Annotated in this window: 67 protein-coding genes and 1 pseudogene (1 of these 68 cut by a window edge); 19 read left to right on the top strand and 49 right to left on the bottom strand. The window is 35.7% G+C overall.

The genetic code is table 11. From position 1 onward, the window contains the following. On the bottom strand, positions 1 to 753 hold the 5' portion of the coding sequence (locus JFU18_RS23450) for a patatin-like phospholipase family protein (RefSeq protein ID WP_201031694.1). The gene continues 39 nt to the left of window position 1, outside the view; only the first 753 of its 792 coding nucleotides appear in the window; its start codon is at positions 751 to 753; its stop codon lies off the left edge, out of view. Positions 754 to 865: 112 nt separating this feature from the next. On the opposite strand from JFU18_RS23450, the gene ylbJ reads away from it, so the two are divergent. Beyond that, positions 866 to 2095 (top strand): sporulation integral membrane protein YlbJ, encoded by a 1230-nt coding sequence (gene ylbJ / locus JFU18_RS23445; RefSeq protein ID WP_137056831.1) that lies wholly within the window; start codon positions 866 to 868, stop codon positions 2093 to 2095. Here ylbJ and coaD read toward each other — a convergent pair. Then, complete coding sequence (gene coaD, locus JFU18_RS23440) at positions 2087 to 2578, bottom strand: pantetheine-phosphate adenylyltransferase (protein WP_002142952.1); 492 nt, start codon at positions 2576 to 2578, stop codon at positions 2087 to 2089. The two genes, ylbJ and coaD, sit on opposite strands and share 9 nt — an antisense overlap. Then, positions 2575 to 3141 (bottom strand): 16S rRNA (guanine(966)-N(2))-methyltransferase RsmD, encoded by a 567-nt coding sequence (gene rsmD / locus JFU18_RS23435; protein WP_001266992.1) that lies wholly within the window; start codon positions 3139 to 3141, stop codon positions 2575 to 2577. The genes coaD and rsmD overlap by 4 nt, the downstream gene beginning before the upstream one ends. A 528-nt stretch (positions 3142 to 3669) precedes the next feature. On the opposite strand from rsmD, the gene JFU18_RS23430 reads away from it, so the two are divergent. Continuing rightward, positions 3670 to 4059, top strand: a complete 390-nt coding sequence (locus tag JFU18_RS23430; RefSeq protein WP_002014762.1) for a DUF7147 family protein — start codon at positions 3670 to 3672, stop codon at positions 4057 to 4059. A gap of 54 nt (positions 4060 to 4113) precedes the next feature. Here the strand turns inward: JFU18_RS23430 and JFU18_RS23425 are convergent, their stop codons facing one another. From JFU18_RS23425 to JFU18_RS23400, 6 genes are all read right to left on the bottom strand, one after another. Beyond that, positions 4114 to 4380: a YlbG family protein gene (locus JFU18_RS23425; RefSeq protein WP_002088292.1), complete on the bottom strand. Its 267-nt coding sequence runs from the start codon at positions 4378 to 4380 to the stop codon at positions 4114 to 4116. A gap of 127 nt (positions 4381 to 4507) precedes the next feature. Beyond that, entirely contained in the window at positions 4508 to 4960 is a 453-nt protein-coding gene (locus JFU18_RS23420; RefSeq protein ID WP_002014765.1) for a YlbF/YmcA family competence regulator, read from the bottom strand. A gap of 116 nt (positions 4961 to 5076) precedes the next feature. Continuing rightward, positions 5077 to 5649 (bottom strand): histidine phosphatase family protein, encoded by a 573-nt coding sequence (locus JFU18_RS23415; protein ID WP_002014767.1) that lies wholly within the window; start codon positions 5647 to 5649, stop codon positions 5077 to 5079. Positions 5650 to 5726: 77 nt separating this feature from the next. Beyond that, on the bottom strand, positions 5727 to 5972 hold the full coding sequence (locus tag JFU18_RS23410) for a YlbE-like family protein (protein WP_002014770.1): 246 nt from the start codon (positions 5970 to 5972) through the stop codon (positions 5727 to 5729). Positions 5973 to 5983: 11 nt separating this feature from the next. Next, on the bottom strand, positions 5984 to 6421 hold the full coding sequence (gene ylbD / locus JFU18_RS23405) for a YlbD family protein (RefSeq protein WP_002088296.1): 438 nt from the start codon (positions 6419 to 6421) through the stop codon (positions 5984 to 5986). Between the two features lie 173 nt (positions 6422 to 6594). After that, positions 6595 to 7629, bottom strand: coding sequence for a CAP domain-containing protein (locus JFU18_RS23400; protein WP_002088298.1), 1035 nt, complete (start codon positions 7627 to 7629; stop codon positions 6595 to 6597). Positions 7630 to 7837: 208 nt separating this feature from the next. Between JFU18_RS23400 and JFU18_RS23395 the strand changes: the two genes are divergently transcribed. Then, complete coding sequence (locus JFU18_RS23395; RefSeq protein WP_002066906.1) at positions 7838 to 8203, top strand: YugN family protein; 366 nt, start codon at positions 7838 to 7840, stop codon at positions 8201 to 8203. A 36-nt stretch (positions 8204 to 8239) separates the two neighbouring features. On the opposite strand, the gene ctaG is transcribed toward JFU18_RS23395, so the two are convergent. The 6 genes from ctaG to cyoE all read right to left on the bottom strand — a co-directional run bounded on the left by ctaG (position 8240) and on the right by cyoE (position 14148). Next, on the bottom strand, positions 8240 to 9145 hold the full coding sequence (ctaG, locus tag JFU18_RS23390; RefSeq protein WP_002121958.1) for a cytochrome c oxidase assembly factor CtaG: 906 nt from the start codon (positions 9143 to 9145) through the stop codon (positions 8240 to 8242). Between the two features lie 81 nt (positions 9146 to 9226). After that, positions 9227 to 9559 carry a cytochrome c oxidase subunit IVB gene (gene ctaF / locus JFU18_RS23385; RefSeq protein WP_201031696.1) on the bottom strand — a complete coding sequence of 111 codons (333 nt, stop codon included), beginning with the start codon at positions 9557 to 9559 and terminating at the stop codon, positions 9227 to 9229. A 3-nt stretch (positions 9560 to 9562) separates the two neighbouring features. Further along, positions 9563 to 10186, bottom strand: coding sequence for a cytochrome c oxidase subunit III (ctaE, locus tag JFU18_RS23380; protein WP_000557861.1), 624 nt, complete (start codon positions 10184 to 10186; stop codon positions 9563 to 9565). Continuing rightward, positions 10186 to 12021 (bottom strand): cytochrome c oxidase subunit I, encoded by a 1836-nt coding sequence (gene ctaD, locus JFU18_RS23375; RefSeq protein ID WP_201032269.1) that lies wholly within the window; start codon positions 12019 to 12021, stop codon positions 10186 to 10188. The genes ctaE and ctaD overlap by 1 nt, the downstream gene beginning before the upstream one ends. Before the next feature lie 60 nt (positions 12022 to 12081). Then, a complete protein-coding gene (gene coxB / locus JFU18_RS23370; RefSeq protein WP_002088304.1) occupies positions 12082 to 13131 on the bottom strand; it encodes a cytochrome c oxidase subunit II in 1050 nt (349 codons plus the stop codon). Positions 13132 to 13224: 93 nt separating this feature from the next. Beyond that, positions 13225 to 14148 carry a heme o synthase gene (cyoE, locus tag JFU18_RS23365; protein ID WP_002033731.1) on the bottom strand — a complete coding sequence of 308 codons (924 nt, stop codon included), beginning with the start codon at positions 14146 to 14148 and terminating at the stop codon, positions 13225 to 13227. 497 nt (positions 14149 to 14645) lie between these two features. On the opposite strand from cyoE, the gene ctaA reads away from it, so the two are divergent. Beyond that, entirely contained in the window at positions 14646 to 15581 is a 936-nt protein-coding gene (ctaA, locus tag JFU18_RS23360; protein WP_201031697.1) for a heme A synthase, read from the top strand. An 86-nt stretch (positions 15582 to 15667) separates the two neighbouring features. Here the strand turns inward: ctaA and pyc are convergent, their stop codons facing one another. From pyc to JFU18_RS23345, 3 genes are all read right to left on the bottom strand, one after another. Continuing rightward, positions 15668 to 19114: a pyruvate carboxylase gene (pyc, locus tag JFU18_RS23355; RefSeq protein ID WP_201034268.1), complete on the bottom strand. Its 3447-nt coding sequence runs from the start codon at positions 19112 to 19114 to the stop codon at positions 15668 to 15670. A 333-nt stretch (positions 19115 to 19447) separates the two neighbouring features. Beyond that, a complete protein-coding gene (locus tag JFU18_RS23350) occupies positions 19448 to 20626 on the bottom strand; it encodes an FtsW/RodA/SpoVE family cell cycle protein (RefSeq protein ID WP_201031699.1) in 1179 nt (392 codons plus the stop codon). 125 nt (positions 20627 to 20751) lie between these two features. Next, positions 20752 to 21039 (bottom strand): Fpa/YlaN family protein, encoded by a 288-nt coding sequence (locus tag JFU18_RS23345; RefSeq protein WP_002088314.1) that lies wholly within the window; start codon positions 21037 to 21039, stop codon positions 20752 to 20754. 150 nt (positions 21040 to 21189) lie between these two features. Here JFU18_RS23345 and JFU18_RS23340 point away from each other — a divergent pair, with 150 nt between their 5' ends. Beyond that, positions 21190 to 21687: a molybdopterin-binding protein gene (locus tag JFU18_RS23340; RefSeq protein WP_201031700.1), complete on the top strand. Its 498-nt coding sequence runs from the start codon at positions 21190 to 21192 to the stop codon at positions 21685 to 21687. Positions 21688 to 21736: 49 nt separating this feature from the next. Here JFU18_RS23340 and JFU18_RS23335 read toward each other — a convergent pair whose 3' ends face one another. Then, positions 21737 to 23065, bottom strand: a complete 1329-nt coding sequence (locus JFU18_RS23335; RefSeq protein ID WP_002088317.1) for a PhoH family protein — start codon at positions 23063 to 23065, stop codon at positions 21737 to 21739. A gap of 246 nt (positions 23066 to 23311) precedes the next feature. Then, positions 23312 to 23767, bottom strand: coding sequence for a PNPOx family protein (locus tag JFU18_RS23330; protein ID WP_002014791.1), 456 nt, complete (start codon positions 23765 to 23767; stop codon positions 23312 to 23314). 145 nt (positions 23768 to 23912) lie between these two features. Between JFU18_RS23330 and JFU18_RS23325 the strand changes: the two genes are divergently transcribed. Then, positions 23913 to 24113: a YlaI family protein gene (locus tag JFU18_RS23325; RefSeq protein ID WP_002094429.1), complete on the top strand. Its 201-nt coding sequence runs from the start codon at positions 23913 to 23915 to the stop codon at positions 24111 to 24113. A 35-nt stretch (positions 24114 to 24148) separates the two neighbouring features. On the opposite strand, the gene JFU18_RS23320 is transcribed toward JFU18_RS23325, so the two are convergent. From JFU18_RS23320 to typA, 3 genes are all read right to left on the bottom strand, one after another. Then, on the bottom strand, positions 24149 to 24424 hold the full coding sequence (locus JFU18_RS23320) for a hypothetical protein (RefSeq protein ID WP_085312257.1): 276 nt from the start codon (positions 24422 to 24424) through the stop codon (positions 24149 to 24151). Between the two features lie 14 nt (positions 24425 to 24438). After that, positions 24439 to 24741, bottom strand: coding sequence for a YlaH-like family protein (locus JFU18_RS23315; protein WP_000893662.1), 303 nt, complete (start codon positions 24739 to 24741; stop codon positions 24439 to 24441). Between the two features lie 158 nt (positions 24742 to 24899). Then, positions 24900 to 26744, bottom strand: coding sequence for a translational GTPase TypA (typA, locus tag JFU18_RS23310; protein WP_113769776.1), 1845 nt, complete (start codon positions 26742 to 26744; stop codon positions 24900 to 24902). A gap of 140 nt (positions 26745 to 26884) precedes the next feature. Between typA and JFU18_RS23305 the strand changes: the two genes are divergently transcribed. Further along, entirely contained in the window at positions 26885 to 27064 is a 180-nt protein-coding gene (locus JFU18_RS23305; RefSeq protein ID WP_000400129.1) for a DUF5325 family protein, read from the top strand. Positions 27065 to 27108: 44 nt separating this feature from the next. On the opposite strand, the gene JFU18_RS23300 is transcribed toward JFU18_RS23305, so the two are convergent. Both JFU18_RS23300 and JFU18_RS23295 read right to left on the bottom strand, forming a co-directional pair. Continuing rightward, positions 27109 to 27900 (bottom strand): inositol monophosphatase family protein, encoded by a 792-nt coding sequence (locus tag JFU18_RS23300; protein WP_060749584.1) that lies wholly within the window; start codon positions 27898 to 27900, stop codon positions 27109 to 27111. Positions 27901 to 27988: 88 nt separating this feature from the next. Then, entirely contained in the window at positions 27989 to 28177 is a 189-nt protein-coding gene (locus tag JFU18_RS23295) for a hypothetical protein (RefSeq protein WP_002121995.1), read from the bottom strand. A gap of 204 nt (positions 28178 to 28381) precedes the next feature. On the opposite strand from JFU18_RS23295, the gene JFU18_RS23290 reads away from it, so the two are divergent. Continuing rightward, positions 28382 to 29008: a YktB family protein gene (locus JFU18_RS23290; protein WP_201031701.1), complete on the top strand. Its 627-nt coding sequence runs from the start codon at positions 28382 to 28384 to the stop codon at positions 29006 to 29008. Between the two features lie 80 nt (positions 29009 to 29088). On the opposite strand, the gene JFU18_RS23285 is transcribed toward JFU18_RS23290, so the two are convergent. Continuing rightward, complete coding sequence (locus JFU18_RS23285; protein WP_003191110.1) at positions 29089 to 29358, bottom strand: UPF0223 family protein; 270 nt, start codon at positions 29356 to 29358, stop codon at positions 29089 to 29091. Positions 29359 to 29741: 383 nt separating this feature from the next. On the opposite strand from JFU18_RS23285, the gene speA reads away from it, so the two are divergent. The 3 genes from speA to JFU18_RS23270 all read left to right on the top strand — a co-directional run bounded on the left by speA (position 29742) and on the right by JFU18_RS23270 (position 34243). After that, complete coding sequence (speA, locus tag JFU18_RS23280) at positions 29742 to 31214, top strand: arginine decarboxylase (RefSeq protein ID WP_002128878.1); 1473 nt, start codon at positions 29742 to 29744, stop codon at positions 31212 to 31214. A 107-nt stretch (positions 31215 to 31321) separates the two neighbouring features. Beyond that, positions 31322 to 32778, top strand: a protein-coding gene (locus JFU18_RS23275; protein WP_374101394.1) for an IS1182 family transposase whose coding sequence is annotated in 2 segments (ribosomal slippage) — positions 31322 to 31883 and positions 31883 to 32778 — 1458 coding nt in all. Because the reading frame shifts where the segments join, the coding sequence is not laid out codon by codon here. Between the two features lie 634 nt (positions 32779 to 33412). Further along, positions 33413 to 34243 (top strand): protein-glutamine gamma-glutamyltransferase, encoded by an 831-nt coding sequence (locus JFU18_RS23270; protein WP_002066931.1) that lies wholly within the window; start codon positions 33413 to 33415, stop codon positions 34241 to 34243. A gap of 37 nt (positions 34244 to 34280) precedes the next feature. Here the strand turns inward: JFU18_RS23270 and JFU18_RS23265 are convergent, their stop codons facing one another. The 4 genes from JFU18_RS23265 to JFU18_RS23250 form a co-directional block, all read right to left on the bottom strand. Further along, positions 34281 to 34409, bottom strand: coding sequence for a GapA-binding peptide SR1P (locus tag JFU18_RS23265; RefSeq protein ID WP_002111497.1), 129 nt, complete (start codon positions 34407 to 34409; stop codon positions 34281 to 34283). A gap of 44 nt (positions 34410 to 34453) precedes the next feature. Continuing rightward, on the bottom strand, positions 34454 to 34582 hold the full coding sequence (locus tag JFU18_RS23260) for a GapA-binding peptide SR1P (RefSeq protein WP_002033839.1): 129 nt from the start codon (positions 34580 to 34582) through the stop codon (positions 34454 to 34456). A 59-nt stretch (positions 34583 to 34641) separates the two neighbouring features. After that, positions 34642 to 34770: a GapA-binding peptide SR1P gene (locus tag JFU18_RS23255; protein WP_000536778.1), complete on the bottom strand. Its 129-nt coding sequence runs from the start codon at positions 34768 to 34770 to the stop codon at positions 34642 to 34644. A 195-nt stretch (positions 34771 to 34965) separates the two neighbouring features. After that, positions 34966 to 35262, bottom strand: coding sequence for a DUF3055 domain-containing protein (locus tag JFU18_RS23250; RefSeq protein WP_201031703.1), 297 nt, complete (start codon positions 35260 to 35262; stop codon positions 34966 to 34968). Positions 35263 to 35396: 134 nt separating this feature from the next. Between JFU18_RS23250 and JFU18_RS23245 the strand changes: the two genes are divergently transcribed. Continuing rightward, the gene (locus JFU18_RS23245; RefSeq protein WP_002014853.1) at positions 35397 to 35789 is read left to right on the top strand and encodes a DUF1885 family protein; all 393 of its coding nucleotides are present in this window, start codon (positions 35397 to 35399) and stop codon (positions 35787 to 35789) included. 1 nt (position 35790) lies between these two features. Here the strand turns inward: JFU18_RS23245 and JFU18_RS23240 are convergent, their stop codons facing one another. The 5 genes from JFU18_RS23240 to pdhA form a co-directional block, all read right to left on the bottom strand. Further along, on the bottom strand, positions 35791 to 36018 hold the full coding sequence (locus tag JFU18_RS23240) for a hypothetical protein (protein WP_002088334.1): 228 nt from the start codon (positions 36016 to 36018) through the stop codon (positions 35791 to 35793). A gap of 212 nt (positions 36019 to 36230) precedes the next feature. Beyond that, entirely contained in the window at positions 36231 to 37643 is a 1413-nt protein-coding gene (gene lpdA, locus JFU18_RS23235) for a dihydrolipoyl dehydrogenase (RefSeq protein WP_002014851.1), read from the bottom strand. 5 nt (positions 37644 to 37648) lie between these two features. Next, on the bottom strand, positions 37649 to 38941 hold the full coding sequence (gene pdhC / locus JFU18_RS23230) for a pyruvate dehydrogenase complex dihydrolipoyllysine-residue acetyltransferase (protein WP_002033838.1): 1293 nt from the start codon (positions 38939 to 38941) through the stop codon (positions 37649 to 37651). Between the two features lie 93 nt (positions 38942 to 39034). Beyond that, positions 39035 to 40012, bottom strand: coding sequence for a pyruvate dehydrogenase complex E1 component subunit beta (gene pdhB / locus JFU18_RS23225; protein ID WP_000068162.1), 978 nt, complete (start codon positions 40010 to 40012; stop codon positions 39035 to 39037). A 3-nt stretch (positions 40013 to 40015) separates the two neighbouring features. Beyond that, positions 40016 to 41131 (bottom strand): pyruvate dehydrogenase E1 component subunit alpha, encoded by a 1116-nt coding sequence (pdhA, locus tag JFU18_RS23220; RefSeq protein ID WP_000536893.1) that lies wholly within the window; start codon positions 41129 to 41131, stop codon positions 40016 to 40018. A gap of 513 nt (positions 41132 to 41644) precedes the next feature. Here pdhA and JFU18_RS23215 point away from each other — a divergent pair. After that, positions 41645 to 41794 (top strand): YjcZ family sporulation protein, encoded by a 150-nt coding sequence (locus JFU18_RS23215; protein ID WP_002014847.1) that lies wholly within the window; start codon positions 41645 to 41647, stop codon positions 41792 to 41794. A 167-nt stretch (positions 41795 to 41961) separates the two neighbouring features. Next, positions 41962 to 42516, top strand: coding sequence for a peptide deformylase (gene def, locus JFU18_RS23210; protein ID WP_002014846.1), 555 nt, complete (start codon positions 41962 to 41964; stop codon positions 42514 to 42516). Between the two features lie 62 nt (positions 42517 to 42578). Here the strand turns inward: def and JFU18_RS23205 are convergent, their stop codons facing one another. After that, on the bottom strand, positions 42579 to 43352 hold the full coding sequence (locus JFU18_RS23205; RefSeq protein WP_002014845.1) for a Cof-type HAD-IIB family hydrolase: 774 nt from the start codon (positions 43350 to 43352) through the stop codon (positions 42579 to 42581). A 548-nt stretch (positions 43353 to 43900) separates the two neighbouring features. Between JFU18_RS23205 and JFU18_RS23200 the strand changes: the two genes are divergently transcribed. Together JFU18_RS23200 and rnjA are read left to right on the top strand one after the other, a co-directional pair. Beyond that, complete coding sequence (locus JFU18_RS23200; protein ID WP_000576436.1) at positions 43901 to 44113, top strand: DNA-dependent RNA polymerase subunit epsilon; 213 nt, start codon at positions 43901 to 43903, stop codon at positions 44111 to 44113. A 4-nt stretch (positions 44114 to 44117) separates the two neighbouring features. Further along, a complete protein-coding gene (gene rnjA / locus JFU18_RS23195; protein WP_201034269.1) occupies positions 44118 to 45785 on the top strand; it encodes a ribonuclease J1 in 1668 nt (555 codons plus the stop codon). Between the two features lie 38 nt (positions 45786 to 45823). Here rnjA and JFU18_RS23190 read toward each other — a convergent pair whose 3' ends face one another. The 10 genes from JFU18_RS23190 to JFU18_RS23145 form a co-directional block, all read right to left on the bottom strand. Further along, positions 45824 to 46489, bottom strand: a complete 666-nt coding sequence (locus JFU18_RS23190; protein ID WP_000504033.1) for a potassium channel family protein — start codon at positions 46487 to 46489, stop codon at positions 45824 to 45826. An 83-nt stretch (positions 46490 to 46572) separates the two neighbouring features. Beyond that, a complete protein-coding gene (locus JFU18_RS23185) occupies positions 46573 to 47439 on the bottom strand; it encodes a hypothetical protein (protein WP_002014843.1) in 867 nt (288 codons plus the stop codon). Positions 47440 to 47713: 274 nt separating this feature from the next. Next, a complete protein-coding gene (locus tag JFU18_RS23180) occupies positions 47714 to 48844 on the bottom strand; it encodes an N-acetyldiaminopimelate deacetylase (protein WP_201031705.1) in 1131 nt (376 codons plus the stop codon). 61 nt (positions 48845 to 48905) lie between these two features. Continuing rightward, entirely contained in the window at positions 48906 to 49628 is a 723-nt protein-coding gene (gene dapD / locus JFU18_RS23175) for a 2,3,4,5-tetrahydropyridine-2,6-dicarboxylate N-acetyltransferase (RefSeq protein WP_002014841.1), read from the bottom strand. Positions 49629 to 49699: 71 nt separating this feature from the next. Further along, a complete protein-coding gene (locus tag JFU18_RS23170; RefSeq protein WP_002014840.1) occupies positions 49700 to 50584 on the bottom strand; it encodes a transcriptional regulator CcpC in 885 nt (294 codons plus the stop codon). Between the two features lie 177 nt (positions 50585 to 50761). Then, positions 50762 to 51205 (bottom strand): cyclic-di-AMP-binding protein CbpB, encoded by a 444-nt coding sequence (gene cbpB / locus JFU18_RS23165; protein ID WP_002066926.1) that lies wholly within the window; start codon positions 51203 to 51205, stop codon positions 50762 to 50764. 163 nt (positions 51206 to 51368) lie between these two features. Continuing rightward, the gene (abbA, locus tag JFU18_RS23160; RefSeq protein WP_002145987.1) at positions 51369 to 51560 is read right to left on the bottom strand and encodes an antirepressor AbbA; all 192 of its coding nucleotides are present in this window, start codon (positions 51558 to 51560) and stop codon (positions 51369 to 51371) included. A 127-nt stretch (positions 51561 to 51687) separates the two neighbouring features. Then, positions 51688 to 52206: a ribonuclease H-like YkuK family protein gene (locus tag JFU18_RS23155; protein ID WP_002033829.1), complete on the bottom strand. Its 519-nt coding sequence runs from the start codon at positions 52204 to 52206 to the stop codon at positions 51688 to 51690. Between the two features lie 74 nt (positions 52207 to 52280). After that, entirely contained in the window at positions 52281 to 52430 is a 150-nt protein-coding gene (locus tag JFU18_RS23150; RefSeq protein WP_002033828.1) for a hypothetical protein, read from the bottom strand. Positions 52431 to 52615: 185 nt separating this feature from the next. Beyond that, positions 52616 to 52852 carry a YkuJ family protein gene (locus tag JFU18_RS23145; RefSeq protein ID WP_000055151.1) on the bottom strand — a complete coding sequence of 79 codons (237 nt, stop codon included), beginning with the start codon at positions 52850 to 52852 and terminating at the stop codon, positions 52616 to 52618. Positions 52853 to 53084: 232 nt separating this feature from the next. Between JFU18_RS23145 and JFU18_RS23140 the strand changes: the two genes are divergently transcribed. Then, positions 53085 to 53321 carry a glutaredoxin domain-containing protein gene (locus tag JFU18_RS23140; RefSeq protein WP_002014835.1) on the top strand — a complete coding sequence of 79 codons (237 nt, stop codon included), beginning with the start codon at positions 53085 to 53087 and terminating at the stop codon, positions 53319 to 53321. Positions 53322 to 53346: 25 nt separating this feature from the next. Here JFU18_RS23140 and JFU18_RS23135 read toward each other — a convergent pair whose 3' ends face one another. From JFU18_RS23135 to fadH, 3 genes are all read right to left on the bottom strand, one after another. Further along, positions 53347 to 53835 carry a DUF3993 domain-containing protein gene (locus JFU18_RS23135; RefSeq protein ID WP_002128890.1) on the bottom strand — a complete coding sequence of 163 codons (489 nt, stop codon included), beginning with the start codon at positions 53833 to 53835 and terminating at the stop codon, positions 53347 to 53349. 183 nt (positions 53836 to 54018) lie between these two features. After that, entirely contained in the window at positions 54019 to 55236 is a 1218-nt protein-coding gene (locus JFU18_RS23130; protein ID WP_201050348.1) for an EAL domain-containing protein, read from the bottom strand. Positions 55237 to 55491: 255 nt separating this feature from the next. Further along, the gene (gene fadH, locus JFU18_RS23125; RefSeq protein ID WP_002142976.1) at positions 55492 to 56256 is read right to left on the bottom strand and encodes a 2,4-dienoyl-CoA reductase; all 765 of its coding nucleotides are present in this window, start codon (positions 56254 to 56256) and stop codon (positions 55492 to 55494) included. Positions 56257 to 56451: 195 nt separating this feature from the next. Here fadH and JFU18_RS23120 point away from each other — a divergent pair. Both JFU18_RS23120 and JFU18_RS23115 read left to right on the top strand, forming a co-directional pair. Next, a pseudogene (locus JFU18_RS23120) lies at positions 56452 to 57308 on the top strand (metallophosphoesterase). A gap of 97 nt (positions 57309 to 57405) precedes the next feature. Further along, positions 57406 to 57642 carry a hypothetical protein gene (locus JFU18_RS23115; RefSeq protein ID WP_002014830.1) on the top strand — a complete coding sequence of 79 codons (237 nt, stop codon included), beginning with the start codon at positions 57406 to 57408 and terminating at the stop codon, positions 57640 to 57642. Positions 57643 to 57671: the final 29 nt, after the last annotated feature.

The raw sequence follows: 57671 nt of genomic DNA, 5'->3' as shown, positions 1-57671 counted from the left end.
ATAAATGTTTGAAATATGTTTTTCCGCTTCCACTTCTCCGACCCTAATAATGTCTTCAATATGTGTAAAAGCACGCGAACTAAATTGTTCCACTGCTGGCCGCATCATTAAATCTGATGCTATTTGCCGATTCATCACAAGTTCATGTTGCATAATTTCAATACTTTGCATAATTACATCATAAATCGATGTAACCTCTCCATTCACCTTAATTGGAGATACATCAACAGCAATAACAATATCAGCACCTAAATCTTTTACAACCGATACGGGAATACGGTCAATTACCCCTCCATCCACTAATAAGCGGCCATCTATTTTTTCTGGAACAAACACCCCTGGTACAGCTATACTAGCTCGAACCGCCTCCGCAATCGGACCACTTGTAAAAACAACTTTCTCCCCCTTCAAAATGTCAGTAGCCACAACAGCTGTCGGGATATCTAACTCTTCTAAATTTTTATTATATGTAAACATTTTAATCATATCTTTAATACGTTTTCCAGCAATAAATCCCATTTTAGGAACTGTAAAATCCAAATAATATTTCCTTTTGAAAACAGCTGCCAATTTATACAGTCTTTCAACGTCACAACTTGCTGCATAAAATGTACCAATTAATGCCCCTATACTACTACCTGCTATCATGTGAATAGGGATGCCAGCTTCCCTTAACACTTTTATTACCCCTATGTGAGCAAAACCTTTTGCACCTCCGGATCCAAGCGCTAAACCGATTTTTGGTTCCTTCATTTTTCTCACCCTTTAATTTTTTTCATTCCTTTTTCATACTTATGGTCTAAATTCACCACATATCCACGTATACTGAAATGAACGTTTTTGGGACAAAGGGGGATTTTCTTACATGTACGAAAAATGGAAAACTGCTTTTCTTACCATATCAATGTTGTTTTTAACCTTTTCTCTTGTACTTCACCCCCAAGATGCTTTGCAAGCTTCAATTCGCGGGTTAAATATATGGTGGGAAGTTGTATTCCCTTCACTACTACCGTTTTTCATCATTGCGGAACTTCTAATCAGTATTGGTATTGTAAAATTTATCGGTGTTATATTAGAACCACTAATGCGTCCACTGTTTCGTGTTCCAGGGGTAGGCGGATTTGTTTGGGCAATGGGAATGGCTTCAGGATTCCCCGCTGGCGCCAAATTAAGCGCTAGACTACGCAAGAGCAATCAACTAACACAAATTGAAGCGGAACGACTCGTATCTTTCACAAATTCTTCTAATCCACTTTTTATTTTCGGAGCGGTTTCTATTGGTTTTTTCAATAATCCGAAATTAGGACTCGTATTAGCAGCAGCACATTATATAAGTAACTTTATCGTCGGATTACTTATGCGCTTTTATGGTAATAACGATATTTACATAAAAGACACACATACGAATCAAAAGCGTGCCTTTCAAAATCCTTTTTCCATCCTCCACCAAACACGTATGCAAGAAAAAAGACCAATCGGAAAACTACTCGGTGACGCTATCGTTTCTTCTATTCAAACATTGCTCATGATTGGTGGGTTTATTATTTTATTCTCTGTTTTAAATAAAATGATTACTGTTTTCGAAATTACAGAAGCGCTTTCTTTTATTATGCAACATATTTTATCATTCTTCCAACTTACATCCCAATTTAGTATTCCGATATTATCCGGTATTTTTGAAATGACGCTTGGAAGCCAAATGATTAGTCAAATTAATGAATCAACACTTCTTCAACAAGCGATGGTAACAAGCTTCATTTTAGCATTTAGCGGTCTTTCTATTCAGGCACAAGTAGCAAGCATATTAGCGGAGACAGATATCCGCTTTAAACCATATTTTTTAGCTCGAATTATCCAAAGTATTCTCGCTCCTATTTTCACTTTTATATTTTGGGGACCATTTTATGAAAAAGTTCATTCTTTCTCGCCTACGCAAGAAGATCTTCCCGTATTTTTATTGAATCATTCTTATACACTAACTGATATTTGGACATCATTTATACACTACGGACCAATCTTCACCTTATTTTGTTTATATTTATATGTCATCTTATTGTTTTTACGCATTTATAAAGAAAAACCCCGTTCACTTTAACGGGGTTTTAAACTTTTCTTTTAAAGCACGCTCTACAATCGGAGGAACAAGGTCTACTACACTCCCACCATATCTCGCAACTTCTTTCACAATACTTGAACTTAAAAATGAATATTGATTATTTGTCATAATGAAGAAAGTTTCGATACTTTCGTCTAGTTTTCGATTCATTGAAGTAATTTGCATCTCATATTCAAAATCAGAAACTGCTCGTAAACCACGTAATATTGCATTTGCATTACGCATTTTTGCATATTCCACCAATAATCCACTATGTGAATCAACTTTTACATTCGGAATATCCTTTGTCGCCTCTCGAATTAACTCTAGGCGTTCTTCTACCGAAAAGAATGGTTTTTTTGATGAATTGTTTAAAACAACTACATATACTTCATCAAATACTTTTGCTCCCCTTTTAATAATATCCAAATGTCCAAGGGTAATTGGATCAAAACTCCCTGAAGAAATAGCTATACTTGTCATTCTGTCCCCTCACCTTCATACTTATAAATCGAAATTGCTGTAATCCCGTAGTTTTCTGCCCGTACTTTTACAAGTTCTCCTATAGAATCAGGTAAAACCACGTCATCCCCATGCTCTGCCATAATGATGCCATCTTTATTTAACAATCCATGTTGATCCATTACACTAACTAAAGACACAATTTTTTGAGCTTTATATGGAGGGTCTATTAGTATAAGATCGAATGATATTTCACGCTTTATAAGCGCCTTTACCGCACGCTCTGCATCATTTCGGTACACTTCAGCTTGTTCTTGTAGTCTACAGCTTTCTAAATTTTGATGAATGACTTTTATCGCTTTACTATCTCGGTCAACAAAAATCGCTTTATCAATCCCTCTACTTATGGCCTCAATTCCAAGACCACCGCTACCACCAAATAAATCAAGAGCGATACCACCATCATAATAAGGACCTATCATATTAAAAATAGATTCTTTCACTTTATCTGTCGTTGGACGCGTTGTATTACCAGGTACCGCTTTAAGTGGGTGCCCTTTACATTTTCCTGAAACTACTCTCATCTGTTGTCACTACCTTTATTTCAATCTATAGAGCGATTACATCAAATTCATTTCAATTCGGTAACCGCTACCGATTCATACTATTTCATACATTTTTTCATTAATCTTTTATTTAACTAATTGAAAACCTCAGTTAAAATAATCGCTCGCTATTTCTTTCATATCCATTTCACTATTTGCAAGCAACAACCCTCTATGTACATCAGTTCCACTTTACCTTTTTTATCCTATCATAAAATAAAAAAAGAAAAATAAAAAGCCTAACATAAATTTTAATTTCATTATGTATATCTTCATTTTAGATTGGACATAAATAAATATAACAACATCATTTTCGATGTTGTTGCCAACCGCGGAGAAGACTTACGTTTCCCCATAAGTTCTTCCTCCGGTTTCTCCTCTCCCTTTGCCTTCTTACTAGTAGTACATACTAGTATTAGAAGGGCCCTGCTTTGCAGGGTTTTTTTATTTGTCTACTTTTCATTTAAAAAGTGAGGTGGTACAGTAAAAGAAAGAGGAGGAAAAAATATGATTCAACGCTTTATAGAACTCGGAGAAGGCTACTCTGACTTATATGAATTACTTGAAATTGCCAAAACAAACCAAGAACGTGTAACACATATGTTACAATTCGAAACTGTAAAAAACGAAAAAAAAGTGTGTTCACTTGTTGTAATACTAAAACCGACAACTACTGGTGATTTCCAACCATTATACATATGTCGTGAAGGCATTCCTGTACTTGAAAATAAAAAAAGTAAACGTGTCGTTTTATTTGAAGAAATGGCGGAACAAATAGGGAAAAAAGTTACTCCCTTTACTGTAAAACCATCAACAACTTTCCCTGAAAAAGAACTATTTTTTAATCATCTAATTGGTATTTTACGAATGAACAATTTCATTCCTCCAATGAAATAACACGTTATTTCAAGTAAAAAATCCCCTGCTAAATTTAGCAGGGGATTTTTTTACTTAGCTATAATCGTATTCTTTTGCCCGATCAGGACGCGAATTTTCGAATTCCGTTTTTAAAAATGGGCGATACGACTGTTCTACTTTTTTTACAAAAGGAAGTTTATTCAATTTTTGCATCATATGCTCAATTTGTTCCATATCACAATATACAACGGCATATTTCAAACGTTTTGATATGTAATGAATGTTACCATATTTCCTTAAAATCTTGGCATGTTTCAATGAATGTAAATAAACAATCATACTTTGTCGTTGCCCGAACATAATCTTCTCCATCTTCTCCTTTTAAAAACTTATATTCTTATATTTTATGAAAACCAATCATAAATTTATGACATTAAAGAACAAACTCTGTATACGTTTTCTTCTATATTCTAAAAAACGGGGTAAATTACCCCGTTTTTTTACAACCACAACCGCCTCCGGTACCACAACCACCGCCACAGCCACCCGCATCAAAAAACGGATTTCCTGTTGGAACTTTAACGGAAGAAGATACCTCAGAACCAATTGCTACACTAACTTCATCTAATAACTTCTGTAAAGCTGTTTCTGCTCTTTTAAAAGTTGCAACCTTATCATGCATATCTACAGAACGCTTTAATTCCCTCATTTTCGTCGAAACGAAAGTATAATCAGGATGATATTTACCAAAACGTTGCACTTCTTCGTATCGCTCTTTCATCGCTGTAAATTGCTGAATTAGCGTCTGGACTTCTATATCTTCTTGTAAATCCTTATAATACTTACGGTAATCTTCTGCTATATCTGAACAGATGATCGCTTTTGCAAGCTGCTCTGCCTTATCTAAAATCAATACGCTTTCCAGCGTCGCTACAATCATGAGAGACACCTCCGAGTATTCATCATAACACATTTGGAACAGAACTACTAATTGAAGTGTCTCACCTAAAAGAAAGATATGATTCTAATTACTTTTCATACAATCTCCTTGCACTCTTATACACTAATATGCTCCGCAATATTATATTTAAGAACATCCCATTTCCCGCTATTCTCTTTCACGTAGCTAATACATGCGTTTTTTAACGGCGTTTTAAATGTAATTTCATTTGGTGCAATTGCGTGTAAAATAGCTTTTATTGCATGTGAATGCGCAACAATGATAATACGTTTATCTCCATGTGCTGCTGCAACCTGTTGTAAAGCCGTAAAACAGCGCTCTACGATTTCTTCATCCTGCTCCATTCCTTCTACATTACCTTCTGTAATTAACTCTCTAACGGCTGCAACTGGTTTCCCAGAAGCTTCCCCAAAATTACGTTCCATAAATCGCTCATCTAATAAAATAGATGGTAATCCAATAGCCCCAGCAATTTCCTTAGCTGTTTCTTGCGCTCTAATTAACGGGCTACTTATAATTATATCCCACGATTCCGCTTGCAAGGCAGCTGCACTTTGACTCGCTTGCTTCTTCCCAACTTCATTGAGTGGAATATCTTCGCGCCCTTGAATAATCTCTTGAAAGTTCCAATCAGTTTGTCCATGTCGTACTAAACAAATTTCCGTCATGCTGCAACTCCTTTTTTAAATAATCCGATTCTATTGTAACAAAAGTTTTGCATAACGGACATAGTTTTCCCTTCCAATTACGTCGTATTTTGCTGCTTCATATACTGGAACATATCAATCATAATTGAAGCAACGGCCAATTGATTTTGAAATTTTTCCACTTTATCTGGTATCGTTTTTTTGAAATGCTGCATGGCAGCTAACTCAAAAGCTTCTTTTTCTTCTGGGTTACGCGTCAATTTCCGGTACCAGTATGGCTGTTCCCGAATATAGCGAGCTAAATCCTCATCAGCTTTTATAAACTCCATAAGCTCTGCTCTCATTCTCTTTCCCCCTAATCCTTTTGAAAGAAAAAAGGATTATTTTCAGAAGTACTTTGTTCTTGCTGCGCACGGTTTCCTTGAAATTGTTGAATAACTTGTTGCACGCTACCAATCGCACTCGTTACATTTGCTAAATGATGTTGCATTTGTTCTACGTCTAGCTTTTTAAAGAAAGAAAGCATTTGCCCCATCACATCAGCAGTTTTTTCCTCTTCTGTTCGATTTTCTTTTTCTTCTTTATTTTCTTTTACCGAAGAAAAAGCAGGTGCTCCATCAGGTCTATATGCTGTCCATATTTGATCTTCTTCACCAAGTAAGTACCATTCTTCATAAAATTGCTGCCAAGTTTTTTGACCACTTCTAACCTCATGAACCATTTTAGGGTGATGGTTTACAAACTCTTTAAACTGTTGAACCGATGGATGTAACGGCCCTTTTGTTGTTGGCATAATCCTCACCTCTTCATGTATATCTACTATATTGTAAGAAAAAAAAGGCACATGGTTCGCCTATTTTTAGACGATTCATGCACCTTTTTATCTTCCTATTTGTGGACAATTAAAGCCCGATTGGTGAAGACTAATAATCAATGAAGGATGCCCCTACTGATTAAAGTTTCATTTTATTTTCGGATAAAGTTTTGAGTATAAAATTTATCATATACCCCAACACCTAATCCAGTAAATTGTTCATTTAATAAATTCTTTCTATGACCCTCACTATTTAACCAACCCTGTACCGCGGCAATTCCATCACTATGTTGCGCCGCTATATTCTCACCAGCAAGTTGAAAAGCCACTTGCCCACGTTGCAAGCGATCTCCTAACGTACCAAAAGTAGGTGAATCGTGTGAAAAATAATTATTATCCTTCATATCTTTACTATGGCCAAATGCAACATCTGCAGTTTGTTGATCCAATGTTAACAACGGTAATTGATGACGACTCCGAATAATATTTGTTAAATCGAGAATTTGTTGCATATTTCCATTTTCTACTTGCTTCATTTTTTCTGGTGTCAGCGGCTGTTCCGCTATTAATTCACCTGAATAAACAAGTTGATATGGTCTTTGTCGTAATAACGTTTCATCATCCATATAACGAAGACCAACAAGCTCATGTGTAAAGTGATCAAAGTATAATTGTGCCCATCCATCTTCTACAGGTACTAGCGGTTGTTCCATTACTTCCGTATCAGATAACTCAAATTGATAACTATTCTTTCCTCTTTTTAATGAAATCTCATGTGAAAGTGGATTCTTTTTATATACCTCTTCATACTTTTCATTTATATAATAGGGAGCCACCTTAACTTGCTCACCAGCAACATACGCCGTTACAACTTTACGTTCAGCAACTCCAAATTGAACATACTGAGCTAAATCTTGATTATACACCCACCATTCATATCCATAAGCAGACGGCTCTATTCGAGATGGTTCGCCCCACTTCGCTAATAAATTCTCAGAGTCCCCGCCAATCATATTTAAAACAGTGTCTGTGGATTCTTCATTTACTTGCTTCTTCTTTTTCACAATTTTATTTTCTTGCTTAGAGTGAGATGGGGTTAATATATATTGTGACACGAGTAACTTCCCGTATAAATCAACAGCTAAAATTAAAAATGTAATCATTACGATACGCAATAATTTCTTCAAACGATATACCTCCTGAACAAAGCATAAAATCGAGATATACACAAATCCTTTTATTCCCTTTTTTTGTGTGTACCGTACTCTTTTCACTATATCATATTTTCACGAAAAAAGTCTGGATTATCCCTTTTCTCGCAATACGAATTGCACTTTCTTATTATTCGTACTATTATAAAAATAATGAACTAACATTAAAATAAGGAGGTATTCTATGCAATTTACAAATACAAACTTTAATGATGCAGTCGTTGATCTAACTCTTTTAACTGAGATTATGGAAAACAATCATTTTGTACTTGCCGGACAATGGGATTACGAACGCGTTACATATGATTATAAATTTGAAATATTAAAGGATATTTATTATTTACGTGTACAAGGATTTGCTGTTGAAGGTGACATCGGCGGCAGACACGCTCAAGTAAAACTATTGCCACCCTTATTAGGAAAACATTATTATCCTCATGGCGTTGAATATGGCGATGATGAGATTTTTCCAACGAATGTACTTCAAAAAAGCGAACAACTCCTACAAAATATCGAAAAAGAGTTAAAAGAATTTCAAATTATTGAATAACAAAAAAACTAGCGCATTAACACGATGCGCTAGTTTTTATTTCGTCTGCAAATAAGGAGGTAACTCTTGCAGCTGCTCTTTATCCTTTTCACGCTCTCTACGTGCCCATTTAAAGAACACATAACCGATAATCGTACCGTACACTATTTCCTGGACAATTTTCATAATAATACCACCTGTTTGCTGGTCTTGTACTACCGGCATCCAATGTAAAAATTCTGGTCCAGTTATATTTAAATCTGATAAAGTACCCGCCGGTACACAGAGTTCCATTGCCTTCATCCAAGCGGCCGGATCTGTATATGTTGCAAATAATGGTGCAGTCGCAAAAATTATTAACGCACAAGCTGGCGTTAATAAAATACCATTAGCAAACATGTAACCAAGCTTCTTAATATCACTTAAAGTTTGATATTCTGGTAGTGGATTTAACATCGGCCACCACATCATCATTGCTGCAAAAAACAATATAGCAAGGCAAATAGGATGCGCTATTTGACTTTGTTTTACTGCATCAAAAACAATTGGCAAATGATAAAAGGAAAACAGGCCATTAAATACAAACAACGCAATAAGCGGCTTAGCAAAAAACTTTATCACAATTTGAACGAACTTAAAAGAAGTAATATAACGATATAACCAAACAGGTATACCAAGCAGTAATAACGGAGGCACCGCAATATACATTACTGCCATCTCAAACATATGTGCACTAAATATGATATGACCAATTAAATCAATAGGTCCTCCCTTTACAAAATACAAAAGAACAATCCCGGTCGTAAAATAAAAAATTTGCTTCTTACTTACCTTCGTCGCATTTTCAAATCGCGTTCTATACGGTCCAATAATTAAAAAATAACTAATAAGAATCGAGATCATAAATAATAAAAAAATTGGACTCCATAAAGCTTGAAAACCAAATACCCATAAGTTTTCCATTTCCACACCTACCTTTTCAAAATTCTTATATTTCATATAAAAAGAGGGCTTTGATATATCAGAGCCCCCTACTATCACTGTTTAAATCCACACAATTGTCATAAAGGCTAATATTGTTAATAAACCAATTAACAATCCAGAGTACAAGAAGAAACTCGCCGCTTCATGCCCTTTATGACTCATATGCATGAAATAATATAACTGAAATATAACTTGAATGACTGCTAACAATAATATAAATGGAACCGAAAAAATCGGGCTAAATGTTTTCGGATATGCCACCGCTGCAAATGCAACTAATGTTAAAAAAATCATTAGTGAAAATGTAACAACTTGGTGCTTCATTTCCTCTGCACTTTTTCTCTTCCGATAAACAAGATCCACCTTAGGATTATTCGTTTGCTTAACCGTCATTGTTTATCCCACCATTCCCATCAAATATACTACAGTGAAAATAAACACCCAAACTACGTCAATAAAGTGCCAATAAATTGATGCAACATAAAACTTTGGTGCGTTGTATAAATTTAAGCCTCTCTTCGCGTTTCTAAAGATTAATGTTAAAATCCAACATAATCCAAACAACACGTGGAGCCCGTGTGTACCAACAAGAGCATAAAATGCAGAACCAAATGCACTACTTCTCATAGTATGCTTAAATTCATGCGTATAATGATAAAACTCATATATTTCAAACCCCAAAAATCCTAAGCCAAGCAACACTGTTACAAGTAACCAAAGTTGCATTTTCTTAAAGTTAAAATTTTTCATATGATACATTGCGTATACACTCGTTAAACTACTTGTTAACAAAAGCATCGTCATAATGAAAACGAGTGGCATTTGAAACATCTCTTGAGATGTTGGTCCACCATTTGTAGAGTTCTTTAACGCTAAATATGTGCCAAATAAGGAAGCGAACAACACTGTTTCGCCTCCAAGAAATAACCAAAAACCAACAAACTTATTTTTCCCCTCAAGGGTTGCTTTTTCAGGCTCTGCTGGAAATGTTTCATTCGTTAATTTCTCATCTACATGCATTACGCCTTGCCCCCCTTATCATCTAAATCTTCCTTATGAATATGATATCCATGATCATCAATTACTGAACGAAGGAACATTGTACCAAACGTAATGATTAAACCGATAATCGCTACTAATAACCAAAATTTATCTTTGCCACCCTGCATATACATCGCACCGAATGCTGCTATGAATAAGCCTAGAGAAATGATAAATGGTGAAAATGAAGCATTTGGCATATGAATATCACCGGCCGGTTCCGCTGCTGTCATCTCTCTATTACCTTCACGTTTTTCAATCCAAAACGGATCTAACCCGCGAACAAATGGCAATTGTTTAAAATTGTATTCCGGTGTAGGTGCTGGCATTGTCCATTCTAATGTACGTCCATCCCATGGATCACGGCCAGCCTTCTCTTTTGATACCGTTGTTTTTATTACATTGAATAAAAGAACAATCGTTCCAAGAGCCATAAACACAGCTCCGATAGAACTAATCATATTCCCCATTTCCAACCCTTGGCCCTCAAGATATGTGTAGTAACGACGTGGCATACCAATCAATCCAAGGAAATGCTGAATAAAGAATGTTAAATGGAAACCGATAAAGAATAACCAAAATGTTATCTTACCTAATGTTTCATTTAATATTTTATTAAACATAAGTGGCCAATAATAATGCGCACCTGCAAGTAAACCAAATACAACACCACCAACAATTACATAATGAAAGTGTGCTACTACGAAATAATTATCATGAAACTGATAATCAGCTGGTGCAGAAGCAAGCATAACACCTGTAACTCCACCCATAACGAAGGATGGAATAAAAGCTACCGCCCACATCATTGGTGTTGTAAACCTAATACTTCCACCCCACATTGTAAAGAGCCAGTTAAATATTTTAATACCCGTTGGAACTGCAATCGCCATTGTTGCAACCGAGAAGATAGCATTTGCAACAGGCCCAAGACCAACAGTAAACATATGATGCGCCCATACCATAAATCCTAAAAACCCTATTAATACTGTCGCGAACACCATAGAGGAATAACCGAATAATCGTTTTTTCGAAAATGTGGCGAAGATTTCTGAGAATATTCCGAAAGCTGGGAGTATAAGAATGTATACTTCCGGATGACCGAAGATCCAGAATAAATGCTCCCATATAATCGTGTTCCCACCTAGTGCCGGATTAAAGAAACTTGTGCCAAATAAACGATCTAACATTAAAAGTCCTAATCCTACAGTTAATGGTGGAAATGCAAATAAAATAAGTGAAGATGTTACAAATGTTGTCCATGTAAACATCGGCATGCGCATGTACGTCATCCCTGGCGCGCGCATATTAATAATTGTAACAAGGAAGTTAATACCTCCAATTAATGTACCAATACCTGATATTTGCAAGCCGAGTACATAAAAATCAACACCATGTCCTTTAGAGGCTAAAGCTAAAGATGCATACGATGTCCACCCTGCATCAGGCGCTCCTCCTAAAAACCAACTTAAATTTAAAAATAATCCACCAAAGAAAAATAACCAAAATCCGAGCGAATTCAAAAACGGGAACGCCACATCACGTGCTCCAATTTGAAGTGGTACAGCGGCGTTCATAAATGCAAACACGAGTGGCATAGCTGCGAGGAAAATCATTGTTGTACCGTGCATCGTTAATACTTGATTATAAGCATCCCCAACAAGAAAAGCATTGTTAGGAATCGCTAACTGCAGGCGAATAAATAGTGCTTCTATTCCACCTATTACAAAAAACAATCCACCTGCAATTAAATAGAGAATGGCAATCTTTTTATGGTCTACTGTCGTTAAATAATCCCATATGACAGCACCCATCCCCTGTTTTTTTGCTACAGAACTCACGTTTTCAACCTCCCCTTCGCAAATGATCCCTCTTTATTTTTCAATCTTTAACGTTTGTAAATATGCATTTAATGCATTAATTTGATCATCCGTTAAGTTGCCATATTTACCAGTCATTTTATTACCTGGTTTCATATTTTCAGGATCTTTGAGCCATTTTTTTAAGTTCTCTTCATTATTTTCGGCAATACCAGCAACCATATCGCGATCTGCGAAGTTTGCTAAGTTCGGTGCGATACGAGCAGAAGGTGGTCTACTATCATTTGATCCAACTGCATGACAACCAATACAGCTTTTATTAAATATTTCTTGACCCTCTTGCGCCTTTGTAGAAGCTACTTCTTTTTTTCCATCAATCTTCTTCATGTCAGCAAGCCACTTTTTGTACTCGCTTTCATCCAGAGCTTTCACTTTGAACTGCATTAAAGAATGTGATGGGCCACAAAATTCTGTACAAAAACCATTATAAGTGCCCGATTTATCTGCCTTTAACCACATTTTGTTTACATTATCTGTATTTGTATCCATTTTCCCAGCTAAAGATGGAACCCAAAACGAATGTTTAATATCGGCACCCTTCAAATTCAAATACACTTTCTTACCTGTGGGGATAACTAAATCTTGAGAAGTTACTATTTTTTCTGATTTATAAGAAAATTCCCACCAATAAAGATTCGCTGTTACATCAACAACGATAGTATCTTTATCAATATTCTTTTTCTCCATCGCACTTACATCAGCAAGCTTGAATGTATATGTAACAGTCGGAACAGCCAAGATTAACAAAAGAATAATCGGAATGACTGTCCATATAATTTCTAGTTTGTGATTTCCTTCAACTTGCTCTGGAATATAATCTTCCTCACCCTTTTTTTGTCGGAAACGCACAATTACATATAAGAAAATAATAGTAACTACAAGTACTACTCCTACCATGATTGCACTCGCTAGCAAGAGCAAATCATATTGCATTTTTGCTACTTCCCCTTGCGGAATTAAAGTAGACTGAAAAGCTTTACCGCATCCCCCTAACAGTAAAGCCAGCAGTGAAACGAACGAAAGCAGTCGCCACTGTTTCTTCATACAAACAACCCCCACTTTCTTTGTGAATTAGATTGTACTTTATAGTTAAGTAAAGTAAATCTCAACGTAAAGAAATCCAATCATGTCGTTGTCTTAGAAGAATGTAACTACAATCATTGACACAAATAAGATTGTTAAGTAATTCAGGGAATAAACAAACATTTTTACGGACCACTTGATGTCATCTTGCTGACGGAAGCCATAAAGCCCTAATGCGATCCATCCGATGTTAAGCAATGTTGCAATTACCATGAATGTTATTCCAAGTCCACTCATATAAAATGGTAGTGGTAATAAACATACTGTCCAAATCATAATCTGACGTTTCGTAATATCAAATCCCTGTACAACAGGAAGCATTGGGATTCCTGCATTTCGATATTCATCAACACGCTTCATCGCTAATGCGAGGAAATGTGGGATTTGCCAAATAAACATAATTAAAAATAACATCCAAGCAATTGGATGATTTAAAGACGGATCAATTGCCGCCCATCCAATTAAAGGTGGAACTGCTCCTGATATACTACCTACAACAGTATTTAACGTATATTTTCTCTTCGTCCATAACGTATATAAAACAACATATGTGAAGGCACCAATAAATGAGATTAACACTGCCATCGGTGTAGTAAGTAATAAAAATGCAAAGCCAAGAAGTAAAATTACAAGTCCAAATGCAAGTGCAAAGCCAGGTTTATATTTACCTGTTACCGTTGGACGGTTTTTTGTTCTTTCCATTAATGGATCGATATCTCGGTCAATGTAGTTATTTAAACAACATACCCCTGCCATAATTAATGCCGAACCAACGATTGTGAAAAATAACTTATCTAGATTGTCCATAACACTCAATCCATTAAAATGTAAAGCCAACCAAAATCCTGTAAATACAGTAAGTGTATTTGAGTTTACAATCCCCATTTTAACGAGCGCTGATAAATCTTGTAACCGAGTTGTTTCCGGTACAATTGAAACAGCTGACTCATCATGCAGCTCACTTGTTGCATGGTTCATCACTTTAACCCCCTCTTAAACCTATCATCTTTCTAAGCATATATTTCATGTGAAATATTTCGCTTCTATATAGCAATATTATTACAGTAGATATATTGTTAACCCACTCTACTACTAATCTACGCCCATACTCCAATATATTAAATCACATTTCCCGAACATTTTGTGAAGAAAACATGAACTTTTTGTGTCGAACATTAAAAAACTTTATTCTAATTTATCCTTATCATAACATGATGTTATCTTCTATAATAAACTATTTTGTCATATTTAGCATGTATTCTCCCCATTTCTTTTCAAAATAGCCTGAATTCCTCCTAAAATATGTATTTTAAATTCCATTTTTTTCTTTATAATACGTACGTTGTCCTCGCCCTCCATTTCTTTGCTATTTTATTATTTTTTATATATCATAGGACTGTAGCACGTTTTATTCTATACATAATGGAATGAAAATATTTCGCAATAACTTCATAGCAGAAAGATGGTGAAAGAGATTGCAACGCTTTATTAAATGGTTAGCAGTCATTACAAGTCTCGATTTATTAGTAGTTTTACTAGGAGGCGCTTTAGTTACAAAAACGGGTTCAGGCCAAGGATGCGGCAAATCATGGCCTCTTTGTAACGGTGAATTTGTTCCATCTAATTTATCAATGGAGACTATTATTGAGCTAAGTCACCGCTTAACATCTGGATCAGCAGGAATCCTTGTTACTCTTCTTTGTATCTTGTCCTGGAAATATTATAAACATGTGCGCGAAACAAAGACGTTAGCAATTTTATCCTTCGTATTTTTAGTTGCACAAGCATTAATGGGGGCGGCGGCGGTTGTTTGGGGTCAAATGCCTGCTGTATTAGCTATTCATTTCGGTATTTCCTTAATTTCATTTGCTTCTGTCATCTTGTTAACGTGTCTTATTTTTGAAATTGATCAGAAATTTGATGCACGTTCACTTATTATGGACAAAAAAATGAAATTTCATATTTATGGTGTAACAATTTACAGTTATATCGTTGTCTACACAGGAGCTTTAGTACGTCACGAACGAGCTACCTTAGCCTGTCCAGACTTCCCTTTATGTAGCAAAAATAGACCTATGCCAACTCAACTACATGAGTGGGTTCAAATGGGACATAGAGTTGCAGCGATGTTAATTTTTGCTTGGATACTATATGCGATGATTATCGCTATTCGCCATTACAAGCAGCAGCGTGTAGTATACTGGGGATGGATTATTTCATTTGTCCTTGTTACACTTCAAGCTATAGTAGGAATTTTAGTCGTATTGACAAATGCTAGTTTAGCAATGGCATTATTACATTCACTCTTCATTTCTTGCCTGTTTGCTGTACTATGCTATTTAGTTATGATAGGTACAAGAAGTACCGTCAATGCAAAAGAAACTGAATCAACTTCTAAGCAAACAAAATAAAGTAAAATTTTAATACCTTGCCAATTCGGCAAGGTATTATTTACACACAAAAAAGAGCTGCTTTCGCACAGCTCTTTTTCTTTATTTTAATGATCTAATTCAATAAGTAAGTCACCCGTTTGAATTGCATCCCCATCATTTACATATACTTTTTTCACTTTACCACTAAATGGCGCCTGAACCGTCGTTTCCATTTTCATCGCTTCTGTAATTGCCATGGAATCACCTTTTTTCACTTCATCGCCTTCTTTTACAACTACTTTAATAACAGTTCCCGGCATCGTTGCGCTAATATGATTTGGATTTTCACGATTCCCCTTCACACGCTGTGCAACAGTTGATTTCACGCTTTCATCTTTCACTACGATTTCACGCGGTTGTCCATTAAACTCCAGGTAAAGCACACGATTTCCATCTGGCTGTGGCTCCCCAATGGAAACTAGTTTAACCATCAATGTTTTACCTTGCTCGATTTCCACATCAATTTCTTCACCAAGTCTCATACCATAGAAGAATGTCGGTGTATCAAGCACAGATACATTTCCATAAATCCCAGCAACTTTTTCGTAGTCCATAAATACTTTTGGATACAATGCATATGCGACTACATCAAAAATTGTTACTTCGCGTCCAATTTTGTGGAATAACTCTTCTTTTAAAGCATCGAAATCTACCGGTTCTAATAATTCACCCGGTCTTACTGTTAATGGCTCTTTCCCTTTTAAAATAATTTTTTGTAATTCTTTCGGGAAACCACCATATGGTTGTCCTAAATCTCCAGAGAACATTTCAACAACAGATCCTGGGAAGTCCATAGCATGTCCACGTTCTAAAATATCTTGTTCTGTTAGGTGATTTTGAACCATAAATAATGCCATATCACCGACAACTTTAGATGATGGTGTTACTTTTACAATATCGCCAAACATATCATTAACACGGCGATACATCACTTTAACTTCATCAAAGCGATCTCCTAAGCCAACCGCTTTTGCTTGTTGTTGAAGATTACTATACTGTCCACCCGGCATTTCATGCATATATACCTCTGTGTGAGGAGCATTCATACCACTTTCAAATGGAGCATAGTATTTTCGTACATCTTCCCAATAATGAGATAGTTTTTCTAATGAGTCTATATTAACACCTGGCTGTCTTTCGTTTCCACCTAACGCATAGTATAGTGTATTCGCACTTGGTTGTGACGTTTGACCAGCCATTGAACTCACCGCTACATCGACAATATCAACACCTGCTTCAATTGCCTTCGTATACGTTAAAATACCATTTCCGCTCGTATCGTGTGTGTGCAGGTGAATTGGAATCGACACCGTCTCTTTTAATGCTGAAACTAAATCATATGCTGCGTTTGGCTTTAGTAAGCCCGCCATATCTTTAATTCCTAAAATGTGAGCTCCTGATGCTTCCAACTCTTTTGCTAAGTTTTTATAATAATTTAAATCGTATTTACTACGTAACGGGTCATGAATATCTCCTGTGTAACACATTGTCGCTTCTGCAATTTTACCAGTATCTCGTACAGCATCAATTGCAACTCTCATGCCTTCTACCCAGTTTAAGCTATCAAAAATACGGAACACATCAATTCCAGCTTGAGCAGAACATTCCACAAATTTTTGAATTAAATTATCTGGATAGTTTTTGTAACCTACTGCGTTTGAAGAGCGAAGTAACATTTGGAATAAAACGTTTGGCATTTTTTCACGAAGATCTAGTAATCGTTCCCATGGATCTTCTTTCAAGAAACGATACGCAACATCAAACGTTGCACCGCCCCACATTTCTGCTGAGAATAAGTTTGGTAACATTCTCGCTGTCGGCTCTGCAATGTGATGTAAATCTTTTGTACGAACACGAGTTGCAAGTAATGACTGATGTGCATCACGGAATGTTGTATCAGTTAAAAGTACACGCTTTTGATCTTGTACCCACTTTACTAATCCATCCGCTCCACGCTCATCCAAAATTTGTTTCGTTCCATTTTGCATTGGCTCTGAGTGTATCACATTTGGTATACGAGCATCTGGGAAAATTGGTTTCTCTTTTTTCCCTACTCCTGGGAAGCCATTTACTGTTACTGTACCAATATAATTTAACATTTTTGTTCCGCGGTCTTTACGTTTCGGGAACAAGAATAGTTCAGGTGACGCGTCAATAAATGAAGTGTCATATTCTCCTGATAAGAAGTTTTTATGTTTTACTACATTCTCTAGGAATGGAATATTTGTTTTAATACCACGAATACGGAATTCTTTTAAGTTACGTTCCATTTTTGCAGCGGCTTGTTCAAAAGTAAGTGCCCAAGTAGTAACTTTTACAAGTAAAGAATCGTAGTACGGTGTAATAACTGCACCTTGGAAACTATTACCTGTATCAAGACGAACACCAAAACCACCGCCTGATCGGTACGCCATAATTTTCCCTGTATCCGGCATGAAATTATTTAGTGGGTCTTCAGTCGTTACACGAGATTGGATTGCAAATCCATGCACAACCACTTCCTCTTGCTTAGGAACACCTACCATTTTGCTATGTAATGCATGTCCATCAGCTATTAAAATTTGCGATTGAACGATATCCACTCCTGTAATCATCTCTGTAATCGTATGTTCAACTTGAACACGTGGGTTTACTTCAATGAAGTAAAACTCATCACCTTTTACAAGGAATTCTACCGTTCCAGCATTTAAATAATTTACATTTTCCGTTAACTTTACTGCAGCATCACAAATACGCTGACGCAAATCATCTGAAAGCGACACGCTCGGTGCAATTTCAACTACTTTTTGATGGCGTCGTTGTACAGAGCAATCACGCTCATACAAATGAACAACATTACCTTCTTCATCTGCTAAAATTTGTACTTCTATATGTTTAGGTTTTTCAACGAATTTTTCAACGTACACTTCATCATTACCAAAGGCTGCTTTTGCTTCTGATTTCGCGCGATTATACGATTCTCTTAACTCTTCACTAGCACGTACAATACGCATACCGCGACCGCCGCCACCAAGGGATGCTTTAATAATAATCGGGTAATCATACTTTTCAGCAAATTCTTCAACTTCTTCTATTGAATTTACTGGACCATCACTACCAGGAATAATTGGAATTTGAGCTAGCTGCGCTTGTGTTCTTGCTTTAACTTTATCTCCAAACATGTCTAAATGCTTACTTTTTGGACCGATAAAGATAATCCCTTCTTCTTCACAACGTTTTGCAAATTGAATATTTTCTGACAAGAAACCATATCCAGGGTGGATTGCATCTACATGATTACTTCTCGCAATCTCAATAATGCCTTCAATATCTAGATAAGCATCAATTGGCTTTTTCCCTTCCCCAACTAAATAGGACTCATCGGCTTTATAGCGATGATAAGAACCGCTATCCTCTTTAGAATAGATTGCAACTGTGTTTAATCCAAGTTCTGAACATGCTCGGAACACACGAATTGCTATCTCTCCACGGTTAGCTACCAATACTTTTTGAATACGTTGCAGCTTTGTCATGATTTTCCCCCTCTATTTTCCTACCACTCTAGAGATAAAATACATACACACTCTAAAGAGCGTGAAGTTCTTCACTTTCTACATTATATTATACTTAGAAAGCTTCACTTTATTTTTATCCATCATACCTTATTTTTCAACAAATGATAAGTTTTCTGATCAATTTGTTTCACAAAAATAGTATAGCATACCTCTTCCTTTTCTAACAACAATATTGTATATCACATTCACTTAAATGTAATATACTTTTCGTTTTAAAACAATCAATATTATATCACATTTAAAGCCTAACAAAATAAAAAACACATTGAACTCTAGAGCTCAATGTGTTTTTTATTTTACAACAACAAGATGCGGTCCACCTTGTTCTATTTCGTTAGTCAATTTGTTTTGTTGTTTCTCTTGTCGTTTTACATAACTAGAAATATTTAACAGTATACCCATTGCAAGCAGATTAGCTAACAAAGAACTCCCACCATAACTAACAAATGGTAATGGTACCCCTGTAAGCGGTATTAACCCAGACATACCACCGACATTTATAAAAGTTTGAACTCCAAACAAACTTGCAATTCCAATTGCTATTAAACTTCCAAATGGATCTTTACACTTTTGTGCAATTCTAAATGCCCGAATAATAATAAGTAATAAACAGATTAAAATGACAGCTACACCTATAAAACCAAGCTCTTCAGATATAATTGCCATAATAAAATCTGTTTGCGGTTCTGGTAAGTATCCATATTTTTGCACACTGTTCCCTAACCCTCGACCATTTAGCCCTCCTGAAGCAATTCCAATAAAAGAATTTATTAATTGGAATCCATCATTCTGAGGATCATTAAATGGATCAAGAAAAACGGAAAAACGTGCCTTTTGATACTTGCTTAATGCATAATTCCCAAGAAAATATAGTGCCGGAATCCACACTATGGCAGTTAAAACGATTCGTTTTATCCATAAATTAATCCGTACCCCCGAGCAAAGAAACATAATTCCAACCGTTCCCGCAATTAATAAATCGGTACCTAAGTCATTTTGCTTTAAAATTAAAAACATTGCCAATCCAACAAAACCAAGCGTAAGTCCCGACCCTTTAAAAACAGGAGTATCTGTCTCTTGTCTTCTCGCAAAAAAACGAGCTAATATAATAATAATCGATATTTTAACAAATTCAGCGGGCTGTATACCTAATATCCACCCTTTTGCACCGTTTACTTCCTTACCGAAAAACAAGGCTGCTGCTAATAAACCAATACTACCTATTCCCATTGCTATTAAAACTATTCGCTTCCTCCAAAGTTTATAAGGAATAGCAATGATAATCGCTAACATTATCGCTCCAACAGCTAGAATTAATACTTGCCTATTAAAAAAGAAATCCGCTGGTTTCCCATGCTTCGAAATCGCAACAATGGAACTAGAACTATATACCATTATTACTCCCAGCACACATAAGATAACAAGAGGAAGTAATAAGGAATAATCCATCGATTTCCATACTTTTTTCATTTCATTTCCTCTTTCTGTTTCAATTTAATTATTGTTGTATTCCATATGTATATAGGTTCTTCCTTCTTTATTATACAAATAAAAAGCCCAAACTATTTCAGTTTGAGCCCCCTTATTTGAACCCGTTATTGTTGTTTGTTTGTAAATGCTTCATGAAGTGCAGACAACTCACGTTCGAGCTCTCCTAACATTGCTTTCCCTTGTTCTTCTCCAATAAGACCAAGGCGAACCGCAAAATCGACCTCGCGGGATAGTCCAAACATTTGTGTGTCTAAAACTTCTTCATATAATGGACATTGCGGCATTGTAAGATTGTCCATTTGTACCTTAATAAGTCTTAAAATCTTCTCTGCATCCGCTTGTAGAAGGGCTAGTGCCTTTTCCTGATGATTTGATACTGTCTCAGACGCCAAATTGATTCCCTCCGTTTCCGTCCTACTCTCTCATATCTATTAATATTAGCGATAGTTTTAATAAATTGCAATAGAAACATTTTTTGTGACAACAGTGCCTAATACTATTATACTGAAAAGTGGGAGTATAACACAAATGGGGGAACAACAATGAGCGAAATTTTATTTATTAATGGAAAAGTTCGTTTTCCAATCACTATCGATCCAACTGTATGGATTTTCGATGATCGAAAAATAGATTTGACAACTTACTTTGATGAAACTAGAGAAGACTCATCCGAATTAGAAACATACTTAAAACATACTTCAGAGCATTGGGATCGCGAAATCCGTGATGGTGCTGCCTTCCCGCCAATACAACAAAGTGTAAAGAAATATAAAAAAGAACAGCTTATTAACGGGACATTTGGCATACCACTTCATCCATTTCTAAAAAATGCTGTAATTTTAGAAGATGCTACTCATGTCGAAATTGAAACCACAGACAATACAATTACACTTCCGTTAGAAACAGCCCATAAAGCTATTCTCGGTTTTTCAAAAGAAGGTAAACCATTACGAGAAGACGGGCCTGTTCATCTATATTTCCATGATGGATCTAATAGACAAAATCCGATTCGTAACATCCGTAAATTTACAATCATTTAAATTGTATAATTAAAAGGCAAAAAAGGAGTGAGCTTAAGCTCACTCCTTTTTATAATAAATCCGCTGCTAGTTGTGCTAAATTAGAACGCTCTCCTTTAACAAACTTTACATGACCACTAATACGTTGTTCTTTAAACTTCTCTACAACATATGTTAAACCGTTATTATATTCATCTAAATACGGGTGATCAATTTGCTGAGGATCCCCCATTAATACAATCTTACTTTTTTCGCCTACCCTTGTTAGTATCGTCTTCACTTCATGCTTCGTTAAATTTTGTGCCTCGTCAATTATAATGAACTGGTCTGGAATACTTCTCCCGCGTATATAGGTAAGCGCTTCTACTTCAATCGAACCCATTCCAGCTAAAATAGCATCTAGCTCCCCTGGCTTTTTCGTATTGAATAAATACTCTAGATTATCAAAAATCGGCTGCATCCACGGTCTTAATTTTTCCTCTTTCTCTCCTGGTAAATAACCTATATCTTTCCCTACCGGTACAATTGGTCTCGCGACAAGTAGTTTTTTATATAACCCTAAATCTTCCGTTTGCATTAGTCCCGAAGCTAATGCAAGTAACGTTTTTCCTGTACCGGCTTTCCCTGTTAACGTTACAAGTGGAATATCTTCCCGAAGTAGCAATTCTAACCCCATAATTTGCTGCACGTTTCGTGGGCGTATCCCCCACACTTGTTCATTGTGAAAAATAAGTTTTTTTACCTTCTTACCTAAATGATCCACAATCCCAAGTGCAGAACTAGAACCCCCTAGTGCATCTTTCATTACAACAAACTGATTTGGATAAAAAGGATGATTTGCGATTTCAGATAAAGGTAGTTCACCTTTTTCATAAAAATAATCTAACTGTTCTTTTGATATATACCCTTCTAAAAATCCTGAATATATATTTTCCACTTCGATTACTCGGTCACTTAAATAATCTTCGGCCTGCAATCCGATTGCATCAGCTTTTACCCTTACGAGTACATCTTTACTTACTAAAATAACTGATTTCCCGTCCTCTTTTTCTTGTTCTTCTAAAGAGAGGTTTTTCGCTACCGCTAAAATTCGATTATCATTTGTTTTTTCTACAAAAATATCTTGCAGTTGAACAAATGAGCGATGATTTAATTCAATACGAAATGTACCGCCGTTTTCTAACGGAATACTTTCATGCAGCTTTCCTATTTCGCGAAATTTGTCGATTAACTTAGATACATAGCGAGCATTTCGTCCTACTTCATCCATATAACGTTTTTTCGAATCAACCTCTTCTAATACAACTGCTGGAATCACTACTTCATTTGTTGCAAATGAAAAAATAGATAAAGGATCCTGCAAAAGTACATTCGTATCTAACACATAAATTTTATCCAACCTGTTACCCCCTGACTCCACTTTTAAATTTGTAGAACAAGGGTTTCATCCATAAAATATGGACGAACCATTGTTATAATTATATGTACCGTAAAAACGAGGTAGAATCGAAATTCATAGAAATTAAACCTTTTCTTTATTTTTTATTCATTTCTATTCAATATATTACTTTTTATTATAATTTTTCACATTAAATCACAATACTCACTTGTAAAAGTTTATGAACGATGTTCCTATTCATCTTCTTTATAATTCTTTCATTCCTACTAATACTTGGTTATCAAGCTTTTTAGCTGCTCGAAGATCATATGTTTTTTCATATGTTGGTTCAGTAGCAAGTTTCGCACCATAAAACATAACATCACGAACTTCTTGTACATTCACTTCTACTACCGTTAATTTTAGAGGAATCCCTTCCATTCTATCTGTTAAAATTTCACTTTCACCACTTATGGAAAATACGGATTCATTCGCCATTATAGTCAATACAACCCCTGCACTATGCCGTATATTCCCCACAATACGTGAGCGTTGATCTACCGCAAATCGAATACTAGTTTCACTCACTGCATATACCCAAGAAATAGCACTTACGTTAGGAATTTGTTTTTCGAAATCTGTTGTTGCTATCATAACGATACACTCTTTACGCAAAGATTGTACTAAATCACCTGTCAATGTAGGCTCAACTACATTCGCCATATTTCCACCTCCAAATATTATTTATATATCCTTATCATAACCTATTTTTCGAATTGCGAAAATATTATTTTTTCCCGCTATTATTCAAAAACATTATGCTTCCATGATATACTTATACTGATAGAATTCGTATTGAGGTGACGAAATGAGAGTCAGATGTATGATTTGTGATAAAAAAGATATGTTAGATGACGAAAATCCTATGGCAAAAAAACTGCGTAATCGCCCTATTCATACATATATGTGCATGGAATGTACGGAACGCATTGCAGAGCGTACTATGGAACGCCATGCAAGTGGTAATTTCCGATTATATCGTGATAAAAAAGTAGAAGACGATTGGTAAACCGTAAATAAGTCCTTAATCATATAGATAAGGACTTATTTGTATTTTTCTGGTTCACGATTCATCTGATCCAAAAAACAATCAATTGCTTCTACTGGAAATCTTGCACACCTTATTTCTCCATCAATTTCATATGTAATTAAATACATTTCCTCGTTCTTTTCCACTTCTACATTTCGTAATTTATGCTCTTCATATATCATATTTCGAAATAATATATACGTTTCTTGTGCAGCTCTATCATCTGGACGCGCTTCCGCAACAGTTTTAATTGTTAACCAATTATATAGTGCATCTTGTACCGAGCGCATGAAACTCCCCCTTTTTATCCTGCTTTTTGTTGTTTCGCTTGACGTAAACGTAATCTATAAATTCCAAGTACAATCGCCGCTACAACGAGCCCCTCTCCAACTGGTAAAAAAACTGCAAAGAAAGTTAATACCGTGCATCCAATTGCTAAAGATATGTATATTACTATATTTTTTAGCACTGATAGCTTCCTTGCAAATCCTAAATTATATACAAGTGCACTCAATATAATAATTGTTCCATAAAGTAACCACATCCCTAGTTCTGGATTTTCATCAACTTTGCACAATTTCGCGAAAAATGACATTCTTTCTAACACTATCTTTCCTCCCTTCTCATAAAAACAAATTTTCTTTATGTACTTAATACAAGAGTAACTCGCAAAAAAAATACTGTCCACAAAAAAAGAATAAATATTCTAAAAATAAACAAAAATAAAAAACAACTACCTTTTATAAAGGTAGTTGTTTTTTATTTTTACGCTTCTACAGATTTCTTTTTCTTAGCAGCTCTTTCGCGCTCACTCTTATCAAGAATCTTTTTACGTAGACGAATTGATTCTGGAGTTACTTCACAGAACTCATCATCGTTTAGGTACTCTAATGACTCTTCTAAAGTCATTAAGCGTGGTTTTTTCATTGATGAAGTTTGATCTTTCGTCGCAGAACGAATGTTAGTTTGTTGTTTCATTTTTACAACGTTAACTGTTAAATCATTCTCACGTGTATGTTCTCCAACGATCATACCAGCATATACTTCTGTACCTGGTTCAACGAAGATTACACCACGGTCTTCAACTTGCATAATACCATATTGTGATGCTTTTCCTGTGTCAAGTGAAACTAGAACACCTTGGCGACGTCCACCCACTTGTCCAGCATGTACTGGTTGGTAGCAATCAAATGTGTGGTTTAAAATACCGTAACCACGAGTTAATGTTAGGAATTCTGTTGTGTAACCAATTAAACCACGTGCTGGAACCATGAAAGTAAGGCGAACTTGACCGTTTCCGTTATTCACCATATCTAACATTTCACCTTTACGTGCACCCATTGATTCCATAATAGAACCAGTGTATTCTTCAGGCACATCGATTTGTACGCGCTCTACAGGCTCACTTCTTACGCCATCAACATCTTTAATAATTACTTCTGGCTTAGATACTTGTAGTTCATAACCTTCACGACGCATGTTTTCAATTAAGATAGATAAATGTAACTCTCCGCGTCCAGATACGATCCATGCATCAGGAGAATCTGTATTATCTACACGTAAACTTACATCTGTCTCTAATTGTGAACGAAGACGCTCTTCAATTTTACGAGAAGTAATAAATTTACCTTCACGACCTGCAAATGGGCTGTTATTTACAAGGAATGTCATTTGTAATGTTGGCTCATCAATACGTAATAATGGTAAAGCCTCTTCATGCTCAACCGGACATACCGTTTCACCTACGTTAATGTCTTCCATACCTGAAACAGCTACTAAATCTCCAGCTTTTGCTTCTTCAATTTCTTGACGTTTTAATCCAATGTAACCAAATAATTTAGTTACACGGAATTGTTTTACACTTCCGTCAACTTTCATTAATGCAACTTGTTGTCCTACTTTCATTGTACCGCGGAATACGCGTCCAACCCCAATACGACCAACATAGTCATTGTAATCAAGAAGTGCTACTTGGAATTGAAGTGGCTCTTCGCTGTTATCAATTGGTGCTGGAATATGTTCAATAATTGTGTCAAACAATGATTTCATATTCTCTTCTTGATTTGCTGGATTTGAATCTAAGCTTGCTGTTCCGTTCATTGCTGATGCAAATACAACTGGGAACTCTAATTGATCTTCGTTTGCACCAAGTTCGATGAATAAGTCAACTACTTCATCAACTACTTCATCAGGGCGAGCGAAGTCACGGTCAATTTTGTTTACAACAACGATTGGAGTTAAGTTTTGCTCAAGAGCTTTCTTTAAAACAAATCGTGTTTGTGGCATACAACCTTCATATGCATCAACTACAAGTAGAACACCATCAACCATTTTCATGATACGTTCTACTTCTCCACCGAAGTCAGCGTGACCAGGTGTATCTAAAATGTTAATTTTTTTATCTTCATAGTGAATCGCAGTATTCTTCGCTAAAATTGTAATACCACGTTCTCTTTCTAGATCATTTGAGTCCATTGCGCGTTCTTCAATATGTTCATTCGCACGGAACGTCCCCGCTTGACGTAATAACTGGTCAACAAGTGTTGTTTTACCATGGTCAACGTGGGCAATAATTGCTATATTTCGTAAATCTTGTCGTTTTTTCAACATGTCCAACTCCTAATGTCTTTTTAATCCTTCTCTATTATAAGAGCGAAGGGGATACAATGGCAATCAAAATAAAATCAAGAATGAAAATATAGTTGTATTCTTACTTTTGTGAAAGTAAAATGAGATTGGAGGGTGAAGAAATGGAACACATTCAATATCGCTTTTTATTAACAGCAATTATCGGTGTTATCTTCTTAATTGGTATCGGAATTATGGTTGCTGAAAATAGTCCCATCGGCATTATTATTTGCATTATCGGCACATTTGTTACAGTTGGATACGGTTTTGTAACAAAAAGAAAAATGCGTAAATCGCAATAACATTAAAAAGTAAGAAGCTTCTTTATGCCTCTTACTTTTTTTCATTATTGCGATACAAATGGTAATAATTCTTCGTATACTCCTGGTTTTGCAACTAACACACTGCTTTTCTCTACAATAGAAAGAGGCGTTCCCAAGAACGTTGTCACTTTACCGCCAACTTCTTCTACAATAATCTGTCCCCCGCCAAAGTCCCATGGTGATAAGCGCGGTGTCACATATGCATCTAATCTTCCCGTTGCAACATATACCATTTCTAACGCTGCACAACCATATGACCTCGTACCTCTCGCCTTCTTAACGAGCATCATCATTTTTTCCATATTAAGCAATGGATTATCAGTAAGCCATATCGCATTCAAAGCTATAACTCCATGCTCTACCGTTCCTTTTTCCAACATGGGAATAGCTAAATCATTGCAAAAAGCCCCTTCTCCCTTTACCGCATGATATAGTTCGTCATGAACTGGATCATAAATAAGACCAATCTTTCCGATACCGTTCTCATAAATCCCGATTGAGATTGCGAAATTTCTTTTTTGATGAACAAAGTTCATTGTGCCGTCAATTGGATCAATTAACCAAACAACCCCATTAGAAGAGGTAATCTCATCTCCGTAGCCTTCTTCTCCTAAAATATTATGAGCCGGGAATGTTTCTTTAATTTTCCCAATTAAAAACTGCTCCGTTTCTCGGTCCATGTTTGTTACTAGATCAGCTGCATTTGACTTTGTTTCTATAATAAGTGTTTTTTTCAGTGATGCCATTAAATGTTCTCCGGCTTCTCGAATCCACTGTTTCGCGTGTGTATCGATGTCTTTCCATACTTCTTGCATGTTTAAACACTCCGATCTATACTGTTCACAGAAAAAACGAACCCTTTATAAGGTTCGCACCAACTAATTATTTATACATATACTATTATTACGCTTCTAAACGGATCATTTCAAGTCTTAACACTTCTAATTTTTGTACGCACTCTTCTTTTTTCTGTTTGTCGTTATCCATCATAGCATCATATAAAGTTGCTAATTCATAATCTAGCTCCAAACGTAGCACCGGAATTCTCTTTTCGGCATCTGTTCTCTTTAACGCATTAATCACCTGTCTCATTTTTTTGCCTCCTCCCAATATTCGTCTGCCCTCGGACTAGAATTGATTCAATTTTCTGATTTTTTGTTTTATACTATACTATGTTGGATAAATCATCTATGCAACAAAATTATATTTTTTTATTTAAATTTTTTTGTGCTGTTTTTTTATGAATAGTACAAGCTATGCTAAAATTAAAACAAAATAGGAGTTGGAGGAACAATCATGACAATACAAACATTCACATCAACTGATTTTGAAGTCTTTACTGTTGATGGTCTTGAAGAACGAATGAGCGCAATTAAAACGAATATTCATCCTAAGCTAGACGCTTTAGGGGAACAGTTTGCAGCATATTTATCACAACAAACTGACGAAAACTTTTTCTACCATGTAGCAAAACATGCACGCCGCAAAGTCAATCCACCAAACGATACTTGGGTTGCTTTTTCAACAAATAAACGTGGATATAAAATGTTACCACACTTCCAAATTGGTTTATGGGGTACTCATGCCTTCATATACTTTGGTTTAATCTATGAGTGTCCACAAAAAGTGGAGACGGCTCACGCCTTCTTAGAACATTTAAATGATTTAAAAACAAATATTCCAAATGACTTCGTTTGGTCCATTGACCATACTAAACCAGGTGTAAAATTACATGAAACGCTTGAAACGGAAGACTTACAAAAGATGATTGAACGTTTAGCTACTGTGAAAAAAGCAGAATTATTAGTCGGTATTCATATATCACCAGAGGAGTTTTCAGCAATGACCAACGAACAATTCCTTGCTAAGATTGAATCTACGATGCAACCACTCCTTCCTTTATATGCACTTTGTAATCGATAGTAGAAAACGGACAATTTATATTGTCCGTTTTTAGTTGTTATCACATTATAGCACTTTGTATTTTAATTTTCAAAATATTTTTACATTTTTACAATCTTTTTTTCTGCTACTTCTTTTGCTCTTTGAATCGTACGATATATAGAATATCCACTTACTTCTTGAAATTCTTTATCAATTTTTTTCTCCGCTGCCTTCGATGGCACAATCTCTTTAAAACGACGATATAATTCCATCAAATCTTCTCTCAAAACTCCTTTTTCATATACCTTTTCAATCGCTTCATAAAACTTTACAACTGCTACCATTTCTTCATTTGACCAATCGTAATCAAGTGGATATTGATATTCCATTTTTGCACCTCATTCAGTATTCTTTCTTTTTCCATTATGCTACCTTTAAGACAACCTTTTATTCTTCACTATAGCCACTCTGCATTATACACCATTTATCCATTTCAATGGAATTGTCTTCCTCTTTGCAGTATTTAAAATATAACTATTAAACATACTCACCTTGAAAATGCGATTTTTCTATACATCTATAATTATTGGTGATATAATGCTTTTGTTTTATAGAGAATAAAGTGAGACTACCATCCCAAAAAAGGCTTTTGCGAATGGCAGAAAAACAAGTCAAGTTCTAAAAGTTTGTCATCTTAATTTCCTTTTAGAATGAGATGAAATCATATAAAACAAACTCTAATAAATATTACGAAGAAGAAGGGGTGTATAGATTGTCCCAATACGAAACACCATTGTTTACCGCTTTAGTTGAGCACAGTAAGCGAAATCCAGTTCAATTCCATATTCCTGGTCATAAAAAAGGACAGGGCATGGATCCTACATTTCGCGAATTTATTGGGCATAATGCATTAGCAATTGATTTAATTAATATTGCGCCGCTCGATGATTTACATCATCCAAAAGGTATGATTAAAGAAGCACAGGATTTAGCAGCCGCTGCTTTCGGTGCAGATCATACGTTCTTTTCTATTCAAGGTACAAGTGGTGCAATTATGACAATGGTGATGAGCGTGTGCGGTCCTGGGGATAAAATCCTCGTGCCACGGAATGTGCATAAATCAGTAATGTCAGCTATTATTTTCTCAGGTGCAAAACCAATTTTCATGCATCCTGAGATTGATCCGAAGCTCGGTATTTCACATGGGATCACAATTCAATCTGTCAAAAAGGCTCTTGAAGAGCACTCAGATGCGAAAGGCTTACTTGTTATAAATCCAACATATTTTGGGTTTGCTGCAGATTTAGAGCAGATTGTAGAATTAGCTCATTCTTACGATATTCCTGTACTTGTTGATGAGGCTCACGGTGTTCATATCCATTTTCATGATGAACTACCAATATCAGCTATGCAAGCAGGTGCAGATATGGCAGCAACAAGTGTTCACAAATTAGGTGGGTCTTTAACCCAAAGCTCTATTCTTAATGTAAAAGAAGGTCTTGTGAACGTAAAGCATGTCCAATCCATTATTAGCATGCTTACGACTACATCAACTTCTTACATTTTGTTAGCATCCCTTGATGTTGCTAGAAAACGTCTTGCTACAGAAGGAACAGCTCTCATAGAACAAACAATACAATTAGCTGAGCATGTTCGTGATGCTATTAATGCTATTGAGCATCTTTATTGTCCCGGAAAAGAAATGCTAGGAACAGATGCTACTTTTAACTATGATCCTACAAAGATAATTGTATCTGTAAAAGATTTAGGTATTACAGGCCATCAGGCTGAAGTATGGCTTAGAGAACATTACAACATTGAAGTAGAACTCTCTGATTTATATAACATACTTTGTCTTATCACATTTGGAGATACAGAAAGTGAAACAGATACACTTATTACAGCATTACAAGATTTAGCAGCAACATATAGAAATAGAGCAGACAAAGGTGTTCAAGTACAAGTAGAAATACCAGAAATACCTGTGCTAGCACTTTCTCCTAGAGATGCTTTTTATTCAGAAACAGAAGTCATTCCATTTGAAAACGCAGCAGGTCGTATTATAGCTGATTTTGTTATGGTTTATCCGCCAGGGATTCCAATCTTTACTCCGGGGGAAATTATTACACAAGATAACTTAGAGTATATTCTTAAAAATTTAGAAGCTGGGTTACCTGTACAAGGTCCTGAAGATATGACATTACAAACATTACGTGTTATTAAAGAGTACAAGCCTATCAGTTGATAGGCTTTTCAGGCTGTGGAGAAAGCCTTCTCCACAGCCTATTTTTGTGTCTGAACCTCTTTTTATGTGTCAACACTGATAAAAAAGAGGAAAAGGAGAGATTTCTTATGATGGGTGCTTTAAAAAATCATCGCGACGAGCGTGTATCTGTTTCTGTAGAAGAATTGGTTCCACAAGATCATTTCCTTCGTGCGATTGAAGCGACAATTAGTTTTGATTTTATTGAGGAGAAGTTACGCCCTTATTATTGTGAAAACAATGGCCGTCCGTCAATCCATCCTATCGTTTTATTTAAGATGATGTTTATTGGATATTTTTATGGTATTCGTTCTGAGCGTCAATTGGAAAAGGAGATTAAAACGAACATTGCCTACCGTTGGTTTTTAGGGTTCTCTCTATCAGATACAATTCCAGATCATTCTACAATCAGTTGGAATCGCCGTACTCGTTTCGTTCATACAAATATTTTCGAAGAAATTTTTGATGAGATTGTGAGACAAGCGACGGAGCGCCGTATGGTAGGAGGACGTGCGTTGATGACAGATTCCACACACATTAAGGCCAATGCCAATAAAAATAAATTTGTACATAAATATAAAAAAGAAAAGGCAAAGTTCTATATAGATGAACTAGAAGCTGCGGTAATCGAAGATCGTGAGGCGCACGGAAAAAAGAATTAAAACCTAGAAAGGAAAGTGATACCCCTACTAAAAAAACTCGGATAAGTACAACGGATCCAGATAGTGGATTTTTAATGAGAGATGGAAAACCGAACGGTTTTCATTTTTTAGATCATCGTACGACTGATGCGAAGTACAATATTATTACAGATACCTATATAACGGCTGGAAATATGGCAGATTCCGAGCCGTATTTAGCACGTCTACAAGCTCAAGTTGATAAATTCGGGTTTGAAGTGGAAGCTGTAGCTCTTGATGCAGGCTATTTTACAGGATATATCTGTAAGAAGTTATCAGAAAGAAATATATTTATGGTGATGGGGTATCGCCGATTTGGAAAGAGAAATAAAGAAGTACCGAAAAGCCAATTTAAATATGTAGAAGAAATGAATGCATTTGCTTGTCCGATGGGATGTATTTTAGAATATGCGACAACGGATCGCGAAGGATATCGTCAATATAAATCGAATCCAGAAGACTGCGCTGTTTGTCCGCTACGTGAGGTATGCTTTTCAAAGAAACAAAAAGTTATCACCCATCATATATGGGAGAAATATAAAGATATCGCTAGAAAAAACAAACTAACAGCTACAGGGAAAAAGTTGTATAAAGTACGATGTTCAACTATAGAGCGAAGCTTTGCGGATGCAAAAGAACTACATGGCTATCGATATGCTCGGTTTCGAGGGCTGAAATCTGTCCAAATGCAGGCTTACCTCACCGCCGCTTGTCAAAACATGAAAAAAATAGCCCTCCATCTAACCAAAAAGGGGTTGGTGGAGGGCTATCTTTCTAAATTCTACTATTTTTTGTTGTTTTCTTTCGCTAAAATCAAAAAAGATTCCAGAGTGTTGGGAACCCTAAAGGGTTTCCCAACACTCTGACAAGCCTATCAGTTGATAGGCTTTTCTTTCACCTTTTTTCTCTTTTTTTCATACGATACTAAAGAATTTGACATTCCCACCCTAATGGGGCAAGCTGACTAACATCAGTGGGATTCTTGCTACCTAAGGCGAAGTCCATTTCTGGTATCGCTGACGTGCAAGATTGCGGTGTGCCATCACCACTCTCACAACAAATCGTATAGGTTCGTGAGCTACTGTACTATACCATACCGTACAGATTCGTGTTCAGGTGTTTTAGCGTCTTGTTCTTGACGACACATATCATTTTACCGATAGCTTGAATTCGGCTATCGAACTCCCTATGCTATCTTTTTTCAAAGAACACATTGGCGTTTTAAAGACTTGTACTTGTCTGTAGTTAAAGTCTACCAAAATATAAAGTGAAATTTTAATCAGTGGGGTTTTGTTCATCCCCACTGATTATTAGCCTTCACCAATCGGGCGTTTACGGGCAGCAGGGCTCCAGCCGAATTTTGAGGTGGAATTCTTACTGCCCGCAAATAGCGGGATAAATGTTTTTCTATGAAAAAGCGATACTTTCGTCCTATGTCTAAAGTCCAATATAGGCTTTCCCGTATCGCGAAATCTGTAACGTATAGGTGGGGATACCATTATGATTGTGATAGGCCGTTCTATTGTACACCCTTATATCACAAATGAATATGAGCCATTTGCAGCTGAAAAACAACAGATTTTATCCATAATGGCGGGAAATCAAGAAGTTTATTCCTTCCGAACAGCCGATGAACTCAGCTTTGATCTTAATTTACGAGTTAATATTATTACTTCCGCGCTAGAACTTTTTCAAAGTGGATTTCAGTTTCGTACGTTTCAACAATCTTTTTGCAACCCTCAGTTTTGGGAAAGAACATCACTTGGCGGATTTCAACTACTCCCAAACATAGCCCCTTCCATTGCCATCCAAGATATTTTTAAAAACGGAAAACTATATGGAACTGAATGTGCCACCGCAATGATTATCATTTTTTACAAAGCATTACTATCATTATATGAGGAAAAAACTTTCAACCGTCTATTCGCAAACCTCTTACTTTATACATGGGACTACGATCGCGACTTAAAGCTCATAACAAAAACGAGTGGCGATATCGTTCCAGGTGACCTCGTTTACTTTAAAAATCCACAAGTTAATCCAGCTACGATTGAGTGGCAAGGAGAAAATACAATCTATCTAGGAAACTTCTTTTTTTACGGACATGGCGTAGGCGTAAAAACGAAAGAGGAAATTATTTATTCATTAAATGAACGAAGGATTCCTTATGCTTTTATTTCAGCTTATTTAACCGATTTTATTACTCGTATTGATAGCCGTATGATGAGTCAATATGCCCCTCCTAACACGCCACAAACATCAATAGGATTTATTCCTATTAGAGATGATGCAATTGTTGCAACAGTCGGGCATACAACTACAATCTATTAAAAAAACGCCTACATGTGTAGGCGTTTTTTCTTAATTTTTAAGCTTTTGTATGTTCTGTATGGTCACATTCGCAATGAGATCCACATTTCCCATAAAGTACTGTTGATTTTTCATCTTCAAAATGTCCGATTGTTCCTTCACAAACTTGGCATACGATTGTTCCCATTTTCATTTCCCCCTGAGTTTAAAGAATAATCTACTTATATATGATTAAGCTTTCGCATTGTCTCTACTAGCACAGTCACAATTGGAACCACATTTCCCATAAAGTACTGTCGTTTTCTCATCTTCAAAATGTCCGATTGTTCCTTCACAAACTTGACATACGATTGTTCCCATTTTTCATTTCCCCCTAAGTTTATGGTCCTAAAAACTTTTAGCTGTCAATTTCCTATCAATTATTGGGCTTTTGTATGTTCTGTGTGATCACATCCGCAAGATCCACATTTCCCGTAAAGTACCGTTACTTTCTCATCCTCGAAGTGTGCAATTGTACCTTCACAATCTTGACATACGATTGTTCCCATTTTTCATTTCCCCCTAAGTTTATAATCCCAAAAACTTTTGTAACCGCTTAACTTTCTGTCTTTATTTTAATATGTTATACTTTTTACGTCAATAGGTTTTTAGTATAACACATTAAATATTTTAAAATTAAATTAGTATGCGATATTAACACAAAAAAACAGCCATATCTCATACGTACGACTGTTTCTTGTTAATTATTCTTCATACTCCGCATGCAAAGAAGTAGACGGAACAAGAAATTTAAAAAACTGAGCTAACTCCTCCGCCTCCTCTTCCGATCCTAACTTAAAAGTTTCCTGTATATATGGAACATTTTCTACATCATCTCTCCCAAGCAAAGTAGATTTCCCTGTTTGCATACAAACAATAAGTGGCTTTCCAAAAAACATATTTGTATAAATAACTCCAAAATCATAACGTGTATCATGCGTCATAAATCCTAAAAATCGTACCTTCACACTTTCATGCTCATCATACAATTTTTCAAACATGAGTTTCCACCTTTCTAAATAACACTTCCTACTCATTAATATATTAAACAAAAAAAGTAATACTCCTTTTAATTGTCAAAAAATTCAGTAGGATGTAGAATGATATTATTCTACTAAGCTAAGGGGGAATTTGTATGCAACACGCCTTTATCACACTTGTACCTAAATCCAATCAACAATCTGTTTCAATAGAAGATGTTAAACACCTTTTTCATAACTATAAAACCGTTACTTCCAAGACTGGTGATCAAATTAATTATGCTTATACAAATACAGCTTTTCCTTATGAAATATTAGATACATCAGCAACAACATTAAAACTCCAATCGAGTCACGATCGATATGATTCTATTTATGTTGGGATTGGAATAGAAAAGGAACAATCTTTTATTCAGGTTTCTTTGCCTACTACAGCAACATTTGGTGATAAAGGAAAAGCAAATGAATTTAGCCGTTTTCTAGCGAAGAAATTAGAAGGAGAGTTACAACTATTTAATGGAAGAACAATGTATTTCTATAAACGTTAATTTAAAAAATAGAGAATATGATTAAAAAAAGTATGCAATTTGAACACGTAAGGAATAATGCCTGCTTTCTTACGTGTAATACAAAACATGCAATCACATATGCCAAATAAAGAAATACGAAAAAGAGAATTACTTTATAATGAAACTTATCACCATTCGATAATGTTAATACAATGGAAAAACCACTCCATAATAGAAAATGATAAAATATAACATGTAATATTCTCATGGAACCTTCTCCTTTGACATGCTCTATTTTATTAATATATGGGATTAAGTTTGAATCAATTACATATTATATAACGGCATATATGCTAACGGTTCATTTAAAGTATTATATATTCATTCGACAAGTACATATAAAGACCTTGCAAGTCATTTTATGAAAATAAAAATACCCCATCTCTTTAAATAAGAGATGGGGTATTTACATTACTTAAATTATTTTACAATGTGAATTGGCATTCCAAGAGCAACTTCCGCTGCTTCCATTGTGATTTCACCTAATGTTGGGTGAGCATGGATTGTTTGAGCGATATCTTCAGCTGTCATTCCAGCTTCGATAGCTAAACCAATCTCAGAGATAATATCAGAAGCACCTGCACCTGCAACTTGTGCACCTACAAGAAGACCATCTTCTTTACGCGTTACAAGTTGTAAGAAACCGTCAGTGCTGTTTAATGATAACGCACGACCGTTTGCAGCGAATGGGAACTTAGATACAGCTACTGTCATTCCTGCTTCTTCAGCTTGTTTCTTAGTGTAACCAACAGATGCTAATTCTGGATCAGTGAAGCATACTGCAGGAATTCCGATGTAATCGATTGCTGATGCATGGCCACTAATTACTTCAACAGCTACTTTACCTTCGTAAGAAGCTTTGTGCGCTAATGGTGGTCCAGGAACGATATCACCGATTGCATAGATGTTTGAAATATTTGTACGGCATTGCTCATCAATTTCGATAATGCCACGGTCAGTCATTTTAATTCCAACTTGCTCAAGACCGATTTCTTGAGTGTTTGGACGACGACCTACAGTTACTAATACGTAATCTGCTTCTACAGTTTGGATTTCACCGTTAACTTCAAAGCTAACTTTTACGCCAGTTTCTGTTTCTTCAACGCCTTTAGCCATAGCTTTTGTATGGATATTTACGTTACCTTTTTTCTGTAGAGCACGTTTAACAACAGAGCTCATAGCTTTTTCGAAACCAGCTAAGATTTCGTCGCCAGCTTCTACTACAGTAACTTCTGTACCGAAGTTAGCATATGCAGTACCTAATTCCATACCGATGTAACCGCCGCCGATTACAACAAGTTTTTTAGGAATTTCAGGTAAGCTTAAAGCGCCTGTAGAGTTGATAACACGTTTAGAGTATTTGAATCCTGGAATTTCGATTGGTGTAGAACCAGTTGCAAGAACAGCATTTTTAAACGTATAAGTTTGTGCTGCATCTTCAGTCATTACGCGTAATGTGTTAGCATCTACGAAGTAAGCTTCACCGCGAATGATTTCAACTTTGTTACCTTTAAGAAGGCCTTCAACACCGCCAGTTAATTTCTTAACTACGCCGTTTTTCCATTCTTGAACTTTTGTAAAGTCAACTTTTACGTTCTCTGCAGTGATACCCATGTCATCAGAATGCATTGCATTCTCATAACGATGACCTGCATTGATTAACGCTTTTGAAGGAATACATCCAACGTTTAAGCATACGCCACCAAGGTTAGATTTTTCAATAATCGCTACCTTTTGACCTAATTGTGCTGCACGAATTGCCGCAACGTATCCACCAGGACCTGCACCAACAACGACTGTATCTAATTCAATTGGGAAATCTCCTACTACCATTGTTATTACGCCTCCATTACTAATAATTGTGGGTCATTCAATAGACGTTTAATTTGGTTTAATGCTTTTTGAGCAGTTGCGCCGTCAATTAAACGATGGTCAAAGCTTAGAGATAATGCTAATACTGGAGCTGCAACGATTTCACCGTTTTTCACAACTGGTTTCTCAGCGATACGGCCGATACCAAGGATTGCTACTTCTGGGTGATTGATAACTGGAGTGAACCATTGTCCACCTGCAGAACCAATGTTTGTAATTGTGCAAGAAGCACCTTTCATTTCAGTTGGAGCTAAACGACCATCACGTGCTTTACCAGCAAGTTCATTGATCTCGTTAGAAATAGTAAAGATAGATTTACGATCTGTATCTTTAACAACTGGTACTAATAGACCTTTGTCTGTATCAGCTGCGATACCGATGTTGAAGTAATGTTTATGAACGATTTCTTGAGAAGCATCGTCTAAAGCAGTATTCAACATTGGGAATTCACGTAATGCAGATGTTAAAGCTTTTACAACGTATGGAAGGTAAGTTAATTTAATACCTTTGTCAGCTGCAACAGCTTTGAACTTCTTACGGTGAGCAACAAGTTCTGTTACATCTACTTCATCCATTAATGTTACGTGAGGAGCTGTATGCTTAGAGTTAACCATTGCTTTCGCAATCGCTTTACGGATACCACTCATTTTCTCACGAGTTTCTGGATATTCACCAGCTGGGATTGGTTGTGCTTTTGGTGCTTCTTCTTTCGCTGCTGCTGCTGGAGTAGCTTCTACTGCTGCTGGAGCCTCAGTTGCTGCTACAGTTTGTCCACCATTTGCAAATGCATCGATGTCAGTTTTCACAACACGGCCGTTCTTACCAGAACCAGCTACTTTATGAATATCTACACCTTTTTCACGAGCATATTTACGAACAGATGGCATAGCGATTACACGCTCATTTACTACTTCTGCAGTTGCTGCTGGAGTAGTTTCCGCTGCTGGAGCTTCTACTGCTGCTTCTTCAGCTTTTGGAGCTTCATCATGATCGTCACCTTTAAATTTAAGGTTTTCGTATCCAGGAGCATCAAATTTAATTAATGTATCTCCTACAATTGCAACTGTTCCTTCTTCTACAAGTACTTCAAGTACTTTACCTTTAACAGGAGAAGGGATTTCTACTACTGCTTTATCATTTTGTACTTCAAGAAGTACATCATCTTCATTTACTTCATCGCCTGGTTTAATAAACCATTTTACGATTTCACCTTCGTGGATACCTTCACCGATATCTGGTAGTTTAAATTCAAATGCCACGGAATTCAGCCCCCTGATTCATTTCATTATTATGGAATATGTACAAAAGAAACCAGCATGTGCTGATTTCTTTTGCACATGAAAAACTAAAAATTAGAAGTTCATTACTTTGTTAACAGCTTCAACAATATCTTTATGGTTTGGTAACCATACGCTCTCAGCTTGAGAGAATGGGAATACTGTATCAGCAGCTGCAACACGTACAACTGGAGCTTCTAAGTTTAAGATTGCACGGTCGTTAATTTCCGCTACAACGTTAGCTGCAATACCAGCTTGTTTTTGAGCTTCTTGAACTACAACTACGCGGCCTGTTTTTTCAACAGAAGCGATGATTGTTTCGATATCTAATGGTTGAACTGTACGTAAGTCAACAACCTCTAAAGAGATACCTTCTTTTTCAAGTTCTTCAGCAGCTTTTAATGCAGCATGAACCATAGCACCATAAGCGATAACAGATACATCTGTACCTTCACGTTTGATGTCAGCTTTGCCTAAATCAATTGTGTAATCACCTTCTGGTACATCTTGACGGAATGAACGGTACAATTTCATATGCTCTAAGTAGATAACTGGATCGTTGTCACGAATCGCAGAGATTAAAAGACCTTTTGCATCGTATGGAGTAGATGGAATAACAACTTTTAGACCAGGTTGTTGTGCCACTAATCCTTCTAAGCTATCAGCATGTAGTTCAGGAGTATGAACACCACCACCGAATGGAGAACGAATTGTTACTGGAGCAGTCCAACGTCCACCAGAACGGTAACGCATACGAGCTAATTGACCAGAAACTGAATCCATTACTTCATAAATGAAACCGAAGAATTGGATTTCTGGAACTGGACGGAAGCCTTCAAGTGCAAGTCCAACTGCAAGTCCACCAATACCAGACTCTGCAAGTGGAGTATCCATTACACGATCTTCACCGAATTCAGCTTGTAAACCTTCAGTAGCACGGAATACTCCGCCGTTTACACCAACGTCTTCACCAAACACAAGTACGTTAGGATCATTTTTCATTTCAACGCGTAAAGCATCAGTGATTGCTTGAATCATTGTCATTTGAGCCATGGCTTACTTCGACTCCTTTTCTTTGTAAATTTCATATTGTTCAGCTAAGTTGTAAGGCATTTTTTCGTACATGATTTCCATTAAATCAGTAACTTTTTGTTTTGGAGCTTGGTCAGCCTTAGCAATTGCTTGTTTGATATCTTCTTTTGCTTCTTCGATAACTTTCTCTTCAACTTCTTGAGACCATAGGCCTTTGTTTTCTAAGAATGCACGGAAGCGTACGATTGGATCTTTTTGTTCCCATTCGTTTTCGATATCTTTTGTACGGTAACGAGTTGGGTCATCACCAGCCATTGTATGTGGACCATAACGGAATGTTAAAGTCTCGATTAAAGTAGGACCTTCGCCATTTACTGCGCGCTCACGAGCGAAAGCAGTTGCTGCGTATACAGCTAATGGATCCATACCGTCTACTTGAATTCCGTAAATACCTGCTGCTACTGCTTTTTGTGCTACAGTTTTAGCTGCAGATTGCTTTTCTACTGGAGTAGAGATTGCATAACGGTTGTTTTGTACAACGAAGATTGCTGGAGCTTTGAATGCACCCGCAAAGTTCATACCTTCGTAGAAGTCACCTTGTGAAGCACCACCGTCACCAGTGTAAGTAATTGCAACAGATTTTTTACCACGTAATTTCATACCTAACGCAACACCAGCAGTTTGGATGATTTGCGCACCGATAATGATTTGTGGAGCAAGTGCATTTACATTCTCAGGCATTTGGTTACCCATGAAATGTCCACGAGAGAATAAGAATGCTTGGTATAATGGTAGACCGTGCCACACTAATTGTGGAACGTCACGATATCCTGGTAAGATGAAATCTTCTGCTTCAAGTGCGAAATGACTTGCTAATTGAGAAGCCTCTTGTCCAGCAGTTGGTGCGTAGAAACCTAAACGTCCTTGACGGTTTAAAGAAATAGAACGTTGATCTAGTACGCGAGTATACACCATACGGCGCATTAATTCTTTTAATTGATCATCAGATAATTCAGGCATAGCTGCTTCATTCACAACTTCGCCTTTTTCATTTAAAATTTGTAATGTTTCAAATTGAGCTGCGATAGCTTTCATTTGCTCATCAACATTAAATAGGGTCTTTTTTGTTTTAGTACCCATTCCGTTCACCTCTTCCTCTCTTGAACCATATTCTGAAACGCTTTCACTATCTATTAGCTAGACTGAAAGCGCAACAATGTAAACCAACAAATTTGTTTGTCGGTTGAGAATAATTTTGTGTACCTAACAATCTGTACTAATGTTTTTTCAAAAACATATTAATACAATCTTGATCACGTTTTTTAGTTTACAACTATTCTAATTACGATGTCAATTACTTTGAATACGTTTTTTTATAAATAATATGCCGGTTTCCTCTACACAAACGTGTTTTTATTTTTCACATCTGTATTAGTAAGCAATAACCTGCTGTTATATTATTCCCTTTTTAACTTATTTTTTCTCTTAGAATAATATGTAAACGATTTAATTCTCCTTAGTTTTTCTCTCTTCTCAAGAAAATTATACAAACACTTCTTCCTTTTATAGGTAAATACCTATACATTTCTGATCATTCCTCCATACATTATAGTAACCGCAGTATTAGCGGGAAATGATAAAGGAGGTCATCTCATGTACGGATACTCATATTGCTATCCAACAACTTGTTCATATCCTTCCTACGGTTATGGCGGTTCTTGTGGCGGATCTGGAAGCGGCTTCGCCTTAATCGTTGTGTTGTTTATCCTTTTAATTATCGTTGGTGCTGCTTGCATTCGCTAATTAATGTAAAATGAAACAACTATGGAAAGAAACAGACGGCTTTGCCGTCTTTTCTTTTTATTACATAACTTATCTGTAGAAGATTTGTTTCCAAGTAGCTCTTCCTTACTTGCCGATGACTTTTTTTATCTCCTTTGGTAGACTAAAGGAGAAAGGAGAGATTACATATGCTTACAATGAATGAGGTAATTCGTGAAGGAAATCCTATTTTGCGCGACGTCGCAGAAGAGGTCTCCTTACCTGCTAGCGAGGAAGATACAAATACTCTTAAAGAAATGATTGAATTTGTAATAAATAGCCAGGACCCTGAAATGGCTGAAAAATATAATTTACGCCCCGGAATCGGATTAGCGGCTCCGCAGATCGGTATTTCAAAGAAAATGATTGCGGTTCATGTAACTGATACGAACGATACGTTATATAGCTACGCATTATTTAACCCAAAAATCATTAGTCATTCTGTTGAACGTACATATTTACAAAATGGTGAAGGCTGTCTATCTGTAGACCGTGAAGTACCTGGTTATGTCCCTCGTTACACGAGAATTACAGTAAAGGCAACAACGATTAACGGTGAAGACGTAAAACTGCGATTAAAAGGTTTACCAGCAATTGTATTCCAACATGAAATCGACCATTTAAACGGTGTTATGTTCTATGACCATATTAATAAAGACAATCCATTTGTGGCTCCCGATGATTCAAAACCTCTCGAGCGATAATAGTAAAAAGGCGGAAGTTAATCTTCCGCCTTTTTATTATGTGAAATGGGTTCCACACTTACTTATAACAAGCCAGCCCACTTTAATCCGTGATAAATACCGTCTTCATTAACATCTTTTGTCACATAATTAGCAAGTTTTTTCAAATCCTCATGACCATTCCCCATCACAATGCCCGTTCCTACTGCTTCAATCATTTCTAAATCATTTAATCCGTCCCCAAATGCATATACTTGTTCACGATTAAATCCTATTTTCTCAATAAACTTCTCAATCCCTTTTGCCTTAGAACCACCATTAGGGATAATATCCATTGAATATGCATGCCAGCGTATAAAATGAAAATCTGGATAATGATGAATAAACTTTTCTTCTTCGTTTACTTCACAAAAAAGAAGCGTTTGATAAATATCGCGTTTCTCATAAAAATCAGGTTCATATGCCGGATGCTCGAATTGTAAGCTTCCAAAACCTTCTTTTACATAATCATGATATTCCACTGACGCTCTCATTTCTTGATGGTCAAGATATACAAGTGGATATCCTTCTTGTTTTGCAAACTGAGTAAACTTATGTAGAGCATCAGGATGTAATGGATTATTAAATAATACCTCATCCTCAAATACAACATACTGCCCGTTAAAACTAACATAATTATGTATATTGAGTTCCTCACGAATATCTTCAAACATAAATGGCGCACGCCCTGTCGCAATCGCTACATGCACACCTTTTTCTTGTAAATCTCTTACTGCATCTCTTGTAGATTGCGGAATTTTCTTATCATGATCTAATAATGTTCCATCAATATCAAAAAAGACAATTTTATCATTCATTTGTCAAAATCCTTTCTGGCACTCTATATTCCTATTTTGATTATCACTTTTCAAATTTCAAAAAAAAGTATAACATATTAAACATCTGTGAAGAAAGCGTTCACTTTCTGACCTTATTTATGAAATGTGCATATACTATTAGTGAAAAAATGTGGATACTTGTTCGGATGAATTTTCTTTTCTATTCTTCCTCATACTATATCTATAACTAACGGCTACTAATCGTTACTACAAGATAACTTACACTATACTAAAAAGAACAAGATTCACTATTCACTTCTAATCTTCTTTCTTGTATGGGAGACAGAGTTATCATTAGTAATATGCATGTTTTAAATAAGGAAAGGAAGGAGTAATCATGCTGAAGAAGCTGAAGAAAAAGCTCAAGCGTTATTTAAACGATTTAGTCCGTAAGAAGACAATCGCTTAAATTGTGCCCATTTCGGGCTTTTTCTTCATTCTCATTCGAAAAAACATGAAAATCGTGACTGTTTGCTTTATAATAAGTAACAGATAATGCAAAACATAGACAAGGAGAGGTTTTCCAAATGATTTTTAAAGTATTTTATCAAGAAAAATTAACTGAGGTCCCAGTACGTGAAAATACAAAAGTTTTATATTTAGAGGCTACGTCTCAAAAGGATGTTCGTAAAAAATTAAATAAGTTCGCATATAATATCGAGTTCGTTCAGTCTGTTACTGGTGCTCATCTTGAATATGAAAAACAAAACGCTGATTTAATATTAGCGGAGATCGTATAGTCATATGAAATTCCTAAAAAATGATCAAGCTGCCGTTTTTGCCCTCGGTGGTCTTGGTGAAATCGGTAAAAATACATATGCTGTTCAATTTCAAGATGAAATTATTATAATTGATGCTGGAATTAAATTTCCAGAAGACGAACTCCTCGGGATCGATTATGTAATACCAGATTACACTTATTTTGTGCGAAACGAAGATAAAATTAAAGGGTTATTCATTACACATGGTCACGAAGATCATATCGGTGGAATTCCTTATCTATTACGTCAAGTAAACATTCCAATTTACGGCGGAAAATTAGCAATTGCCCTAATAAAAAACAAATTAGAAGAGCACGGATTACTTCGTAAAGCAAAACTTTATGAAATTCAAGAAGATGATGTTATTAAATTTAAAAAGACATCTGTTTCCTTCTTCCGTACAACTCACAGTATTCCGGATTCATACGGAGTTGTTGTGAAAACACCTCAAGGACAAGTCGTTCATACAGGTGATTTCAAATTTGATTTCACACCAGTAGGTGAGCCAGCAGATTTAACAAAAATGGCCGAAATCGGAAAAGACGGTGTACTTTGTCTCTTATCTGATAGTACAAACAGTGAAGTGCCAAACTTTACGATGTCTGAGCGCCGCGTTGGTGATAGTATTCAAGATATATTCCGCAAAGTAGACGGTCGTATTATATTCGCAACCTTTGCATCGAATATCCATCGCTTACAACAAGTTGTTGAGGCTGCTGTTGAAAACAATCGTAAAGTAGCTGTATTCGGTCGAAGTATGGAAGCGGCTATTGAAATCGGACAAAACCTTGGTTATATCCGGTGTCCAAAGGATACATTCATAGACACAGCTCAGCTAAACCGCCTACCAGCTAATAAAGTTGTTATGTTATGTACAGGTAGTCAAGGGGAACCGATGGCAGCACTTTCACGTATTGCCAATGGTACACATCGTCAAATTCAAATTATCCCTGGCGATACAGTTGTTTTCTCTTCTTCACCAATCCCAGGCAATACAATTAGTGTAAGTCGTACAATTAACATGTTGTACCGCGCTGGTGCTGATGTAATCCATGGTAAACTCTCAAATATTCATACGAGTGGACACGGTGGACAAGAAGAACAAAAGTTAATGCTACGTCTTATTAAGCCGAAATATTTCATGCCAATTCATGGTGAATATCGTATGCAACGTATGCATATGAAATTAGCGAATGATTGTGGTATTCCAGAAGAAAATTGTTTCATTATGGATAATGGAGATGTTCTTGCTTTACGTTCTGATGAAGCAAGCGTAGCTGGGAAAATCCCATCTGGCTCTGTCTATATCGATGGAAATGGTATTGGAGATATCGGTAATATCGTATTACGTGATCGTCGCATTCTTTCTGAAGAAGGACTTGTTATTGTAGTTGTAAGCATTGATATGAAAGAATTTAAAGTTGCAGCAGGACCTGATATCATCTCGCGTGGTTTCGTTTATATGCGTGAAAGCAGCGATTTAATCAACGATGCTCAAACATTAATTACAACACATTTAGAAACAGTAATGGAGCGAAAAACAACACAATGGTCTGAAATTAAAAATGAGATTACAGACACATTAGCACCATTCCTATACGAAAAAACGAAACGTCGTCCAATGATTTTACCAATCATTATGGAAATATAAGAAAAAGGACAATGCCTCCTCGGCATTGTCCTTTTCTCTTATCTTAAAAAATGCTTAAAACGATCTACTTCATCGTCATGACCAATTACAATTAATATATCTCCCGCCTGAACGTTTTCTGTAGCTCTAGGAGATACGATAACTTCTTTTCCACGTTTAATTGCTACAATGTTCAAACCAAACTTCGCACGAATATCTAATTCAATTAAAGAGTGCCCATCAATTTTTTTATTTGCGATAATCTCTACAATACTATGCTCATCTGAAAGCTCTAGGTAATCTAACACATTACTTGATGCGATATTATTAGCAATCCTTTTTCCCATATCTCGTTCTGGATGCACAATATGATCTGCCCCTATTTTACTTAACACTTTTTCATGATAGTCATTTTGAGCTTTTACAGTAATATTTTTCACACCTAATTCTTTCAAAATTAACGTTGTTAAAATACTTGAATTCAAATTATCTCCAATAGCAACGACTACATGATCAAAATTACGAATACCAAGACTTTTTAATACCATCTCATCTGTTGAATCTGCAATTACAGCATGCGAAGCTATATTTGCAAACTCATTAATTTTATCCTCATCTGAGTCAATTGCCATTACTTCCATACCTAATTGAGCTAATTCACGGCAAATACTTCCACCAAAACGGCCAAGCCCAATAACAGCAAATTCTTTCTCTTTTTCGCCCACAGGAATTCCTCCAATAACATCAAATACTATGTACTTTTATTGTAACATACTTTAAATTCGCTACAAAAACCTGTATATACTTCTTATTTTTGTTTTTGCATATAAAAATACTGTTGTAAATAAAACGCGATACCGAAAATTAACATACCAAATACAAATATATTTCCAAATGAACTAAATGTTTCAAAAACGAACAATAGCGTTTCTTGTCCGAAAAAAGCAAATAAAAGTTGTGTAAATGCGAATAACAGTGCCAATATGTAATGATGTTGATGGAATAAATAATGTGTTGCGCCTAAAAAAGCTACAAGCGAAACAATGAAGATCCACCAAGTTTCTAAAAACAATTGCCAATTAGTAAATTGATATCCATTTACTAATATCGCAATAATTCCTATAACTGCCATCGTCGGCACACTCCATAATAATGCACGCCCTCTAAAGAAGTGCGCACCTTTTGCATCTCCTTTTTCATTTGCGATGTATGTTAGCACGACAGTACTTATATACAAAACAGAGAGGATTGTTAAAACAATGATAAGCCAAAAATGTAATTGATAATATTCATGTTCTATATTCGTCACAATTGCAGCTAACATACATGGAATAAACATCCCTGTCCAACCATCTATTTTTCTTTCGTTCCAAAACACCGTATTACCAATCCGAATTCCTAATAGCATAAAAATAATGATACCTAGTACAAATAACGTAGTCTTATTCCCTACTAAACTCGTTGAGAAAGCAATTAATCCAATAAATAAAAAAAGAACAAATCCATTCATAATTTCTAGTACAGGTGACAAATATCTTTTCACCCATTTGTATGTTTCTTCATATTCACTATTATTTGCTAAACGATAGGCGTAAAAACTTATCCCAAAATAAACCGCCGCAATAATAACATATGCATATAAGACGAAACATAAAATCGCACTGCTAATTTGCACGTAATTCCCCACCCTTTTTTCTATGTATCACATTGATTTTACACACTTTTCATACTAAAAGTAAACATATAATAGGGTAGTTAAATAATTATCTTTCCTATTAGCAATAATTAATAATGAGCAGTGGCTAAAAACCCCCTGCTCATTATTAAGACGTCAAATTTAACTTTACTCATTTGTATGAAGATGTCTAACACTAACGAATACGAAAGATGTTTTCGTCTCTGAACTAAGAAGTCCCCACTCTAAACTATTGCACAATTAGCGAGTAAGTTCACTTTCTATTTCCCTTCCACTTCACATATTGATTTAAAAATACAATTGCTTTCTCAATAACCTCTTCGTCTGGTTTTAATTTCGCATGATGTAAACCATATTCTGAATTTACTCCAAGCCAAAACATAAATCCAGGTATCTCTCGAAGCATATAACCAAAGTCTTCACCTGTCATTGCCTCCGTACACGTAATTACGTCCATAGTCGTTTGTTCACGTGTAAATTGCATAAACTCTCTCGTTAGCTCCTCATGGTTATACACTTGATGATACATCGCTCCGTAGTCAATAACAGCTTCACATTGAAAAGAAGCTTCTATTCCCGCAACAATTGCCTCAATTCGGCTTTTAACACGTTTCATTGATTCCACTGATAGCGTTCGAATTGTTCCTTCTAAACGAGACTTTTCTGCGATAATGTTTTGAACTGTACCACCTGTAATTTTCCCAATTGTAATTACCGCACTGTCAAGAGGGTTCACATTACGACTAATAACTGATTGAAGTTGTGTAACGAGATGACTCGCTGCAACAATCATATCATTTGCTGTATGCGGATATGCAGCATGTCCACCTTTTCCTTTTAAATCAACGTATAGCTCTGATGTATTCGCAAATAATAAACCTTCTTTTGTCGCAATTGTTCCCACAGAGTATTCAGGCGCAATATGAAGTCCAAGAATCATATTAGGCTTCCATTCTTTTAACTCATCGCTTTCTAACATAGGAAGTGCACCACCTGGACCTTCTTCAGCTGGTTGGAATATAAACACAAGATCATCATCTATTCTTTCGCTTACAGCCGCTGTTAGAAGTCCTAAACCGATTGATGCATGCAAATCATGTCCACATGCATGCATCATTCCTTCATGGACAGAAGAGAATTCATATCCAGTTTCCTCTGTAATTGGTAGACCGTCTATATCTGCACGATAACCTATTATTTTTTCTGGATTTTTTCCATTTACTTTAACAATTACACCTGTTTTCCAGGTTTTCACTTCCAAATATTCATTAGGAATCGTTCCTATATAATCTAAAATATACTGTTGTGTTTTCCACTCTTTAAATCCGATCTCCGGAATTTTATGTAAATCTCTACGAACTTGGACAAATTTGCTTACTGTCATTTTTGCACCTCTATCTATAAAAAGCGTAAGAGCACATTCATGCTCTTACGCTTTTTATTTTTTATTTCTCTGGGTTTAATTGACGAAGCTCTTGTTTAATTTCAGTTTTTGCTTTTGTCTTCTCATCAATTTCTTTAATTACACGTGCCGGAGTTCCCGCAACAACTGTATATGGAGGCACATCTTCTGTTACAACAGCTCCTGCTGCTACAACTGCACCTTTACCTACTGTAACGCCTTCTAGAACAACTACATTTGCACCAATTACAACATCATCTTCAACGATAACTGGTTTTGCAGAAGGTGGCTCAATAACACCGGCAAGTACAGCACCTGCACCTACGTGACAGTTCTTACCAACTGTTGCACGTCCACCAAGCACTGCGTTCATGTCGATCATAGTACCTTCACCAATTACAGCACCGATGTTAATTGTTGCATTCATCATGATAACAGCGTTGTCACCAATTTCTACATGGTCACGAATAATCGCGCCTGGCTCAATACGAGCTTTAATACCTTTTAAATCAAGCATTGGAATTGCAGAATTACGACGGTCATTCTCAACTACATAGTCAACAATGTGCTTGTTATTTTCATCAAGAATTGTCTTAATTTCAGACCATTCTCCGAATAATACACCAGATTTTTTATTTACAAATGCTTGTACTGTTTCAGGGAATGTTACCTCTTTTAAATCCCCTTTTATGTATACCTTTACAGGAGTTTTCTTTTCACTGTTTTGAATAAACGAAATAATTTCGTTAGCGTCCATCATTTTCATTCTTGTTGCCTCCTAAATCCATTTATAATGTTACTCTACCAAACGATAGAGCGAGTAGCAAGACAATAATCTTATTTTTCCATTTGAATTTCTTCTATAATTTCTAAAAATGCTTGTACTTGCTTCAACTGCCTTGCCGAGTCACTCGTCAATAACCATGTTTCTCTCGTTAATTGAACAGGTGTTTTATACATATTTTCCTGCACTTCTTTTAAAACAGTCGAAGGTAAAAGAGCATAACCTATTCCATTTAAAACAAGCTGTTTGCACGTTTCAATTTGGTCAACTACAATCGTTCGCTTAGGTGGATTTGAAAATAATCCATACCACCAATTTTGTATTTGTCCATAGTAGGTCGAATCACTTTTAAATTGAATAAATGGTCTATTTGTCTCTTTTAACATCGAAATATCTTTTATTTCTTTATCAACTAAATATAATTCATCTTCAAATAATTGTTGTTTCTGCCCTTTGTATTCTTGTGATCCTCTCAGTATAGCAACATGAACGTCTCCTTCATAAAATTGCTTTTGCACTTCACTACTCCAGCCAGTAAACAGAGATATCTTCACAGAAGGATACTTATGCACAAATTTTTTCAAAACAGGTGGAAGCCAATATTGCCCAATGACTGATGCAACAGCTATTTTTAACGTACCGTATGTTTCGGTTCTGAAAAGAGCCAGTTCACTTTTAATACCCTCTTCCCGTTGTAACATTTCTTTTGCATAATTTGCAACTTTTTCCCCTTCAGGTGTAATTGTTAATCCTTTTTGTGAACGAATAAAAAATTTCATTCCCCATTGTTTCTCCATAGATTGTAATCGTTGACTAAGCGCAGGTTGGGAAACAAATAAACGTTCCGCCGCTTTTCTCATATTTGATTCCTGAGCTAACACAACCATCATTTGAAAATCATCAATTTGCAACTTTCTCCCTCTTTCCTTAGCTTCCATACACCTAATTTTAATAAGCATTTCATCCTTAATTTAATTGCATACTTTTATACATTAGAACGGTTTGTTAGTTCAAACTTTTCTTATGCTTTATGTCTTTTTAAATATAATACATACACAACTGATATGCACGAAAAAAAGTGACTTCGCCTTTTCTGTGAAGTCACTTTCCCTACGTTATCGATTATGCTGTCTCACTTTTTTATTCAACAATTTTAAAATAGCCCGCCGTGTTAAAATACCCTCGAAGTAACCTTCTTCATTGACAGCGCAAATAAAAGGATGATCAATTGTCATTTCTAAAGCTTTTGCAAAAGAATCTTCTAACATAAGAACTGGAATCTCTTCCTTCATCACTTGTTCCACTTTCATATTCTCAAGTCTTTCAAACTCAATGCGCTCTAATCCTAAAATACCATCTAAAATCATAGCAGTACTAATTAACCCATGTAATTTATACATAGGGTCTAAAACAGGAATCGCCGAATATCCAGATTTCACAAGAACGAGTAAAGCATGTTCTAGACCATTCCCTATTTGTACATGTGCTACTTTATCTGATGAAATCATTAAATCCTTCACAAGAATTTGTTGAAACTCGTCTTTCGGAATACTAATCATGTTACATCCCCCATTTTCCCTTTTTCCTGCTAATATTCTCCGGTCCTATTCACATTTTATGATAGCGTTTTCATATTATTATTTTGTCCTGACATTCTTCTAATAAAAATACATAACTATTTTAGCATATAACATAAAAAAAAGACTACCATTCCGGTAGTGCTTAATACCCTTTATTTTTTAATCGGTAAAACAATCTTGTGATTTTTTTATATTGCGTCACATCTGTCTGTTTTAAACCATTCTCAATGTCTGTAAGCTCCACCGCTAAAATTTCGCTCGCGTAATTTTGCTGAAACAGAATATCCAACAATAAATTTTCTTCTTCTCTTGTTAAAACAAATTCCTTTTCCATATGCTCCTCTCCTTGCACTCGCATCATCACTCTCATTATATAAATTTTTCAGTCCATTTAACAGATGTAATATTCAGTTTTTGTTAGAAATACTTAACGACTGCGAATATATAGACATCATTTCACATTATTTTGTATATCTGTTTGCGTAACTAAATGCCGCATAAGCATCTGGTTTAATTTTTGCTGTTAATCCCATTGCTTGAATTTTCATCGTCATATCTAAAATAAATTCTTTTGTTAAACCATCATTCCCGATATCTAAATGAATCTCCATTATGAATCCTGCTCCATCTTGAGCGTATGGGTGCAATAAATCCCATATCGCTTGTATATGATTGGGAGTAAATAGATAGGCGATTTCTTGACTAAACTGTGTTTCTAAATATATTTTCTCTCGCAACGTTGCTGGCTTATTTTTCACTGATTTATGATGCAAACATCCCCATGCTCCTTTTCCAACCCGATGAATATGTATCGCCGTAATAAACCTCGTATCCTTTTGATGCGCTTGTGAGTCTGTCCCAATAGATAATCGATATAAATTTCGCGGATCCTTTTCAATGAAACTACAAATACGGTTAAATACCATATCAAAATTCAAATGTCTCTCTGAAACATTATAAAATGTATGCTCACCGTCCACATAGTCACGTCCTTTCAATTAGACAGACTTTTCGTATTCTCATTGTATGGGACAAAAACAAAAATTATAACTTACTACCCTTTATTCGTTTCAATATTTCGAATTACATAATTACAAAACCTACATGTATAAATTACATTTTGATTAGACTGGGCGGTTAATACGTGATTAATTTCAGCATGACTGTGACAATTAGGACAAATAACAATCGGTAAGCGTTCCATCCTTTGCACCTCCTATTAATATTTACTATCATTGTAGGAAAAATAAAAAATTCCTATACATATACATTTGTAAAAACTCTTTTATTTAATCGCGACTTAAATTACAACTTCTACTACCTATATAGCCCATTAATTAATATAACTAAAAAAGGTACCGCCATTTGGCAGTACCTTTTTTATATGTATCAAGAAATGATATCGTAAATCTCAATTGCAACCATATCGATGTTATCGAATTGATACACTTGAGGTTTTTCACCTTGTTGATACACTTCTAACTCATACATTTCACTTTTATCGAAAAATTTCACGCTACATTTGCGCTCACCGTTCACTTCAAAATAGCGTTGTGCTACTTCACCGCTTTCAGCTTGTTCTTGTAGACTAACAAGTCGAGTTAAAATTCCTTGGAGTAGAGACATGAAATCTCTCCTTTCTCTGATCTTCCTACCAATAGGTTTTACAGCTATACTCATTCTATCCGTCATAACAGAAAAAACGTTCCACAATCTAGGATAAAGGTTCTTGGCAAGAAACTCAACTAAAATTTGTCGAAATAAGAAGTAAAAAGATGAAAGAGCATCTTTTTACTTCTTTATTGCGCTTTTTATACTGGCAGAATATAATAAACAACAGAAAAAGGGAGGAATTACAATGAAAAAAATTGAGGTTTATACACAACCTGATTGTCCGCCTTGTACCATTGTAAAAGAATTTTTAAAACATAATAACGTTGTATATGAAGAATTTGACATAAAAAAAGACGCTGCTGCACGCAATCGTCTTTTATATGACTATGAATCCTATTCAACTCCAACAGTTGTAATTGACGAAGAAGTTGTGGCAGGTTTTCAAATTGAAAAATTACAACAGCTACTCGGTATAGAATAGGAATAGGCGACACCTATTCCTATTCTCATAATTGTTGTAACCTTTTTATTTCAGTCAACAGTTCCTGACTTTCATGATACCCTGCTAATTTCCATTTTCCATTATCCTTTTGCAATGTCACAATTTGATATTGTCCACTCTTTGTCCGCTCATAGACATATAAATTCTTATGTTCTTCATCATAAGACATTTTTGTTTCTGAATTAAAAGAAAATGGAGCTTCTTTTGCTGGAAGTAAATATTCACCACTTTGTTTTTCATTTCTACTGTTTTCATCTGTAAAAACTTGAAGGAAATTATTTGTAAAATATGGTGATAACGTCTCTATCATCTTATTCGTAGGTATTTGCTTCCCGCGGATTGAAAATTGCGTCTCATAACCTTTTTGTATCGTTGTAAACACTTCTTTCCGATCCACTTTCACTTCTTCTTTTCCTAAAACAGTTGTGACACTATAGCCAACTAGAAAGGCAACACATATAAATAGAACAAACCATATTCCATATTTCTTCATTTTTTCACCTTCCTTTTAAAAGAGCTTGTCTTTGTAGTATTCATTGTAACAATGATTATGCAAAGAAAGGGATGATTTCGTTCGTAAAATCTTTACAACGATAGACAGCATTTTCATCATCATTTTCACTATTACCAATTTATGATAAAAACAAACAAAAAAATACACGAATTTCTTCGTGCATTAAAATAAAACATCTTCTTCATATAAATATTCGTACGATAAATCTATAAATAAAAAATTTTCATCATCAATCGGGAATGAAAATGTTCGTACCATTTCACCAGTTTCGATATCAGCATATAAATCTGAAAGTCTTGCCTTATTCTCAAAACGCATTTTCATTATATTTTCTAGAAAATACGGGCGCCGACTCCAGTTCTTCATATAATACTCTGACATAATGATCCATCCACCATCTTTTTTCATAATATTACCCGATTGTTGAAAACCATCTTCATTACAAATAAATATCCGAAAACTATATTGTGATATGCTTTGGCTAAATTGTAATAACCAATCATTTATATCTTCATTCTTTTTTTGTTTTGACAGAACATCACCAATTCGATTACGTAACATCTCTGTTAAATTATAAATTTTTTGCAACTTCTTCTTCTCATGCAGAATAAATTGATGACATTCATTACCAAGTCGCTCTTTTAAAACATTCGTTTCAATAAAATCAGGTAAACATTCTTTCAAATAATTACCTTGATAATATCTACCACCGTTTTTCCAAGCATATTGTAGTTGATAAAAAGCATCAATTTCTTCATATAACAATGTCGCACCAATTCTTCTAGCAAGTAAAGATAAGGAATATAAAATATCTTGATAAGATTGTAAAAGTGCAGTTTGCCTTAAATTTGTTAAATCTACTTTTAAAATATCCGGTGCTAACACGCTAATACGCTCTAAATTACTTGTACCTGTTCCGACTTTATTAATCGAAATTTGAATACCATATGTACGATAATACATGAGTAAATGATTAAATTGTTCTATATCTTCTTTACATTCATGTTCTGTTATTTCCAGAACAATGCGTTGTAAGTTCAAACCTTGTTCTTCATACATCAGCAAAAGTTGAAGTAAACTTTCATCTTCATCATTCATTAATACATTAGCATTCCGATGTATAAATAATAATAATTTTTGATCCGTTTCTAAATACCTATTTAACGCTTTTTCTACGATGATGTTATCCGCTTCAAGTTGGAACTCACTCGGAATAGAATCATCATGGAAGAAAGATGCTAAACTTTGTATGCCCTCTTCTGTTTGAATACGTCCTACAACTTCATATCCAATTACTGTATGCTCATCAGCACTAAAAATAGCTTGATAATAAGGAAGGACTTTATCCAAGTTACTCATTACATCTAATGCATCTATCAACGTGCTTCCCTCCCTTTACTTTTCAAAAATTATAACACGATATTTACGGAAAAATAATAAAAAATCCCTTCAGTTTTCCTGAAGGGATTAGAGGGGTAAAATGCTAAGGGGAATTAGCAATTCTACTATGAAGAAAAAAGAGGTCTTAAATATAACGTATATATCCCCTCTTGTAAACACATTTCTTTTAAGTGTCACAATTTCGTCATATTTTACCACAAAGAAATGAATAAATCATTCGTTTGTTCATCCCTTTTAAAATGGATATTGATGCAAATGCTGGCCACCATCCATTGTCATACAAGTTCCATTTATGTATGCAGCTTCATCTGAACATAAATAATAAGCTAGACCCGCAATTTCTTCTGGTGTCCCCAGCCTACCAAGTGGGACACTTTGTATTGTACGCTTAGCCATTTCTTCTGAAATCCATAATTTATCGGCACCACCTGTACGTTCAATTGGTCCTGGTGCGATAGCGTTAACTCGTATTCCATATTTACGTCCCCACTCAACAGCAAGAGTTTTTGTCATCGCTAATACACCAGCTTTAGCTGCTGCCGAATGGATAACCCCTGGGCCTGCATCCCATGCATATGTTGCCACCATGTTAATAATATTTCCTTTTATACCTTTTTCAATCCAATATTTTCCAATAGCCTGACTACAATAAAATGTACCATTTAATACAATATTAATTACCGAATTCCAGCCATTCACAGATAAGTCCTCTGCTGGACAAATAAAGTTTCCAGCTGCATTATTTATTAAAATATCAATTCGTCCAAACTTCTCATCAATATGTTCAATCATTTTTTGAATATCATCAGTATTTCGTACATCCATTTGTACAGATAATACTTGCCCTGGAAACTGTTCAATTTCTAACTTTGCTTCTTCTAGCTTTTCTTTTGTACGCCCTGTAATAACAACACGTGCCCCTTCTTTCGCAAAACGTATCGCCATCCCTTTTCCCATTCCACTTGATCCACCTGTTATAATAACTACCTTCTCTTTCACATACATCCCCTCCAAAAAATGAATACACATTCATTTTATCACTTTATTTGATAGAAATCTTTATATTTTTAAATTTTTCTGATATTTTAACGTAAAGAGGTTTCTTTTCGTTCATTTTTTTCGTAATCTATACTACTTTTTTAGTATTTAAAATATATTTTTAAAAAACTGAAGGGAGGTTCGAGTAACCTGTATATGAAGAAAATTACAAGAAGAAATTTTTTAAAATCTGGAATACGCACTTGTCTATATTCATTTATAACCGCAAGTATCGGCTATTATTATGCTAAATATATAGAGCCCTATTTGCTTTCTTTTACGCAACACACACTTAAATCACCGCTCATACCAAAAGGTTTTCATGGTATGAAGATCCTTCAATTTAGCGATTTACATCTAGGATACTATTTCTCTCTCCAACATTTATCTCAAATCGTTTCCAAGATTAATGCTGAAAAGCCAGATATTGTCCTTTTTACTGGTGATCTCATTGATGATTACCAAACATATACCGAGGCTTCTTTTGTTGCATCCATTTTAAAGAATATACAGGCACCCTTCGGTAAATTTTCTATTTATGGTAACCACGACCATGGCGGATATGGAACTGAATACTATGATCACATCATGCGCGAATCTGGATTTGAAGTTTTGCAAAATAGCGAAAAGCGAATTCGTTTACTGGATAATAGTGAAATTTCTATTTTTGGACTCGATGATATGCTACTGGGTAAACCAAAAATAGCGGAAACTTTACAACATGCAAAACAAAATATTTATACAATTGTTCTCGTTCACGAACCAGATATCGCGCCACAAATCCTACATATCCAATCAATCTTCAACTTTCTGGTCATAGCCATGGCGGACAAGTACAAATTCCTTTTTTAGGTGCTATTATTACCCCGTCGCTTGCAAAAGAATATATTGAAGGTTTCTATGACATTCAAGGTTTGACTCTCTATGTCAATCGAGGTATTGGAAGAACACGTGTCCCATTCCGCTTTATGTCAAAACCTGAAATTACACTCTTCATCCTACAACATTCGTAACAATTCGCCTATTTCCTTACATATCCTTCCTTGTACGCGCTCATCCACGCTTGGTCCACCATATGATAAAAATGAGTCCAGTAAAGGAGGTTTGTTCATGTATCCATATTATCAACCGATCCCAGTTCGTTCAGCACCTTTTGGCCCAGCAGGCGACTCACGCTTCTTTCCATTTTTCGGTGTTCCATTTCTAGCTGGAATTGCTGGCGGACTGCTAGGCGGAGCATTAGCTTTCGGGCCTAGACCGTTTTATCCGCCTTATCCACCGCCTTTCCCACCACCAGCACCTTTTCCTTGTTACGGAGGGCCTTGTCAACAACCATACTATTATTAATTTAAACCAACCATTCTTCTAATGTTTTT

The sequence above is a fragment of the Bacillus sp. TH22 genome, from assembly GCF_016651015.1.
GTDB lineage: Bacteria > Bacillota > Bacilli > Bacillales > Bacillaceae_G > Bacillus_A > Bacillus_A mycoides.
Note: the sequence above shows the minus strand (reverse complement) of the source record. Positions and strands in the feature narration are given on the sequence as shown.

Coding starts and splice junctions, on each gene's coding strand:
- rnjA (WP_201034269.1), top strand. CDS start 44,118: ATGAAATTCCTAAAAAATGATCAAGCTGCCGTTTTTGCCCTCGGTGGT.
- JFU18_RS23330 (WP_002014791.1), bottom strand. CDS start 23,767: ATGGCGAATGTAGTTGAGCCTACATTGACAGGTGATTTAGTACAATCT.
- pyc (WP_201034268.1), bottom strand. CDS start 19,114: ATGACAAAGCTGCAACGTATTCAAAAAGTATTGGTAGCTAACCGTGGA.
- coxB (WP_002088304.1), bottom strand. CDS start 13,131: ATGAAGAAACAGTGGCGACTGCTTTCGTTCGTTTCACTGCTGGCTTTA.
- JFU18_RS23325 (WP_002094429.1), top strand. CDS start 23,913: ATGAGAGTCAGATGTATGATTTGTGATAAAAAAGATATGTTAGATGAC.
- JFU18_RS23285 (WP_003191110.1), bottom strand. CDS start 29,358: ATGGAATATCAATATCCACTTGATTACGATTGGTCAAATGAAGAAATG.
- ctaD (WP_201032269.1), bottom strand. CDS start 12,021: ATGGGTGCTGTCATATGGGATTATTTAACGACAGTAGACCATAAAAAG.
- JFU18_RS23270 (WP_002066931.1), top strand. CDS start 33,413: ATGATTGTGATAGGCCGTTCTATTGTACACCCTTATATCACAAATGAA.
- JFU18_RS23250 (WP_201031703.1), bottom strand. CDS start 35,262: ATGTTTGAAAAATTGTATGATGAGCATGAAAGTGTGAAGGTACGATTT.
- rsmD (WP_001266992.1), bottom strand. CDS start 3,141: ATGAGAGTAGTTTCAGGAAAATGTAAAGGGCACCCACTTAAAGCGGTA.
- coaD (WP_002142952.1), bottom strand. CDS start 2,578: ATGACAAGTATAGCTATTTCTTCAGGGAGTTTTGATCCAATTACCCTT.
- JFU18_RS23430 (WP_002014762.1), top strand. CDS start 3,670: ATGATTCAACGCTTTATAGAACTCGGAGAAGGCTACTCTGACTTATAT.
- JFU18_RS23295 (WP_002121995.1), bottom strand. CDS start 28,177: ATGAGACAGGTGATTAATGCGTTAAAGAGAACAGATGCCGAAAAGAGA.
- JFU18_RS23340 (WP_201031700.1), top strand. CDS start 21,190: ATGAGCGAAATTTTATTTATTAATGGAAAAGTTCGTTTTCCAATCACT.
- JFU18_RS23265 (WP_002111497.1), bottom strand. CDS start 34,409: ATGGGAACAATCGTATGCCAAGTTTGTGAAGGAACAATCGGACATTTT.
- JFU18_RS23215 (WP_002014847.1), top strand. CDS start 41,645: ATGTACGGATACTCATATTGCTATCCAACAACTTGTTCATATCCTTCC.
- lpdA (WP_002014851.1), bottom strand. CDS start 37,643: ATGGTAGTAGGAGATTTCCCAATTGAATTAGATACAGTCGTTGTTGGT.
- JFU18_RS23200 (WP_000576436.1), top strand. CDS start 43,901: ATGATTTTTAAAGTATTTTATCAAGAAAAATTAACTGAGGTCCCAGTA.
- JFU18_RS23115 (WP_002014830.1), top strand. CDS start 57,406: ATGTATCCATATTATCAACCGATCCCAGTTCGTTCAGCACCTTTTGGC.
- JFU18_RS23420 (WP_002014765.1), bottom strand. CDS start 4,960: ATGATTGTAGCGACGCTGGAAAGCGTATTGATTTTAGATAAGGCAGAG.
- JFU18_RS23170 (WP_002014840.1), bottom strand. CDS start 50,584: ATGGAAGCTAAGGAAAGAGGGAGAAAGTTGCAAATTGATGATTTTCAA.
- pdhA (WP_000536893.1), bottom strand. CDS start 41,131: ATGGGTACTAAAACAAAAAAGACCCTATTTAATGTTGATGAGCAAATG.
- typA (WP_113769776.1), bottom strand. CDS start 26,744: ATGTTGAAAAAACGACAAGATTTACGAAATATAGCAATTATTGCCCAC.
- JFU18_RS23320 (WP_085312257.1), bottom strand. CDS start 24,424: ATGCGCTCGGTACAAGATGCACTATATAATTGGTTAACAATTAAAACT.
- JFU18_RS23300 (WP_060749584.1), bottom strand. CDS start 27,900: ATGCAAGAAGTATGGAAAGACATCGATACACACGCGAAACAGTGGATT.
- dapD (WP_002014841.1), bottom strand. CDS start 49,628: ATGAAAATGATGGACGCTAACGAAATTATTTCGTTTATTCAAAACAGT.
- ctaE (WP_000557861.1), bottom strand. CDS start 10,186: ATGCATGTAGATGAGAAATTAACGAATGAAACATTTCCAGCAGAGCCT.
- pdhB (WP_000068162.1), bottom strand. CDS start 40,012: ATGGCTCAAATGACAATGATTCAAGCAATCACTGATGCTTTACGCGTT.
- JFU18_RS23395 (WP_002066906.1), top strand. CDS start 7,838: ATGCAATTTACAAATACAAACTTTAATGATGCAGTCGTTGATCTAACT.
- cyoE (WP_002033731.1), bottom strand. CDS start 14,148: ATGAACCATGCAACAAGTGAGCTGCATGATGAGTCAGCTGTTTCAATT.
- JFU18_RS23240 (WP_002088334.1), bottom strand. CDS start 36,018: ATGAGAATATTACATGTTATATTTTATCATTTTCTATTATGGAGTGGT.
- cbpB (WP_002066926.1), bottom strand. CDS start 51,205: ATGATTAGTATTCCGAAAGACGAGTTTCAACAAATTCTTGTGAAGGAT.
- ctaF (WP_201031696.1), bottom strand. CDS start 9,559: ATGACGGTTAAGCAAACGAATAATCCTAAGGTGGATCTTGTTTATCGG.
- JFU18_RS23140 (WP_002014835.1), top strand. CDS start 53,085: ATGAAAAAAATTGAGGTTTATACACAACCTGATTGTCCGCCTTGTACC.
- JFU18_RS23425 (WP_002088292.1), bottom strand. CDS start 4,380: ATGTTCGGGCAACGACAAAGTATGATTGTTTATTTACATTCATTGAAA.
- JFU18_RS23150 (WP_002033828.1), bottom strand. CDS start 52,430: ATGGAACGCTTACCGATTGTTATTTGTCCTAATTGTCACAGTCATGCT.
- JFU18_RS23255 (WP_000536778.1), bottom strand. CDS start 34,770: ATGGGAACAATCGTATGTCAAGATTGTGAAGGTACAATTGCACACTTC.
- JFU18_RS23260 (WP_002033839.1), bottom strand. CDS start 34,582: ATGGGAACAATCGTATGTCAAGTTTGTGAAGGAACAATCGGACATTTT.
- ylbD (WP_002088296.1), bottom strand. CDS start 6,421: ATGCCAACAACAAAAGGGCCGTTACATCCATCGGTTCAACAGTTTAAA.
- JFU18_RS23135 (WP_002128890.1), bottom strand. CDS start 53,835: ATGAAGAAATATGGAATATGGTTTGTTCTATTTATATGTGTTGCCTTT.
- JFU18_RS23415 (WP_002014767.1), bottom strand. CDS start 5,649: ATGACGGAAATTTGTTTAGTACGACATGGACAAACTGATTGGAACTTT.
- def (WP_002014846.1), top strand. CDS start 41,962: ATGCTTACAATGAATGAGGTAATTCGTGAAGGAAATCCTATTTTGCGC.
- JFU18_RS23245 (WP_002014853.1), top strand. CDS start 35,397: ATGCAACACGCCTTTATCACACTTGTACCTAAATCCAATCAACAATCT.
- JFU18_RS23305 (WP_000400129.1), top strand. CDS start 26,885: ATGGAACACATTCAATATCGCTTTTTATTAACAGCAATTATCGGTGTT.
- JFU18_RS23350 (WP_201031699.1), bottom strand. CDS start 20,626: ATGAAAAAAGTATGGAAATCGATGGATTATTCCTTATTACTTCCTCTT.
- JFU18_RS23205 (WP_002014845.1), bottom strand. CDS start 43,352: ATGAATGATAAAATTGTCTTTTTTGATATTGATGGAACATTATTAGAT.
- abbA (WP_002145987.1), bottom strand. CDS start 51,560: ATGGAAAAGGAATTTGTTTTAACAAGAGAAGAAGAAAATTTATTGTTG.
- JFU18_RS23145 (WP_000055151.1), bottom strand. CDS start 52,852: ATGTCTCTACTCCAAGGAATTTTAACTCGACTTGTTAGTCTACAAGAA.
- JFU18_RS23410 (WP_002014770.1), bottom strand. CDS start 5,972: ATGAGAGCAGAGCTTATGGAGTTTATAAAAGCTGATGAGGATTTAGCT.
- JFU18_RS23180 (WP_201031705.1), bottom strand. CDS start 48,844: ATGACAGTAAGCAAATTTGTCCAAGTTCGTAGAGATTTACATAAAATT.
- JFU18_RS23290 (WP_201031701.1), top strand. CDS start 28,382: ATGACAATACAAACATTCACATCAACTGATTTTGAAGTCTTTACTGTT.
- ctaG (WP_002121958.1), bottom strand. CDS start 9,145: ATGGAAAACTTATGGGTATTTGGTTTTCAAGCTTTATGGAGTCCAATT.
- ylbJ (WP_137056831.1), top strand. CDS start 866: ATGTACGAAAAATGGAAAACTGCTTTTCTTACCATATCAATGTTGTTT.